The following is a 43,736-nucleotide window of genomic DNA, read 5'->3' on the forward strand; positions in this document are numbered from 1 at the left end:
AAAGTGATGTGAGTATGACGGATCAGCGAACATGCCAGCATGGATCCGTTGCAGCCCAGTTGCAGCCCCAGTCTGCTAAGGCTGGGCTGCAAATTCGTTTAAGTTATTGAAATGCTTGGTGGGTGCACAAGGGTTCGAACCTTGGACCCGCTGATTAAGAGTCAGCTGCTCTACCAACTGAGCTATGCACCCATCGCCTTGCGGCGGTCGCTGCGGCCACCAAGTCCGCCTCGACGAGGGGGCTGATACCAAAGGCCCCCGGGGGTGTCCACCCCCGGGGCGATATTTTCTCGGCTAAGCCGAGGCTGGGCTCTGAGCGTGCAGGCGGGTCGCCGAGGCGGAGAGCTTGTTGAGCGCCGAGAGGTAGGCGCGAGCCGAGGCCACGAGGGTGTCGGGATCGGCACCGCGGGCCGTGACGCTGCGCTCGCCGCTCTTCAGGCGGACCGAGACCTCGGCCTGGGCGTCCGTGCCTTCGGTGACCGCATGGACCTGATACAATTCGAGGTCGGCCTCGTGGGGCACGAGGGCCTGGATCGCGTTGAAGACCGCATCCACAGGCCCGTTGCCGTCGGCCTCCTCGGTGACGACACGCCCCTCGATATCGAGCTTGAGGGTGGCGCGCTGCGGCCCGCGCGTGCCGGCGATCACCGACAGCGAGACGAGGCGGATGCGGTCATGCGCCGTAGCGAGGTTCTGATCGACGAGCGCCTCGATGTCCTCGTCGTAGACATGCTTCTTGCGATCGGCGAGCGCCTTGAAGCGCTCGAACACGTCCTGAACCTGGTTGTCGCTGAGGCTCAGGCCGAGCTCCTCCAGCTTCGCGCGGAAGGCGGCGCGCCCTGAATGCTTGCCCATGACCAGGGATGTCTTGGCGACGCCAACCGAGGCGGGCGTCATGATCTCGTAGGTCTCAGTGTGCTTGAGCATGCCGTCTTGGTGAATGCCGCTCTCATGCGCGAAGGCGTTCCGGCCGACGATGGCCTTGTTGTACTGCACTGGGAAGTTGGTGGCGTGGCTGACGAGCTTGGAGGCGCGGGTCAGCATCGTCGATTCGATGCCGGTCTCGTAGGGCATCACGTCGCTGCGGGTGCGGATCGCCATGACGATCTCCTCCAGAGCGGCGTTACCGGCGCGCTCGCCGATGCCGTTGATCGTGCATTCCACCTGGCGGGCGCCGCCCTCGACTCCGGCCAACGAGTTGGCGATGGCGAGCCCGAGGTCGTCATGGCAATGCACGGAGAAGATCGCCTTGTCGGCGTTCGGCACCCGCCCGCGCACGTCGCGGAACATCTGGCGGTACTCGTCGGGCGTGGCGTAGCCGACGGTGTCGGGCAGGTTGATGGTGGTCGCGCCCGCGCGGATCGCCGCCTCAACGCATCGGCAGAGATAATCGATCGGCGTACGGGTCGCGTCCATGGCCGACCATTCCACGTCCTCGACCAAGTCGCGGGCCTGTGCCACGGTCTTCAGAATGATCTCGACGACCTCGTCCTCGGACTTGCGCATCTGGTACGCGAGGTGGATCGGCGAGGTCGAGACGAAGGTGTGGATACGCCCGCGCCTCGCTGCACGTACCGCCTCGCCGGCCCGCGCGATGTCCGCCGGAATGGCCCGCGCCAGCCCGGCGATGGTGGCGCGCTTGGCCCGACGGGCGATCTCCGCCACGGCCTCGAAGTCGCCGTTGGAGGCGATGGGGAAGCCCGCCTCGATGATGTCGACGCCCATCGCGTCGAGGAGTTCGGCGACCGCCAGCTTCTCGTCGAGGGTCATGGTGGCGCCGGGGCATTGTTCGCCGTCGCGCAGGGTGGTGTCGAAGATCAGGACGCGGTCCTTGGGCGTCGCCTGGGGTACCGGAATCGCGGAAGCGGTCATGTGGAAAAATCCTGTCGCGGCGCTGTCCCGGTCGGGGAACGGCACCTCTGGAGTCGAGGCAGCCCGTGCGGCGTTGCGATGCCGGCGCGGGTCTCGTGAAAGACAATCCCCTGAGAGCCCAGGCGCAGGCGCCCGGACGGCCCTCAGGGGCGGGTAAGGAGAAGCAGGGCGGCAAGAGACGCGCGCGACCGCACGACCGCGAATGCGGCGGCGGTAATGCGGCGCGTGGAGCCGGCGCTGGCCAAGGCTCGTCTCTCCCGAGGGGCAACGGCACGTCTAAGGGGCGCGCGAAGCCATTGCGAAGGCGAGTTCCGTAGACCTTGAACGCCGGCTTGACAAGCTTCGGCGCAGGCTCGGACGCATGCATCCTTGCTGGAGACACCGACTGCGCAATCCTAGGCTGTCGAGCGTGGTTCCCGGGCACGGAGGCAGGCCCGCGATCGGCCGGAGCGACCCGAGATCGGCCTGGATACCTTTCGAGAACGGCAAGCAATTTCGTGGGCCCGGCGGCACCGCTTTCGTCGGCAATCGTACAAAGCGTCTGGTCTTAAGATACGCGACAGAGGATCTCCTGCTGCATTAGGTAGCAACCGCAGCCTGATCTGGCAGGCCGGCGATACTTTCTCGCAGGGAATTTCCGAAACCACGGATCGTCGCACAGAGACGCGGCGAAAAACCCTGGCTAAGCGCAAAACTCCGGTGTCGAGTCACGAAGTCTTAGCGTTTCACCGAGACTTTGGCCGGCAACGCATACGTGTGGGCAGGTCGGAACCGGTGACGACATTCAACGACGACGATTCCGGCTCGATCGCCGTCATCTTTGCCCTCGCGCTGCCGGTGCTCCTCGCTGCGGTGAGCGGGGCAGTCGAGATGACGCGGGCCACCGCCTACAAGCAACGACTGACCAGCGCCACGGAACTCGCCTGCAATCAGGCGGCAATCTATGTCAGGACGCAGCGAAAGACCGATCTGACGAAGAATTATACACCCGACATCCAGACGATTATGACCGCCAACCTGAAGGAGAAGGCAATCACCGATGTGGTCTCCAAAACGCCGACGATCTCGCTGACGAACGTTCACGTGGAGAACGCCGGAACCTTCAAATCCGTGCTGAGCGGGTTCCTGCCGCAGCCGAACCTGGATTTCTCCGTCTCACGTGATTGCCCACTGATCCCGGTCTCGGACGGGACCGGGACAGGCGAATCCAAGCTGCTCTTTTCCGAGTCGTTCGAGGTCAACCACTCGGTCGCGCCGAACGCGTGGGATGTTCTGAAGAACTGGAACGGGTGGACCACGACCAATGCCGGCGTGGAGATCAACGGACAGCGTGCACTCGCGGGCAACGCCGTGAAGAACGGCGATTTCTTTGCCGAACTCGACAGCGATTGCAGCACCTCCGCCAATCGTAACACCGCGAACTGTCAGGCCAACTCCGCCATGACGCGGACGATGGCGCTGGACGCAGGGGATCACGAGATCCGATACTGGTACGTGGCCCGGCAGGGTTACATCGATACGAGCGGATATGGCACGCAGCCGATCTGCTCGGACCTGACCAAGCCCAAGGGCACGGCCCGGGACAATTTCGCTGCGCGCGCGCTCAAGGAATCTACCGTCCGCGAGGCGACGGACGACGGCCAGACCTTCCGGATCGAGGTCTATGTCGATGGACAGTCGGACGCGAACTTCACGCAGTCCAATCTTCTCGATGCCTGCATCTGGGCCAATGCCTGGATCGAGCGGAAGATCAACTTCACGGTGACGCGGCAGGGGACCTACCGGGTCAGCTGGAGGGCGGCTGGACGACAGGATACCTATGGAGGTCTGATCGACTATCTCCGGATCTGTCGCGGCACCTGCCCATGAGGTCGAGGCTCCGCGCGCGGGCTGCCTCGACCCGGGCGGACCGGCGTTCCGGCTCGATCCTGCGCCAGACCGGCGGCGCGACCTCAGTCGAGTTCAGCCTGCTCTGCCTGCCGTTCATCCTGATCCTGCTCTCGATCCTGCAATATTTCAGCTTTCACGTGATGCGCAGCACCCTGAGCGATGCCCTCTACCAATCCGCGGCCAGTCCCGAGACGGCGCTGCTGCTCGGGCAGAAGGAGGCCTACAAGAACATCCTCTGCGCCCAGACCATCTTCTCCCAGACATGCCTCGACACCCTCAAGCTGGAGATGCAGCCCTTGGCGAACGTGCCCACGAGCGCGACCCCCATCACCGGGACGATCTTCGATCCCGGCTCCACAAACGACGTGCTTCTGCTGCGCTCCTCGTCCAGCGTCATCAACATCCTGCCGATGTTCCCGACCCTCACGGTGAAGGCCTCGGTGGTCTTCAGGCGCCCGACACCATGAAGTGGCGGCCTCGCATCACGACCCTTGGCCTCCTCCCTCGCTTCCGGGCCGCGCGCGACGGCGCGATCGCGGTGGAGTTCGCCCTCATCAGCACGGTGCTGTTGACCCTCTTCGCCGTCACCCTCGACCTCAGCTTCATGTTCTACGCCAAGCGTGACGCGGAGCGCGCCTCGACCTTCCTGACGCATACGCTGACGTCCTGTCCGGCCAACACGACGACGAACACCGCGCTGGCGTGGCGGGGCACCGATTGCGTGACCGCGACCATGAACCTGCTCAAGGACCGGATGCCCAACGTCCTCGTGAACTTTCCCGACGTGACCTTCGGGATGGCATCGATTCAGCGCGTCAGCGGCGCGATCCGGATGTGTCCCGGCAACATGACCTATCTCGAAGGCGACATGCAGACGTCGGCCCTGTCCGTTCTCAAGGACAACGACGCGGGCGCCCTCGCCTACCTGACGATCACCTACAAGCCGTTTCTTCCGCAACTCGTCTACACCTACATGTCGAGTTCCAACGCGATCTTCCGGCAATATACGGTCGATGTTCGGGGGAACGGCGACGGCTACGCATGCGCAACCTGACATCGTGCCGCGACACTCATTCGCGCCGCGAGCGCCTGAACGAAGGATCTCATGCCGCCATTGCCATGCCCGGCAGCGCGAAAGCTTGGGGAAGTTCCGCCCGCACGCATTGCCGTTCCGGAATCGCCGCCTAGCTTGGCGAGTGGGCCGCACACGGCCCGGCGGCCAGAACAATCCGTCCGCCCACGATAAAAGTTCGCGACAACAACGTCGCAAGAAAAACCAGGAAGGAATCCCCATCATGCAGCGGACGCTTTCGCGCACCCTCGCGCTCCCCGCCCTCGCGCTTCTGGCCGGAACGGTGCCGGGTTTCGCCCTCGACGTCGCCAAGTCCGTCGACGTCGCGGCGCCCCCGGCCAAGGTCTGGTCGACGATCGGCGATTTCTGCGGGATCGGCCAATGGCACCCGGCTATCGAGAAGTGCGCCCTGTCCAAGGATGGCGGCAAGACCCTGCGCACCCTCAACCTGAAGGGCGGCGGTACCATCGTCGAGTCGCAGACTGCGCGCGACGACAAGGCCATGAGCTACACCTACGCCATCGTCTCCGGGCCGCTGCCGGTGACCGACTACAGCTCCACGATCTCCGTCGTACCGAAGGGCACAGGCTCCACGGTGAACTGGACCGGCAGCTTCAAGGCCAAGGGCGCGCCGGACCCGGTCGCGGTCGATGCCATCACGGGCATCTACGATTCCGGCCTGAAGGCGATCGCCGACAAGGCGAAATGAGCCTGCGGCTCGAGGGCGGCCCCACTGCCGCCCTCCCCTCGGCCCGACGCGAAAAGCCGCCATTGGGCTGATTGACCGGCCGTCCGGCACGGGCCAGAACCGGCCTTGATCCAAGCTGTGCCGTAGCCACGGCGCGCTGTGATGTCAGGAGCCCCCGTGTCCCGCGTCAGCCTCGCCGTCGCCACCCTCCTCGCCGCCGTATCGCTCGGTGCCTGCAAGCCGACCGCGTCGGCGCCCACCGCCGCGCCGGCGGTCGCCACACCGGCCGTCGCCTCCCTTCCGCAAGGCAGCGGCTGCGGTCCGGCCATCGCCCGCACCCAGGCCGTGGTGGACAGCGACGTCGCCACGGGCAACCTGAACTCACCCGTGGGCGAGCGTTTCAGCGCAGACCTTCGCAATGCGGCGGGCGCCTGCCAGGGTGGACGCGAGCGCGAGGCGCTCGGCCTGCTCGCGGCGGCGAAGGCACGCTACGGCTACCCGTAGCGACCGGAAAATTCGTGGGCCAGATAGGCGCGCACGAAGCCAGGCATCCGGGCGGCATCGATGTCGCTCGGTCCCCGAGCGGCCAGGAAGCCCGCGAGCTCCGGGGCTTTCTCCGCTTGGCGATGCGCTTCCATGCGGGCGAGAAGCGTCGCGCTGTCCTCGGCAAACCGGATGGGACGCAGAAAGGCCCTCTGGCCGTGTCCGCTGACGAGGACCCAATCCTCCGGCTTGCCGGGCTCCAAGACGATGCTGGGCTCCAAGACGATGCCCGTCTCCTCGCGCAGTTCTCGCAGCGCGCTGCCGGCGAGATCGACACAATCGCCGTCGCGAAGGTCGTTCCGGTCGGGCGTGCCGCAGGGGAAGTAGGCTTGGCCGGCATTGGCGGTGTGACAGCCCATGATGCCGAGAAGCGCGGCTCCGTCCGCCGTCCACGGCACCACAGCCGCGAAGGCGTTGGTCACGGTTGAATCGGGCGAGCCCGCGTCGCGAAAGCCGAGGAAGCGCGAGTAGGCGGTCTCGAACAGGTCGACATCACACGCATCACCTTCGATCCGGCAGGCGCAGGCCAGGAGGACCGAGCCGTCGAACATATTCGGCGCGGCGGCACGGCGGCGGTTCCAGTTCTGCGCGATGGCATCCCGGTTGTCTTCGGCCCAGACCCATCGATGCGGAACCAGCCGGGCGGTGAGGCGACGAAGGCGTTTCAGCGAGAAGGCGTCAGACAAGCAGGGTTCCTTCGCTGACGAGCACGGCGCTGCCGCTGATCTCCACGGAGCGCAGGGCGCCCGCCTCGATGCAGAGCTGCACCCCGATGGTGCTGGGGCGGCCCATCGCGACGCCCTGGCGCAGGACGATGTCGTGCTCGCCGTCCCCAAGGGGCTCGAACTGCATCATCACGCCGGCAAACGCCGCTGCCGCCGAGCCGGTGGCCGGGTCTTCAGAGATACCGAGTTGAGGGGCGAACATCCGGGCCTGGTAGCGATGACCGACGCCCTCCGGGTCCGGTGCGTAACAATAGAGTGCCACAGGCGGGCCGAGTTCATCGAGGGCGGCCGACATCACGCGGGCACCATCGAGGACCGCCCGGGTCGCGACCGGCACGAACAGGAAGCTTGGGCCCGCCCCGTGCCTGCTGGGCGCGTGGCGCGCGAAACCGATCTCCGCTGGCTCCAGGCCGAGGGCAGCGGCCACCAGGGCCGCCGCCGGCCCGTCGCCGAGAAATTCCGGCAGCACCGGCATCTTGAAGCGTCCAGTGCCGCGCCCTTCGCCCGGCTCGACCACGCAGGCCAGCGTGCCGAGCGTCGCCTCAAGCCCGAAGGCCACGGCGTCGGTCAGGCCCGCCCGCCGGTCGCGCAGCGCCAGGAGCACGGCGGTGCCGAGGGTGGGATGGCCGGCGAAGGGCAACTCGGAGGCCGGTGTAAAGATGCGCAGGCGCGCCCGGTGGCGCGGCACCTCCGGGGGCAACACGAACACCGTCTCGGAGAGGTTGAACTCGGCCGCGATCGCCTGCATCGCGGCCGAGTCGAGCCCCTCGGCATCCAGCACCACGGCCAGCGGATTTCCGGTGAGCGCGGTGTCGGTGAAGACGTCGAGGGTCACGAAGCGGCGCGGCATGGGCGGGTTCTCCGGGCGGATGCTCCCCGGAGCTTAGACCGTCTCCACCGGGAACGTCTCGCTCGGCGCCACGAACTCGTCCTGGGCCGCCACGGTGAGGATCTCGCGCGAACCGGCCTCAGCCGTGCGCCGCAGAAGCCCGTAGACGGAGGCACCCGCCATGCCGAGCGCCAGGGCGGCCGAGCCGGTGCGGGCGTAATGCACCAGAAAAAGCGCCGCGATGGCATCCCCGGCCCCGTTCACGTCGAGGTGCAGGCGTGGCGTGCGCAGGCGCCAGAACCGGCCGCCCTCACCGGCCATCAGGTCGATGGCCTCGGCGGGGGTGTCGTCGGTGACGAGGGAGGTGACGAGGACGACACGCGGCCCGAGCGCCTGGACCGCGGCCACCGCGTGCTTGGCCTGCGCCAAGGTACCGGTGGGCAGCCCCGAGAGGTAATTCAGCTCGAACTGGTTCGGCGTCACGATATCGGCGGCGGGCACCGCTTGGTCGCGCATGAATTCGGGAATGCCGGGGCGCACGTAGATGCCTCGGTCCGTGTCGCCCATCACGGGATCGCAGGCATAGAGCGCTTTGGGGTTGGCCGCGCGCACGGAGGCCACCGCCGCCACGATGGCGGTGCCGATATCGGCCGAGCCCATGTAGCCCGAGAGCACGCCATCGCAAGCGCCGAGCACGCCGCGCTCCTTGATGCCGGCAACGAGATCCTCAATCGCAGGGCCGTCGAAGACCCGCCCGCGCCAGGCGCCGTAGCCGGTGTGGTTGGAGAACTGCACCGTGTGGATCGCCCAGACCTCGACGCCGAGGCGCTGCATCGGAAACACCGCCGAGGCGTTGCCCACGTGGCCGAAGGCGACGTGCGACTGAATCGAGAGGATGTTCAAGCCGGTCTCTCCGGTAGGCCCACGGCGACGGATCGGTCAGGCCAAGCCCTTACTCCAGTTTTTCCTGCCCTCGCACCCCTCACCGCGATCCAGGCCGCTTGCCCTGGCGCAGAGCTCTTGCCCTGGCGCAGAGCCCTTGCCCTGGCACAGAGCTTAAGCCACAGCGATACGCCCGCGACGACAAGCGAGATCCATGGACTTCGATTCCCTGCGCTCCAGCACCCTCGCCTTCGTGGAGGCGAACCAGGCCTGGACACCGCTCATCGTCGGCGTTCTCGCCTTCTGCGAATCCCTCGCGTTCCTCTCGCTGCTGGTGCCCGCCACCGTCCTGCTGCTGGGCATCGGTGCCCTGATGGGGACGGTCGGCATCCCGTTCTGGCCGGTGATGCTCGCCGGGGCGCTCGGGGCGGCGCTCGGCGACTGGGTCTCTTACGAATTCGGGCACCACTACAAGGAGGGCGCCAAGCAGATGTGGCCCATGCGGCGCTACCCCGCGATCGTCGAACGCGCGGAGGCGTTCTGCCGGAAATGGGGCGCCGGCGGCATCGTGATCGGCCGTTTCATCGGCCCGGCCCGCGCCGTCGTCCCGCTGGTCGCCGGTGTGTTCGGGGTCAAGCGGTTGCCGTTCCAGATCGCGAACGTGACTTCGGCCCTCGCCTGGGCCTTTCTGATGTTGGCACCGGGCGCCGGGCTGCTCGCCTATTTCAAGGGCTGAGGCGCGGTGCGCCGGTTTCCGCCCGAGCGCATCGTCTGCCTGACGGAGGAGACCGTCGAGACGCTCTACCTGCTGGGGCAGGAGGACCGCATCGTCGGCGTGTCCGGCTATGCCGTGCGGCCGGCGCGGGTCCGGCGGGAGAAACCGCGTGTCTCGGCCTTCACCTCCGCGGACATTCCCAAGATCCTGGCGCTCTGCCCGGACCTCGTCCTCGCCTTCTCCGATCTCCAAGCTAAGATCGTGGCCGATCTGGCCCGCGCGGGCATCGCCGTGCACCTCTTCAACCAGCGCGATCTGCCCGGCTGCCTCGCGATGATCCGCACCCTCGGGGCGCTGGTCGGCGCGCCGGGGGAAGCCGATGCCCTCGCCACGCGGCTTTCCGGGCGCATCGACGACGCGGCTTCCAAAAACCTCGGCCGGCCGCGGCCGCGTGTCTATTTCGAGGAATGGGACGCGCCCATGATTTCGGGCATCGGCTGGGTCTCGGACCTGATCGCGCAAGCGGGAGGCGACGATGTCTTCGCCGATCTCAGTCGCCAGCCGGCGGCCAAGGACCGGATCGTCACGCCGGAGGCCGTGATCGCGGCGCGGCCGGACGTGATCCTCGCCTCCTGGTGCGGAAAGCGCGTGAACCCCGACCGCATCCGCGCACGTCCGGGCTGGGACGCGATCCCGGCCGTGGCTTCAGGGCGCATCCACGAGATCAAGTCGCCGCTGATCCTCCAGCCGGGGCCCGCCGCACTGACCGATGGCTTCGACGCGATCCGCGCAGCCCTGCACCCCGTGAAGGAAGCCCTCGTGCCCTAGGGAAGGCGCGGATGCAGGACGCTCGGAGCAGCCCCCGAAGGCGCGTCGAGCCAAGCCCGCCGCTGGGCGATGAGGTGCTTCAGCCGAGCCGCCCGCTTCTCACGCCGGTCGCAGCCGCAATCGCAGGATCCGTCGGGACACTCGACGTTGCCCTCCCCGAACAGGCTCAGGATCGCCAGCACGAGGCCGAAGACGAAGAGCACCGCCAGGGCAACGAAGGGCCAGGCGAGTCCGAGCCCCACGAGGGCGGCGATCCCGAGCTTGAGCGCGAGGGATCCCGCCAGCTTCAGCTTGATCAGCGTCGCCAGGGTGGCGCCGGCCCCGAGGGACCCACGCAGGCCTCGCAGGACGCGTACGCGCCATCGCCGACGCGCGGCGAGCGCTTCCAGACGCTGCAGTTCACGCACGACGCGGCCGGTGGCCCGCTCCCGTTCCTCGAGCCGATCGTCAAGCAGGTCCGTGTCTCCCGGGCCGAAATCCGCTCACCGTCGCCATGATCCGAACACGGCCGATCGATGCGCGCAACCGGGTCGCAGGTGACAAGCCGCATGGCGGCTGATTTCCTGGGCGAGGTCCCGATTCGGGACAGTGGTCCACGCATCAGAACCGCATGTCAGCAGCCCTCGCGAACGTCATTCTCCCGCCCGACCGGCGCCAGTCGGCCACCGCGCTCCAGGTTCAGCGCGGGGTCCGGCGGCTCTTTGCCGAACTCGGGCACGTCACGATCCCGGAATTCTCCCTGGCCAACGGCCGGCGCGCCGACGTCATCGCCCTGTGCCCGGCCGGTCGGCTGACCATCGTGGAGATCAAGTCGAGCGTGGCCGATTTCCGCGCCGACCGGAAATGGCCGGACTACCGCGATTATTGCGACCGCTTCTATTTCGCGATCCCCGAGACGCTCTCCACCACCCTGACGCCGGAGGATGCGGGCCTCATCGTCGCCGACGCTTTTGGCGGCGCCATCCTGCGCGATCCGGCGGATCACGCCCTGAGCGGCGCCCGGCGCAAGGCCGTGACCCTGCGCTTTGCCCACAGTGCGGCACGCCTGCTGCATGCCCTGGCCGACCCCGGCGCCATCCGCGAGGGAGCGCTCTGAAGCTGCGGGCGGTGCCGGCCTTGCGCGAGGTGTGGTAGGAGCCGCCCCCGTCCAGATCGATCGCCCCGTCATGCGCCTACCAGTCCGACGCCGTCCGAACCTGGGGGATCCCGCCATCCTGCGTGGGCTCCAGGCCGCCTCGGGGCGCCGGTCTCTGGTCCTGCATCTCCTCATCGTGCTGGTGCTGCTCGCCACGGCGCAGGGCTACGACGGGTCGAACCACTCGGCCCTTCATGGGATCGGGCTGGGGATCTACGCCTTCGTCTCCCTCGGTCTCGGGATCACCGACTGGCGGACATCGCATCGCGCCGGCGAGGCGGAGCGCACGACGGAATGGCTGGCCTGGACCGCGACACTGCTCAATGCCGGCGTGGCGTTGCTCCTGGTGGTCGAGCACATGCTGATGGGGTCCGCCGAGACGGAGGAGACCGCCACGGCGGTGAGCCGCCTGCCGGCCTTCCTGCTGCTGCTCCAGACGGGGCTCACCATGCGGGTCTGGCACACGGCCGCATTCGCGGGTCTGGTGAGTCTGGCCTGGGGCGGCACCATCCTGCTGGTCGTCCTGGCCGCGGAAAGCTCCCTGCTTGGCCCCCATGTGACGCTGGCGGAGGAGGTGCCGGGCCTCCTGACCTTCCTGGCCGCGAGTGTCGTCGTCATCGACGGGGTGCGCCGCCTTCAGGCGGCGGTGACCACGGCCCTGCGGATGGAGCGGGAGCGCACCAACCTCGCGCGCTTCGTGCCGGGCCGGGTGGCAGGCGAACTGGCGGAAGTCGGCGGCGTCGGCACCGTCCAGTCCCGCCACGCATGCCTGTTCGGCCTCGACCTGCGGGGCTTCTCGGCTTTCTCGCGGGATCACGCCCAGGAGGAGGTGGTGCGGGCGCTGCTCGACGTCCGTGCCCTGACCCACGTGGCCGTCACGGAGCACGGTGGCATCGTCGACAAGTATGTGGGCGACGGCATCCTGGCGCAGTTCATCGTCGGGCGACCGCAGGCGCAAGCGCAAGCCGCCCTGGCCTGCGCCCAGACGATCGCGGCACGCCTCGGCGGGTTGAATGCGGAGCGCGAGCGTGAAGGCCGCCCGCAACTGCGTGTCACCATGGCGCTGCATGCCGGCGAGGTTCTGGTCGGCGTCTTCGACGATGGATACAGGGCCGAGTTCACGGTGCTGGGGACCGCGATGAACCGGCTCGCGCGGATCGAGGCCCGAGCCAAGGCGGCGGACCTGACGCTCGCGGCCTCCGACGACGTCGTCCGCCTGCTGAGCCCGGCGATCCGGTCCACCCTTCACCTCTCGGGCATGCCGCCCTCGGATTGCCGCGACACCCGCGACCTTCTTCTGTTCGCCGTATCCTGGAGCGAGGCCGCCGCAGCGCCGCCGGAGCATCGGGCCGCCATGCCCGTTCCGTAAATGAGTCGACCTCCGGAGCCACGCAGTCCAGCGGTGCCGGTCGGCGATGGCTCGTCGGCGCCCCGGTCGGCGTCGACGAGCGGGTCCGTTCAGCCGGAGAAGGAGCCGAATCCCTCGAAGGCGCTGAACTTGCCGGCGGCGGATTCCGGCGCCGGACGATCGGCGGACGCGGCATCCCGCTCGGTGGGCTCGGCCTCGGCCGGAGCGGTGTCCGGCGGTACGGTCGTCTCCGGGATGGGGGGCCAGATCGGGCGATCCGGCTTCAGTGTCTGGCTCATCGATGCACCCCTTGCTGTGACGCGGGAATACTTTGGAATACGATATACCAAAGCCGATGAAAACCACGTTGCGGAGCCTTTCCCGATCCGCCATCGCAGCGCGGCGGATCAGCCCTCCGCCTTGTCGGTCTGACCTGTCTTCACCCCGCCCATCGGATCGGTCTCGTCCTCACCCGACGCGTCCTCGCCGGTGCGGCCCTGCGGCGTCAGGCGCGGGCCGTCGATGGCGCCCTCGGTGCCCAGCCGATCCATCGGCTCGGCGGGCGTCTCCCTGATCCTACCGCTCGCGGTGTCACGCGGCCCGGAGGCCAGCCCGCCCGCGTTCGCCGAGGCGGCGTCGCGCGATCCCTCGTCGATCGCCCGGGACGGGAAAGCGGTGGTGGGCGTCTGCGCCTCGGCCATGAGCGGATCTCCTCTGTGGATGATCAACCTCGCGGGCGGGGAGCCGGTTCTGGCTCGCGCGCCGGGCGTTGCAGGCAGAACGACAGAGAAAGAAGGACGATCCCGCTCGCGAGATGCAGCGCGATCGGCCAGTTCGACGGACCGGAGGATGCGACGAGCACGAAATCGCAGGCGGGGATCACGAGGCTCACGCGCAGGACCAGAACGACGGCGGATTGGCGCGCCCGCCACCCGAGCCCCGCGAGCATCAGCGCGAGCGCCGCGTCGCGAAACCCAATGGCCCGGACATAGCCGACCGCGACGCCCTCCGGCGCGGGCAAGCCGAAGATCGCGGCACCGATGCTCGGGGCGAGGACGAAGAGCAACGCCAGCCCGGCAAAGACCGCCGCGAGACCGAGGATGCACGCGAGGCGCCATCCCCGCGCAGGACGGGATGAAACCTCGGTCCTCTCGCCCTCGAAACTCATCGGCCCGGCCCCACGCTTCGGACGGACTCAGGTGCCGCAGAACGTGCGAAGGACGCGCTCGTGCGCCTGCGGCGGGTCTGCATAGGCCGCGAAGGCAGGCTGGTCGTCGTAGGGTTTGGCAAGCACCGTCACGAGCTCGTGGAAGGGCGCGAAGTCGTCACGTGAGATCGCCGCCTCGATCACCGCCTCGACCCGGTGGTTGCGCGGGATGAAGGCCGGGTTGACCCGGTTCATCGCCGCCCGACGCTCAGCCGGATCCAAGGGCTCCTTCGCGAGCCGGGCCCGCCAGCCGGTCCGCCAGGAATCATAGGCACCGGGATCGTCGAACAGGGTGCGGATGGCCGCATCGCCCTCCAAGCCGAGGGCGGCGTCTCCGAGGCGGCGGAACGTCAGGGTGAAGTCGGCGTGGTTGGCGCTCATCGCCTCGAGGAGAGAGCCCGCGAGGGTCATGTCGGCCTCCTCCACGGTGGTGAGGCCGAGTTTCGCCCGCAGGCCCCCGTAATAGGCTGCCTCGAAGCGCGGCCCGAAAGCGGCCAGGAGATCCTGCGCCACCGCGATGCCGTCCTCGGTCTCGGGCGCCAGAAGAGGGAGCAGCGCCTCGGCGAAGCGTGTCAGATTCCAGTGCAGGATGCCGGGCTGATTGCCGTAGGCGTAGCGGCCCTGCTCGTCGATGGCGCTGAACACGGCGGCCGGATCGTAGGCGTCGAGGAAGGCACAAGGGCCGAAATCGATGGTCTCGCCGGAGACTGCGCAATTGTCGGTGTTCATCACCCCATGGATGAAGCCGACGAGGAGCCAGCGCGCGACGAGGTCCGCCTGCCGCTCGACCACCCGCGTGAGCAGCGCCCGGTAGGGGTTTTCCGCCTCAATCAGGTCCGGATAGTGCCGGCCGATGATGTGGTCGGCGAGATCGCGTATTCCGTCGACATCGCCCCGCATGGCGAAGAACTGGAAGGTGCCGACGCGGATGTGGCTCGTGGCGACGCGGGTCAGTACCCCGCCGGGCAGCATCGTCTCGCGTATCACGGATTCGCCCGTGAGCACAGCGGCGAGAGCGCGGGTGGTCGGGATGCCCAGAGCCGCCATGGCCTCGCTGACCACGTATTCGCGCAGGACCGGCCCGAGGGCGGCGCGCCCGTCGCCCCGGCGCGAGAACGGTGTGGGTCCCGAACCCTTGAGCTGAATGTCGCGGCGGATGCCATCGCGGCCCAAGACCTCGCCGAGCAGGATCGCGCGGCCGTCGCCGAGTTGCGGCACGCGGTTGCCGAACTGGTGGCCGGCATACGCCATGGCGAGGGGCTCGGCCCCCTCGGGCACCCGGTTGCCCGCCAGCACCGCGACGCCCTCCGGGCTGGCGAGCCAGTCGGGATCGATCCCGAGCAGATCAGCCAGCTTCCGGTTCACCTGGATGAGCCGGGGCGCGACAACCGGCGTCGGCGAGACCTTCGCGAAGAAGCGCTCCGGCAAGCGGGCATAGGTGTTGGCGAAGGGAATGGCGGGTGTCATCGAGGGGGTGATCCCGTGTGCTCGGCGGTCGGCGCGTGTCGTGCCTCAGGTGGCGCGCGCCGGCGCCCAAGGCAAATCATGGCAGCCATCGCGGCGGTAGTCCGCATCGGCTTCAGCGCGGTAGGTCCCGATTCCGGGACGGGTGACGGGCCGCCCGCCGACTGGGCCGAGGCACCCGGTCGATCTCTGGGTCCGGCGCATAGCGGGCGCCGCGCATGCCGCTGCCCTGGACCGCATCGTAGGGCCCGCGTCCGGTGCGGGCGCGATGGGCGGCGCCGGCTTGATCCCCCGGCGTCGGCGGCGTGCCGGGCTGCGAAAAGCTGGTCTCGGGGCGATAGGCCGGCCCCCAGCCGATTTCGTCGTCGCCAGCCGGGTCCTTGCCCGGAAAGCCCGTGACGTAGCCGGTGCTCTGGGCGGACGCCGGCAGCGGCAGGCCGGCGATGGAGACGAGCGCTACGGCGAGGCCGAGAATGGGCATACGCAGATCGCGGGTGGGGAAGCGCATGGGCGATCCTTTCCGACGGGCCTAGGTGAGGCGGGGCGCTGAACGGCTTCGCCGACAGCAAGCGCGGACGTCCAGGCGCATCGGCGATGTCGGCAAGCACGCTCGTTCACGAGAAGAACGCCAGCCGTATCGGGGGGGTTCACCTCCGCCCCGGCACCTGGGCGAGCCGGCGCCGGTCGAGAACCGCGCGGCCGCCGATGACGAGGGCGGAAAGGGCGAGGCCTGCGAGGAGATCGGGCAGGTAGTGCCCACCGGCGCCGAGCGTCGCCACCATGATGATCGCGTTGAGCGCGACCGCCACCGGGCCGAGGACCCGGACCGGCGCCAGTGCCCAGGCAGTCAGGGCCGCGAGGCAGACGTGGAAGGACGGGAAGGTCACGAGACCGCGGATGTCGCCGAGCGCCAGGGTCTGCATCGTTCCGGCGCGCAGTTTTGTCAGGGCGTCGAGGTGCCAGAGGGCGCCGGTGGTCTCGAGGGAACCCTCCGCGAAGGCGGTGACGCCGTAATGCGCGAAGGGTCCGGCCGCCGGTACCAGGGCGGCGATCGCCACCACGGCGAGAAGCAGCACCCCGAACATCCGCACGTAGGCCCAGAGCCGGCCGACGCGCCGGGTGGCCGCCAGAACCACCACCGTGAGCCCTACCTGCGGCCCGCTCGTGTGGTAGGCCAGGGCCAGCCACCGGGCCAGGCCCGGATGCGCCTCCAGCACGCCGAGCCAGGCGGGCCAGTCGAAGCCGATGGCCGCCTCGAAACCGGCGAGTTGCGGGTCGGCCAGGGGCAGACTCCACGTTGCGGTAAGGTAGTGAAGCACGGCGATGGGCAGCGTGATCGCGATGAGGCCGGCGCTTGCCAGCGCCATCGTCCGCAGTTTCGGCTCGGACTTGATCGGCCCGAACAGGAACGCCAGCGCGAGCAACGCCGCGACGAGGCCCGCCGCCCTGACGAAACCGTCCGGAACCAGGGTGATGCCGGAACGTGTGAGCCAGACGGCGTCGAGGAGCGTGATCGCGAGAGCCACGACCCACAGGCCCGGATGCGGCGCGGCGAGGGCAGACCGGACAGGGTCGAGGTGGCCGATCGGTCCTCGCGGCCTGGAGCGGGCGGACGCGTCCTCTTCGGGCCAGAGATGCCTTGCGAGCCAGGCGCCCCCACCCCGTGGGGGCAGGGAAATCGGTGTTGCGTCGCTCACCCGGACCCTTTCGCTGGTTCGTCGAAGCCGGAACTCGACTTCCCGGCCGTTGGTTTCCGGGCGGCGCGCCCGCGCCGACGTTTCCCTCGGTGAAGCCGCCCATGACCCGCATCGCATTCCTGGATTTCGAAGCGTCGTCCCTCGGCAAGGCCAGCTACCCGATCGAGGTCGCGTGGGTCTTCGCGGATGGGGCGTCGGAAAGCTTCCTGATCCGCCCCGCACCGGCCTGGACGGACTGGGCACCCGAGGCCGAGGCGGTCCACGGCATTCCGCGCCAGCGCCTGATGCGAGAGGGTGTGCCGCACGATTGGGTGGCCCTGCACATGCTCACGACCCTGAGGGACGCGGCCGTCTACGCCTCAGCGCCCTCCTGGGACGGCCAATGGCTCAGCCGGCTTCTGCGCGCGTCCGGCCTGCCTCGGCACGCCCTTCGGCTGAACGCGACGGCCGAAGCGCAGCGCCGCGCCGTCCTCGATGTCCTGGCGGCGGGCGGGTTGGCGGCAAGCCACCGCGACGGGGTCGCGGGCCGCGTGATGGCGGACCTCCGGCGGGAGGCGAAGGACGATCCATCCCCCGAGCACCGGGCGCTGTCGGATGCCCGGCGCGAGTGGCGGCGCTGGCAGCGCGCACGGGCTCGGGCGGAAGCTTTTCTGCGCGACAGCGCCCCTGATGCGCGTCAGGCCGCCCCGAGATAGGCGGCCTCCAGCCCCGTGTCGGCGGCGAGCTCGGCGGCGGTACCGGCGGTGACGACGCGGCCCTGTTCCAGAACGTAGCCCCGGTCGGCCACGGTCAGCGCGAGCGCCGCCATCTGGTCGACGATGAGGATGGTGACGCGTTGGTCGCGCAGGTCCGCCACCACGGCGTAGAGGGCGTTGATCATCGCTGGCGCCAGGCCCAGCGACGGCTCGTCGAGGAGGAGGATGCGCGGGCGCGCCATCATCCCGCGCGCGATGGCGAGCATCTGCTGCTCGCCGCCCGAGAGCAGGCCCGCCCGGCTCGCCGCGCGATCGCGCAGGCGCGGGAAACGGGTGAGCAGCACCTCGATCTCGGCCGGATCGATCGGGTCCTCACGGCCATGCGCTCCGAGGCGGAGGTTCTCGATGACGGTGAGTTCGGGAAAGACCTGCCGGCCCTCCGGCACCAGGGCGAGGCCGAGGCGGGCGATCGTCTGGGCCGGAAGTCCCGCGATGGCCCGGTCCTCCAGCACGATGCCGCCCTCGACCGGGCGAAGCAGGCCGGCGAGCGCGCGCATGGCCGTGGATTTGCCGGCCCCGTTGGCGCCGAGGAGCGCCACGGTCTCACCAGGGCGGACTTCGAGAGTCAGGGCGTCGAGGACGGGCGCGGCGCCGTAGCCGGCGGTGAGGCGCTGCGTCGAGAGCACCGCGTCGGCGGGCCCCCGCCAGGGCGTGGCGCGAGGACGCGCCGGCGTATCGGCCCCGCCGAGATAGGCGCGGATCACAGCCGGATCGCGCCGGATCGCGGCGGGTGTTCCTTGGGCGATCGGCCGGCCGGCATCCATGACCAGGATGTGGTCGGAGACGCTCATCACGAGCGGCATGTCGTGCTCCACCAGCACCACGGCGACGCCCTGCCCGGCGATCCGGCGCAGGAGACCGCCCAAGCCGTCGGTGTCGGCACGCGTGAGGCCGGCGGCGGGCTCGTCGAGGAGGAGGATGCGGGGCCGGCCGGCGAGCGCGCGGGCGATCTCCACGAGGCGGCGGTCCACGTGCGGGAGTTCCGAGGCCGGTCGGTCGAGGGCGCCCGCATAGCCGACGAAGGCCAGCAGGGCGGCGGCGGCCTCCCGGTCCCCGGCGCGTGAGCGACGCCAGAGGCGGCCCGGCTCGACGGCGAGGGCGACGTTGTCGAGGACGGAGGCCGAGCCGAACAGGCGCGTGGTCTGGTAGGTGCGGGCGATGCCGGCCCGCGCGATGGCATGCGCCGGGGCACCGGCGAGATCGCGCGTGCCGAGGCGGATCGCCCCGGCTTGGGGCCGGTAGAAGCCCGAGATCATGTTGAGCACGGTGGTCTTGCCGGCGCCGTTGGGCCCGATCAGGCTCGTGACCGCGCCTGGTTGCGCGGTGACGCAGACGCCTTCGGCCGCGCGGATGCCGCCGAAGCTGATGCCGATACCCTCGACCACGAGGGCGTCACCCCCGCGCTGTCCCAGGAGCGTGGCGAAGTCCGCGCTTCGCGGCACGTCCGCGCTCCGAGCTCGGGGCATGATACGCGCCTCACTGCCGACGAGGCCCGACGTTACCAGCCAGATCACGAACAGCGTGGCGAGCCCGATGAAGAGCAGCCGATACTCGGCCAAGCCCGCCAGGGTCTCGGGCAACAGCACGGTGACGAGGGCGCCGAACAGGGGCCCGAGCACGGTGCCGGCCCCGCCCACGACGACGGAGAGGACGAACAGGATCGATTGCGAGAACGGGAACGAACTCGGTGCGATGAACAGCATCAGGGGCGGCAGTACCGCGCCGGCGAGGCCCGTGAGCGCGGCCGAGATCGCGAAGGCCAGGGTCTTCACCCGTACCGGATCGAAGCCGAGGGAGGCGGCCGCCACGTCGGCGTCGCGCACCGCCCGCATCGCCCCGCCGAGGCGGCTCAACGCAAGGCGATGAAAGCCATAGAGACCGAGGCCCGCGCCGAGGACCGCGAGGAATGCGAGGTCGCGCTCGGCGAAAACGTGACCGAACAGGATCGGGCCGGCGGTGACGACGAGACCGTTCTGGCCGCCGGTGAGCGCGCCGCCCTCGATCAGCGCGTGCTCGACGATGAACCCGAACGCGATGGTGACCATCGCGAGGTAGGGCCCCTTCACCCGCATGGCCGGAATCGCGAGCCCGATCCCGACGAGGCCCGAGAGCAGGCCGGCCGCCGGCACGGCGAGCCAGAAGTTCAGGCCCGCCCCGGTGAGGATCGCGCTGGCATAGGCCCCGATGGCGTAGAAGCCCGCATGGCCGAAGGAGATCAGCCCGGTCAGGCCCAGCAGAACGTTCAGCCCCGTCCCCGCCACGGTGGTGAGTGCCACCAGGGCGATGACGAAGTGGCTGTAGCCACCGGTCGCCGCCACCAGGGCACATCCCGCCAGCGTGAGCGCCACGATGGTGAGCGGCATCGCGGCCGGCGCGCGCAAGGTCTGCATGGGAATCAGACCTTGTTGATCGCGGCGCGACCGAGGAGCCCGTCGGGGCGCAGCGCCAGGGCCAGGATGATCACCGAGAACACGACGAGCTGCGTGTAGGTCGAGCCGAGCGTCGCGGTGACGCCGGCCTCCACGAGGCCGTAGAGGAGGCCCGCCAGCACCACGCCGGTTGCCGAGCCGATACCGCCCAGGATCGCCACCGCGAAGGCCTTGATCCCGAACAGCGCGCCCATCTCGGCCGAGACCGAGAACAGCGGCGCGATCAGGAGGCCGGCGCCCCCTGCCAGCAGAGCCGAAAGCGCGAACGCGCAGGCGACCGTGCGCCGGACGTCGATGCCCATGAGCCGGGCGGCCTCCGCGTTCTGCGCCACGGCCAGCAGCACGCGGCCGAGGTCGGTGCGCCGGAACAGGGTCTGGATCGCCACGGCCACGGAGAGGCCGACCAGGGGAATGAGAAGCTGAAGGGGGTAGATGCCGGTGCCGAGGAACTCGACCGGCTTGACGGCGAGCGCGGAGGGCAGGCTGCGTGGCTCCTTGCCGAAGGTGAACAGCATCGCGTTGTCGAGGACGATGCCGCCCGCCACGGTGGCCAGCAGCCAAGCCTCCGACCCCTTCTTGACGAAGGGCCGCACCAACAGGCGCTCGACGACGAGGCCGAGGAGCGCGCAGCCGGCGAGCGCGCCCAAGATCGCCGCCGGCGTGGGCCAGCCCAGCGTTACGCCGAGCGCGTATCCGAGCACGGCGCCGAGGGTGACGGCGCTCCCTTGCGCGAAGTTCACCGTGCCGGACACCGCGAAGGTGATGTGGAATCCGAGCGCCACCAGCCCGTACATGCTGCCGAGGCCGAGACCCGTGATGAGCGTGCCGGTGAGCATCCGCGGGCCGCCGTCAGTTGGTGACGGCGACGATCTCGCCGTTCTGGAAGCGGGTGAAGACGTAGTCCTGCGGCCCGAGCGCATCGTGCTGGCCGGGCGCGAAGGGCTTGTCGTAGGTCTTGATCAGGCCCGGATAGGTCGAGACCTTGTAGAATCCGTCGCGCACCTCCGGCCCCTTGGTGGAGCCGGCGGCCTTGATGGCCAGCGCCAGCAGGTGCGTGGCGTCGTAGGCGTTGGCGATGCCGACCGCCGGGGTCACGTCGGCCATGGACTTGATCGCCGGATACTTCTTCTTCAGCGCGTCGAGGACGGCGAGCGCCTTCGGGCTGGCATTGCCCGCGAAGGTGAAGGTCTGGATGAAGTGGACCTTGGACGCGCTCGGCCCGGCGAGTTCATCGAAACGCCCGCCCGCCGGGCCCCAATGCGACACCACCGGCACGCTCCAGCCCATGCGGTCGAGGGATTTCACCACCTGAGCCGAGGGGCCGACATTGCCGACGAGGAACAGCGTGTCGGCGCCCGCCTCCTTCAGGCGGGTGAGCTGGGGCACCATGTCGAGGTCGGCCGCCTCGTACTTCTCGATGCCGGCGGCGGGCAGGTTGGCGGCCTTCAGCGCCGCGGTCAGTCCCTGCTGGTTCGACTCGCCCCAGGCGTTGTTGACCAGGATCATGCCGGGCTTCTTCGCGCCGTGGGACTTGACCGCGTAGGCCACCAGCGCCTCGTCCACGAGGGCATCCACGGCCGAGACCCGGAAGGCGTAGTTGTCGGCGGCCCCGTTGCGGGTGATGCCGGTGCCGGCGGCCCAGGGTCCCAGGAACGGGACCTTCATCTGGTTGGCGATGGGCACCAGCGCCATCGAGACCGGCGTGTCGAGCCCGCCGATGAGCGCCACGACACCGACGCGCTGGATCAACTCGCGAGCGGCGAGCACGCCCTTCGACGGATTGGCCTCGTCGTCGCGCGCCACGAGTTCGAGTGGCTGCCCCAGCACGCCGCCGCCCGCGTTGATCTCGTCGATGGCGAGCCCGATGCCGCGCGAGATCGCCTCGCCCGACTTGGCCGATTGCCCGCTCAGCGCGGTCACGAGCCCGATCCGGATCGGCTCCTCCGCCCGAGCACGCGACGCCAGCGGCAACCCGAGGAGCAGGCACGCGCCGAGCGCGAGGCGGCGGGTCAGATGCGGCAGGGCGCGCGTGGGCATGGGGTCTCTCCGGCGGCGGAATTGCACCTCGGTCCGCAACCCCCGTGCCAGTGCGTTCGGCCTTGAATTTGCTCGGCAATCCTGCGGTGCCGAAGCGCCTCTGCCTCTCGATGCGCCAAAGTGCATACACTTGATGCATGCACTTGCAGAACGCTTGCGGCAGGTAGACCGCAGTCCCGGAGATCCCGTCATGACCGATGCCACACACGATGCCATCACGGCCCGCGATGCCGCCAACGTCACGGCCTATCTCGAAGCCTCGATGGTGCCGGATCCGGAGCGCGCCGCGACCTACATGGCGCCAGGGATCACCATCGTGTTCACGGGCGCCCGAACCTTCGCGCATCCGCGTGAGGTCACGGCCTTCAATGCCGGGCGCTACGCCTGGGTGAAGAAGCGGATGGAGCGCCTCGACGTGGTGCCGGGGGACGGGCTCACCACGGTCTACAGTCTCGGTACGCTCTATGGGGCCTGGCCCGACGGCACGCTCTTCGAGGGAAACCGTTACGTCGACCGCTTCACCGTGCGGGACGGGCTGATCGTGACCATGGAGGTCTGGAACGACAGCGCCGAGCGGCTGCTCACCCGCGCCGGCCTGAACACCTGAACGGGAATCATCCGCCGACGGTCTCGACATAGGGCGCGAGCAGGCGCCCGAGATCGCGTTCGCGCGGCGGGGCCGCGACGATGCGGGCACGCTCGGCCACCGCGTCGAGATGGTGGTCCATCAGGGACACCGCGCGCTCCGCATCGCCCGCGATCAGGGCCGCCACCAGGGCGCGGTGCTCGGCCACCCCGCATTCGGCGGAATGGGGCCGGCTGTAGAGGGACAATACGAGGGCGCAGCGATAGCCGAGTTCGGCCACGTAGCGCTCCAGCACGGGGCTGCGGGTCATCTCGGCCAGGAGCAGGTGAAACTCGGTGGCGAGGCGGATCGAGGCGGCCTCGGATCCGCCCTGTGCCGCCTCCTCTCGCGCGATGTGCGCGTGCAACTCCCCCTGCTGCGCCTGCGTGAGGCGTCCAGCGAGGCGGCCGACCACGAGGCGCTCCAGGCTGATACGGACATCGAAGGTGTCGCGGGCCTCCTCCCAGCTCGGGGTCGCCACGACGGCGATGCGGTTGCGCCGGAGTTCCACCAGCCCCTCTCCGGCGAGTTGGCCCAGGGCCTGGCGCGCGATGGTCCGGCTGACGCCGAAGCGCTCGCCCAGCGCATCCTCCGGCAGGCGGTCGCCGGGCCGGATCGCCCGCTCGACGATCGCCCGGCGCAAGGAACGGCAGATCGAGCCGACCCGGCCCTTGGCTTCCACCCGCGTGGTCTCGTCCCGTGTGATCTCGTCCCGCATATCGCCTCGACTCGTCGCGTCCGCCCCGAATGCCGCGAAAGCACGAGCGGGACCAAAGTCTTTCCTGCGCATCGCGTCGCATCTTCGAAAGACGGGATCGGACCATGGCTTGGCGGCGACCTCTTTCCGATGAAACCGCTGCCATCCGCCCTTGATACCGCCCACATCACGTCCGCACGGCCACGAACGCGGGACACGCGGGATTACCCAAGGGTCGCAACTTAGTTGCTCCAAACAAAGACTGTATTGCTTATGTAATGAATTATATAGATTTCTAATTGCAACGGATAAATAACATTCATAATATAATATCTGTAACGCTCGGAGTATATTTGATCGATAGTGGGACAATATATTTCTACAATCTCAAATCCGCATCCAAAACTCTTAGTGGAACCACGAAATCGTGATCACATGCGGCTGCGAGATCCGGAATACCCTGGATTTCGAGCATCGGATTAACGCGATCTTGAGGCGGCTCGTTCAGCTTGGCCGTGGACGGATTACCGGGGACAATCGCGATGGCACCGAGTTTCGAACGCCGCCCCGCCGGGGCCGGCGCGCCAGCGAACCCGTGCCCGACGCGCGCCTTTGCCGACGCCACGGCGTCGCACGCGCGCCGGTGCCTGCCGGCCTGCATCCGATAACCATCCGTATGCTCGCGCTCTCACGGTCCCTGCGCTTGGCGAGCGCCGCGGCACTTCTCTGCCTCACGGCATCTACTTCCGGTCAGGCCGAGGCGCCGGACGCGGATCTCCGAGCCGGGCCCTCCCTGCCGACGGACAAGCCGGTGAGCGGGCAGGTGCGCAAGCAGGTGAGCAAGCAGGTGACCTGGGCGGTCTACGACGCCGCCCCCTACATGATCACCGACGGCCCGGAGGCCGGGATGGGAATTTCCGACCAGGTCCGGCAGATCCTGACGGAGCGGCTCGACGACTACACCCACAGCGTCCTGATCGTTCCGTTTCCGCGCATCGTGAGTTTTCTGAAGCAGGGCGCCGAATGGTGCTTCGTGGGCGGCGTTCGGACTGAAGAGCGTGACGCCTTCGCGTATTTCTCACGCCCCACCGGCATGTTCTATCCCCTGCGCATCCTGGTGCGGGCCGACCGGCGCGCGCGCTTCGAGGCGCTGGCGCCCCTGTCCCTGCGCTCCCTCGTCGAGGAGCATCCGGACCTCCGCACCAGCGTCCTGCGCAGCCGCGCCCTGGCGCCGCGCGTCGACGCGATCCTGCGGCGATCCCCGGTGCCGCAGGCGCATTCGGAATTCGGCGAGGCGTTCCGGATGCTCCAGAACGACCGGCTCGACTACCTGGTCGAGTTCGCGAACATCGCGGCCTACTATGAGAAGTCCTTCGGGCCGTCGGCGTCCTGGGTCGGGCTGCCCATGACGGAGGACCCTGAACCCGTCTTGAGCCGGGTGATGTGCTCGCGCACGCCCTGGGGACGCGCCATCATCGACCGGATCGACGCGATCCTGCCGGAGGAGCGGGTGACCGACCGGTATCGCCGCATCGTGGAGGCATGGTCGGCGGAGGAAGACCTCGGCAAGCTCAGGGCCGTCTACGAATCCTCCTTCCTGTCGAGCGAGTAGCGCCCCGGATGCCGGCTTCACCGTTCCGATCTGGGCTGTTCGCGCGGCGCAGGCCCTCGGCGCAAGGCGAGAGCGCCGTGCCGAGCCGCGCCCTGGCGACACGCCTGATCCGGGTGATCCTCGGCTGCTACATCGTGGTGGCAGTCACGCTGACCGGCATCCAGATGGTGATCGAGTATCGGCGCGCCAGCGACCGCCTCAAGGACGAGGTCGCGGCGATGCAGCGGACCTTCAGCCCGGGCCTCGAGGATGCCCTCTGGCGCTTCAACGCGGCGGTGCTGAGCGGAATCCTCACCGGAATGAAGGAGATCCCCGTGGTCCTCGGCGTCGAGGTGCGGGACGAGAACGGCAAGCGCGTCCAGGCACTCGGCACCGTGACGGCTTCCGACGGCCGCGCGTCGCGGGTCGATGTCGAGGGTCGCGAGAGCCCCGTCACCCGGAGTCCGGTCACCCAGGGCTTTGGCCGCCCGTTCAGCCAGACCTTCCCGCTCGTCCACACGGAGCGGAACGGCCAGCGCTTCCCGGTCGGTTCCTGGACGATCCATTCGGACGACGCCATCGCCATCGATCAGGTGAAGAACACGCTGATCGTGATCCTGATCAATTCGGCGCTGAAGTCCCTGGTGCTCGGGCTCATCTTCTTCGCCGTGATCCGTCACATGGTCGGGCGGCCGCTGGCGCAGATCGAGGGCTACCTGGGGCGGCTCGACGCGGACAACCTCGACGCGCCGCCCCTGAGCCTCACGGCCGGGGGACGCCACGAACTCCACGCGTTGACGGCCTCCCTCAACACCATGGTGCTCCGGCTACGCCGTGCGTTCGAGGACAACGCGCACCTCATGCAGGAACTGCGCGAGATGAACGCTTCCCTGCAGGAGCGCATCACCGAGCGGACGCGCGACCTCGAACGCCTCGCCCACACCGACCTCCTCACCGGGTTGAACAACCGGCGCAAGCTCGACCTGGCGCTCGAGCGGGCCGCGTTGCAGGCGTCGAGCGACGGCACGCCGCTCTGCGTGATCGTGGCCGACGTCGACCACTTCAAGGCGATCAACGATCTCTACGGCCACAAGGTCGGCGACCGGGTGCTCGTCGCCATCGCGGGGATCCTCGCCGAAGGTGTCCGCACCGGCGACACCCTCGGCCGTTGGGGCGGCGAGGAATTCCTGATCGTCTGCCCGGGCACCCGCCTCAGCGAGGGCGCGGCCTGCGCCGAGGCCTTGCGTCAGCGCATCGAGGCGACGGCCCTCCCCCTCATCGGCTCTCGGACCTGCTCCTTCGGCGTCGCGGAACTCAGGCCCGGCGAGACCACCGACGGCCTGGTCACCCGCGCCGATGCCGCGCTCTATCGCTGCAAGCGCAACGGCCGCAACCACGTCGAGACGCGGGCCATCGCCCAGTCGGACCTGGAAACCTGGGAGCGGGGCGCCGCCTGAGACCGAGGCACCGTGCTCGTCGAGCCGAAATCCAGATAAAGTCTTGCTTCACAGACTTGAAGCAGAGCTTCGATCTTCCGACGCGGCGATTAACATAGATCAAAGGCAAATTCTCGAAACAAACAGGTTCGGTCGCGGTTCTCGTGTCAGATCCGCCACTCCGCGACCCTGATGCTTAGGCCAGCCTCGGCGGAAGCGCTGCTGCGTCGTCGGGGCCGCCCAACCTTCGAGAGATAGCCGCCCGTGCCCTCAATCCTGTCTTCGTTGTCTCGCCTCGCCCTCCTCGGCGCCCTGGCCGCCGGCCCGGCGCTCGCCGTGGAGAAACCCGCGGCTCCGCCTCGGAATGCGGGCATGATGCCACCCGTCTCCCTGACCGTTGAGGAGGCGGACGGCGCGGTCCGATGCGCTCCGGCCGAGCTGAACCTGCCCGCCGAAAGCAACGTCGAGATCACGATCAACAACACCACCAAGAATCAGGTCACCCTGACCGCGCCCCACCAGTTCGAGAACAAGAACGTTCTCCACCACGACGGCGACCTCGTCCATGTGGCGAGCGACGATGGTTACCTGATCAAGGCGAACGGCAAGGGTGTCCTGCGCATCCGCACCATCAACGAAGGGCAGTATCCCTATGGCTGCACCTCCGTTTCGAAGCAGAGCAAGCCGTTCGAGGGCAAGCTGACGCTGACCAAGTCGCAGTAGCCGGCACCCCTTCCGCCTTCGACATTCCCAGATTGGAAGAGGTCCCGCGCAATGACGGATTTTCCGAAGCCACCCTTCGACCGCCAGCGCCGGTTGAACCCGCCCGGTCGCGACGCGGAAATGGACCCGCGCCCCGATTACGGCGAGGCGCATTATCGCGGATCAGGGCGACTGACCGGGCGCAAGACCGTGATCACCGGCGCCGACAGCGGCATCGGTCGCGCCGTCGCCCTGGCCTTCGCCCGTGAAGGGGCCGACGTGCTCATCAGCTATTACGACGAGCACGAGGACGCGACGGAGACCTGCCGCCTCGTCGAGGAAGCCGGGCGCAAGGCCGTGGCGATGCCGGGCGACATCAAGGACGCGGGCCATTGCCGGGCGATCATCGAGCGGGCGGTGGCCGAGTTCGGGCAGGTCGATGTGCTGGTCAACAATGCGGCGCACCAGAAGACGTTCGCGAAACCCGAGGACATCTCCGACGAGGAGTGGGAGGTCACCTTCGCCACCAACATCCACGCGATGTTCTACCTCGTGAAGGCCGCCCTGCCGCAGATGAAGGCTGGCGCCGCCATCATCAACACCACGTCGGTGAACGCCGACACCCCGAGTCCGCAATTGTTGGCCTATGCCACCACGAAAGGGGCGATCCAGAACTTCACCGGCGGTCTCGCGCAGGCCCTGGCGGAGCGCGAGATCCGGGTGAACTGCGTCGCGCCCGGCCCGATCTGGACGCCACTGATCCCCTCGACCATGCCGATGGAGAAGGTGCGGAGCTTCGGCTCGCAGGTGCCGATGCAGCGCCCCGGCCAGCCCTGTGAACTCGCTCCCGTCTACGTCCTGCTGGCGAGCCCGGAATCGAGCTACGTCTCGGGCGCGACCATCGCGGTGACGGGCGGAAAGCCGATCATCTGATCCTCCGATCCTGTGATTTCACGAGGAGAGCACGCGATGGACGACCCCCGCGAGAAACGCACCGAGACGAAGCGCCCGAACCTGCGCGACTTCGATGCCGATGCGGACCGGAACGGCCAGGATCTCGGGCAGGACGAGGCCCGCGATGTCGGGCGCCCCGAGATCCTGCGGAAGGCGCTGGAATCGGATCCGAGCTGGCAGGCCGAGACGGCCAGGGTCGCCTCGGACTTCCAGCGCCTCGACTCGGTCGGCGGCGGCAGCGTCTCGAGCGTCGAGGCGACAGAGGCGGAAACCCCGCCGGAGAACCTGCGCCACATCTCAGACCCGAGCCCGGCCGCTGCGACCCCAACGCCCCCGAAGAAAGCCCCCTGACGCGAGGTCGTCCGCGATGATCCCCACCCGCCGACACGCGCTCGCCGACCACCTGCTGCCGGCGGGCATCGCCGCCCTCTCGTACTCACCCCGGCGCGGGCGAGGCACGCGCCGGATCATGCGGGTCGGCCCGCTCTGGCACCACGGCTACACGCTGCTCACCCGCCACGAGGGCGGCCTCGTCCCGGCGACCGGCATGCGCACGCACCTCGCCTGCGACGCCCTGGGTGCCCTGACTTTCGTGGGGGCGGCCCCTCTCCTGCGGGAGGAGCCCGCCCGGGACCGGCTGCTGCTCGCCGCCCTCGGGCTCGGCGAACTCGTCCTCATCGCCGCGAGCGACCGGCATGCGCCGCGCCCCGACATCATCGATCACCGACGCCGCTGAAAGGAACGCGCCATGGACCGCGAGACCCCGGACCCGCCGGAGAAACCTGATTCCACGGGCACCAATTCGCGCCCGCGTGACACCACGATCGCGCAGACCGGCGAAGGTATTCCCGACGATTCCGCCTACCCGGTTCAGGTCGACGAGGAGGAGGCCAAGCGTATCGAGGAGAAAATTCGCAAGCTATAGCCTCCTTCCGACGAACGATCCTGACTTCGGAACAGTCGGACTCCAGTGAGATTGACGTACTTGCCACTCCACGACGCTGACAGGAGCCAAGCATGACGGCGAAGCCACCGCCCGTTCCACCGGCCAACCAGTCCGACAAAGGTCCCGGAAGCGCCACCGACGCGCCACTCGCCACGGGACCGAAGGGATCGAGCCAGACCAAGGATCCCGACAAGATCGGGCAGGCCGGCAATTCCAAGGTGAACACCACCCACCAGGGCTATCAGCAGGATCGCTAATGAGCACCTCGAAGAAGACGCCCGCCGCCGACCGTCACCACGGCGGCCCCGGCAGCAGCCATCAGGACGCCACCAAACCGCAGGCGGAGGGTCATCACGGGCCGACCCCCGGCGGCCCCACCAGCGACACGAAATCCCATGTGTCCGGCGGCGGCGGTGAGCGCGACAGCCACCACGCGCACGACCCCGCCGGCAAGGCCGCCGACCGTTCGCACTGAAACGGCAGGTACTGAAACGAAAAGCCCACAGGTCCAGGAGGGAGAGTCAGAATGGCCAACGCCGACCGCCACAAGATGGGTGCCGCCACCCAGGGCAAGGGCACCGGGACCGGTGCCATGACGGATCTGCCCGATGGCATCCTCGAAGAGAACATGGTGCTGAGCAATCGCGACAAGTCCCGTCACAGTGACGAGCGCGGACTCGACAGCAAGATGGTCCAGACCGAGCAGTACCAGGACCACGCCGCCAACCGCGAGATCGAACCCGATGCCATCGAGTCCGGCGTGTCGGGCAACACCTCCGGCCTCGCCGGCACGAAGACCAACGTGTCCGGATCCCAGAGCAGCCTCGCCAGCCAGGACAAAAGCTGACGCCCGGACGCGCGACGGCGCTCCTCCAGAGTGCCGTCGCTACCGATTCCCATGACAGGATTACCCGATGAAGACCACGGTCCAGACCCTGATCAGCGGCCCCAATGGCCTTCGTGGCAACGGTCAGACCGTCGACCGGGTCGATCAACTCAGCAGCGTGGTGCTGCTCGGCCTCGCCGTGACGGGGGCCGTCGTGGCGCTCGGCTTGCTGGAACTCATTCACTGACGTCCGGCAACGCACCGTTCATCGCCGAGACGTCCCAGGAGACTCCCGAAGTGCCGCCCATCGACCATAGGCCCAGTCCGGTTCGCACCAACCGTTTCGGTATGATCGCCGCCGCCCTGATGTTCGCGGCTCTGGTGGCTTACGCGATCTACTTCGTGATGATCCCCGCGCCGCTACCACCGCAATAGCTCCGAGGCCCCCTCGGCGCTGGCACGCGGACGGACGCACCGCCGCCGCGTGCAGACATGGATGCACCCTATCCCCCGCCGATCCCGCTCGTGACGGTCCCGGTACCCTGACATTCGGGGCAGGGTTTGGCGTCCACCGTGCCGGTCCCTTGGCAGTTACGACAGAGATTCTCGCCGGTGCCGGGGGCGCCTGGCGTCGCTTCGTCTCCTGGTTTTGTGGGATCACCGTCTGGCATGATTCGCTCCCAAAACATCGATTTGCTTAGGCGAGAAGCAAACCCTTGTACTTGGACGCATGTTCCTCGTATGATTTTACGATGAATAGTCTCTCCGTATGATTCAGGACCGTGTCGTATCAGGACAGATGGCTTCGGAACGTGGCCCCATTCCTCCGGTTCTCTCCGTATACCCATACAATACGGAGATCACCATGAAGCACGTCCAACCCTTGATCGCGTCCGCATTCCTCCTCGGAGCCATGGGACTCTCGGCTTCCGCGCAGACGGGACTGTTTCCCGAGGGGCGCTCGCGGGGCGATACCGTCGTGCAGAACCAGCCGAACACCACCGGCAACGACCGGGACGTCATCATCGCCCGCGGCGCCACCGGAGCCGATACGATCACCACGGATTCCGCCGCCGGCGGTAACGCCAACCTGCCGGAGCGTGCGGTCCCGAACGGCAGTGCCGGCGGCGGCTCCAGCCGCTAACCCTTCACCGGACGTGCCGGGCTGCGTCACCGCAGCCCGGTCGCCGCAGAGCGCGAACAGTCCCGAACCTGACGCGTTGGCCCTCGACAACGACGCGGAGGCTTCCATGGCAATGCAATCCGAAACCCCACCGGCGCCCGGCAATCTCGCCGTCGAGACACCACCAGATTCCGACAAGCCCACCACAGCGATGCTGAAGGCGGACATCGACAGCGGGCGCACCGGAGACAAGATTTCCCACTACGACGTTGGCCTGTCGCAGCTCGGCACGGACGACGAGGCCGCCGGCAACGCCCCCTCGCACGAGCGCATCGCGCTGGCGCGCAAGACGGAAGCGGCTTCGCCCCGGGTTCGCAAATCCTCGAAGCCCGAAGGCCACAACACCTGGATCATGCCGTTGTTCATCGGCTTTGCCGCCATGGTGCCGGTGGTGGTCGGCGTTTCCCTTTTCGTGTTCAACCGGTAGTCCCGCGAACGCCTGGGCCAGTCTCGCGCGACCCAGGTACTCGGGATTCAGGTGGCTCGGGGCTCAGTTGGCTCGGGCGCGGCGGCGCGTGATTTCGGCCAGGGCGGCGAGATCCTTGTCGGCATCGCCCTGCGCGATCGCCTCTGCGAGATTGTCGCGCAGCACGTCGGCGAACGGCATCGGCACTCCGGCGGCACCCGCCGCGGCGAGGGCCAGCCCGATATCCTTGGCCCCGAGCTTGAGGTTGAAGCCCGGGGGCTCGTAGCGCTGGGCCGCGATCAGGGCACCGTAGTTCTTGTAGACCGGCGAGGCGAACAGCGTGTTGGTGAGAAGGTCGAGGAGATCGGCTCCGGTCACGCCGTACCCTTCGGCCAAAGCCGCTGCCTCGCCCATCGCTTCGATCGCCGAGACCAGCATGAAGTTCCCCGCCAGCTTGACCGCGTTGGCTCGGTGCGGCTCATGCCCGAACTCCCAGGTCTTGGCTCCCATGGCGTCGAAAAGCGGTTTTGCGCGCGCGACGGCCTGTGGATCACCCGCCGCCACGATGTTGAGGGCGCCTTTCTCGGCGACGTCCGGCCGCCCGAAGACCGGAGCGGCGATGTAGGGCACCCCTGCGCGAGCGTGGATCGCCGCCAGATCCTGCGCCAACGCCACCGAGATCGTGCTCATCGAGAGGTGCAGGCCCGGCGGGTTCCCGCCATCGAGAAGACCGCCTTCCACGATCACCGCGCGCAGGCCCGCGTCGTCGGCCAGCATGGTGATGGCCGCATCCCCGGCAAAGGCCTCGGCGGCTTCGGACACCGGCGTCACACCCGTAAGCCCCTCGGCCGCCCCCGGCGATCGGTTCCAGACCCGCACATGGTGCCCGGCCCGCACCAGGCTCGCCGCCATGCCGCGTCCCATCCGGCCGAGGCCGATCAATCCGACGTCCATCTTTCGTCTCCCTACGCTGTGGTGCCGTGGTTCAATGGCGGTTAAGGAAGTCAAGCATCAGCCCGTTGAAGCGGTCGGTCGCCTCCATGTGGACGAGGTGGCCGATGCCGGGCAGCACCTCGGCGCGGGCGTTCGGCATCTGGCCGGCGAGGGTCCGCGCATGCTCGGCGTTCCGGCCCATGCCGGCGCGCAGGCCTTCGGGCGCGAAGGGCTTGCCGGGGGCGTTGTGGTCGTTCTCGCCCATGACGAAGAGGGTCGGAGCCTGGATCAGCGGGATCTCGTGCACGACCGGCTGCCCCCAGATGGCCTGGTAGGAATTGACGAAGGACTGGAGCCAGCGCGGGTACTCGCCCGACCCCTTCACGCGCTCCCGCAGCGACACGAAGGGCTCGATGGCCGAGGCCGGCAGAGACAGGGCGTAGTTCGTCATCAGCTGCTGGCGATAGGATTCCGCCGTGGAATTTCCTTCTAGGCGCAGCAGGGTGGCGTTCGAGACCGGCGGCACCGCGAAGCGGTAATCCTCCAGGCCGATGGGCGCTTCGAGGACGAGGCTGTTGACGCGGGCCGGCGCGTTGCGCGTAAGCCGCACCGCCAGCATGCCACCCATGGAATGGGCCACCACATCGACGCGCGGCAGGCCGAGAGAGTCGAGGAGGGCCACGGTGTCGGCCGCCATGGTGTCGAAGCTGTACGGCCCCACCGGCTTGGCCGACTTGCCGAATCCGAGCTGGTCGGGCGCCACCACGCGGTACCCGGCGCGGGCGAGCGCCTGGATCACGGGTTGCCAATAGCTCGCCGGGAAATTGCGCCCGTGCAGCAGCAGAGCGGTGCGGCCGTTGGCCGAGCCCTCCGCCGGCACGTCCATGTAGGCGAGGCGCTGGCCCTCGCCGTCGCGCGTCAGGTCGAGGAAGCGCACCGGATAGGGGTAGGCGAAGCCCTCCAGGCCGATGCCGAGCGGTCCGGTATCGTCGGACGCCGCCGCGGCGGGCAACGGCGTCAGGCAGAGTTGGGCCGCCAGCATCGCGGCGGAGATTTTGACGAACGCGTCCATGGCAATTCCTGGCGGCGGCGCGCAGACGCGCGGGGTGACGGCGCCTGTGGGTTTAAGCCTCGGCCGCCGTTTGGAAGTGACATAGGACACTTGCGAAAATAGCGGCCCTTGCGAAACCCGGCCAAGCGTCCCAGGGGTCCGTGCATGTCCACCGATCCTTCCATCCCAGCATCGCCGGAGCCCGCGATGGACGGTCTGCCGGTCCGGGAACGCATGCTGGCGTTCCTGGCGATCGCGCTCGCCATGACCATGGCGGTGCTCGACGGGGCCATCGTCAACGTGGCCCTGCCAGTGATGGCCAAGGACCTGTCGGTCGAGCCCTCCGCCGCGATCTTCGTGACCAACAGCTTCCAGATCGCCGTCACGGCCTCCCTGCTGCCGCTGGCTTCGCTCGGCGACATCCTGGGCTATCGTCGGGTCTATCTCGCGGGCCTGGTGCTGTTCACCCTCGCCTCCCTCGCCTGCGCCTTCGCGCCTTCTCTGGATTGGCTCGTGGCGGCGCGGATCGCGCAGGGGCTCGGGGCCGCCGGCATCATGAGCGTGAACATCGCGCTCGTGCGCTTCATCTATCCGCACAAGCTGATCGGTCGGGGGGTCGGCAACGTCGCCCTGGTGGTGGCGATGGCCTCCGCCGCCGGGCCGACGGTGGCGGCCGCGATCCTCTCGGTGGCGACCTGGCCCTGGCTGTTCCTCGTCAACCTGCCGGTAGGGCTCATCGCCCTGACGGTGGGCGCGCGCACCTTGCCGCTGACGCCGACGAGCGGGGACCGCTTCGACATCCGCAGCGCAATTCTCAACGCCCTGACCTTCGGCCTCCTCATCATCGGTGTCGACGGGCTCGGCGAGCCTGCCACCCGGAGGCTGGCGCTCGCCGAGATCGCCGCGGCCCTGGCGGTGGGCGCGGTCTTCGTCTGGACGCAGACCCGCATGGCGCGTCCGCTCCTGCCCGTCGATCTTCTGCGCATCCCGGCCTTCGCGCTCTCGATGGCCACCTCGATCGCGTCGTTCGGGGCGCAGATGATGGCCTACGTCGCCCTCCCCTTCTACTTCCAGGACGTGCTGCACCTCTCGGAGACGCAGACCGGTTTCCTGATGACGCCGTGGCCCATCGCCATCGCCGTGATGGCGCCGATCTCGGGGCGGCTGGCCGACCGGTACGCCCCGGGCCTCCTTGGCGGTCTCGGCCTCGCCCTGATGGCCACGGGCCTGACCGCGATTGCCCTGCTACCCCTGGGTGCTTCCTATCCCGACATCGCCTGGCGCCTGACCCTCTGCGGCCTCGGCTTCGGACTGTTCCAGTCGCCCAACAACAAGGTGATCATCACGAGTGCCCCGCGCGACCGCAGCGGCGGGGCGAGCGGCATGCAATCCACCGCCCGCCTCACCGGGCAATCCTTCGGCGCCGCCCTGGTGGCGGTCATCTTCGGCCTGCACCAGGGGGCCGCGCCGGCTGGCCCTGTCTCCGCCACCCTGTGGTGCGCGGTGGGGCTTGCCGCCTTCGGTGCGCTGGCGAGCGTGCTGCGGCGCCAGCCCGAGGGCTGAGGGACCGATGCAGACGCCCGTGACATCGCACCAACGCGTGCTCCGGGCGTTGATGCGAGAACTAGGCCTTCAAGGGTACGACTGCGCTTTTCAAAGGACGCCTTCATGCAACTCGACCTGTCGGGCCGGCGCGCCCTCGTCACCGGTTCCACGAGCGGTATCGGCTACGCCATCGCCAAGGCCCTGGCCGAACTCGGCGCGACCGTGGCGATCAACGGGCGTACCCCGGAGCGGGTGCGCGATGCCATCGAGCGCCTGAAACGCGAGACCGGGCAAGCCGGCTTCATCGCAGCGCCCGGTGACGTCGCCAATCCGGACGGTGCGGCCCGCGTGGTCTCGGGGCTTCCGGACATCGACATCCTCGTCAACAACACCGGCATCTTCGAGCCCAAACCCTTCTTCGAGATCCCGGACGAGGATTGGCACCGCTTCTTCGACACCAACGTGATGAGCGGCGTGCGGCTCTCGCGCGCCTACACGCCCGGCATGGTGAAGCGCGGTTGGGGCCGCGTGGTCTTCATCTCTAGCGAATCGGGCGTGAACATTCCCGTCGAGATGGTCCATTACGGCATGACGAAGACGGCACAGCTCGCCATCAGCCGGGGCCTCGCCGAGACCGTGGCAGGCAGCGGCGTCACCGTGAACAGCGTGCTGCCCGGACCGACCCTCTCGGAGGGGGTCGCCGACTTCATGAAGAGCATGGCTGCAGGAGCCGACGGCGGCACGGCCGGCGAGGTCGACCTCGATGCGGCCGGGCGCGCCTTCGTGGCGGAACATCGCCCGACCTCGCTGATCGGGCGCCTCGCCACCGTCGAGGAGGTGGCCAGCATGGTGGCCTACATCTGCAGCCCGGCCGCGAGCGCCACCAGCGGCGCCGCGCTGCGGGTCGATGGGGGCGTGGTGCGCAGCATCGTGTGAGGGGCGCCCTTACTCGCCTTCGAACATCTCGTCGAAGGAGTAGCCCGAACCGCGCACGGTGCGGATCGGGTCGCTCTGGCGCGGGCGGTTGAGGGCCTTGCGCAGGCGCCCGACATGCACGTCCACGGTACGCTCGACGATGTAGACGTCGTGGCCCCAGACCCCGTCGAGGAGCTGCTCGCGGGAAAAGACCCGGCCGGGGCTCTGCATCAGGAATTCGAGGAGCTTGAACTCCGTCGGCCCGAGGTGAATCTCGCGACCCTCGCGGCGAATGCGGTGGCTGACCCGATCGAGCTCGATATCGCCGGCCACCAGGAGGTTGGCCACATGCGCGGGCTTGGCCCGCCGCAGCAGGGCACGTACCCGGGCCAGAAGCTCCGGCACCGAGAACGGCTTGACGATGTAGTCGTCCGCCCCCGTGCCGAGGCCCCGGATGCGGTCGCCCTCCTCGCCCCGGGCGGTGAGCATGATCACCGGCAGGCGCTCTGTCTCGCGCCGCGCTCGGATGCGCCGGCACAGCTCGATGCCCGAGAGGGCCGGCAGCATCCAGTCGAGCAGGACGAGGTCGGGGACCTGCTCCTGCAGGCGCAGGTCCGCCTCGTCGCCCCGCGCGGCCGAATCGACGATGAAACCCTTGGCTTCGAGGTTGTAGCGGAGGAGGAGGGTCAGGGCCTCCTCGTCCTCGACGATCAGGATACGCGTACTCATCGAATGCTTTCGCTCAGGCGGTCAGGGGGTCAGGCCGCGCCGGGCATCTCCACCGTGGCGTAGTTCGAGGCGTCGTTCTTGGGGCGCTCCCGCTCGGCGAGAAGGTTCTCGCCCGTAACGAGGTAGTGGATCGTCTCGGCGATATTGGTGGTGTGGTCGCCGATACGCTCGATATTCTTGGCGACGAACAACAGGTGCGTGCAGAACGAGATGTTGCGCGGGTCTTCCATCATGTAGGTCAGAAGCTCGCGGAAGAGCGAGTTGTAGAGCGCGTCGATGGCGTCGTCCCGCTCCCAGACGTCCAGCGCCGCCGCGATGTCCCGGCTGGCATAGGCGTCGAGCACGTCCTTGAGCTGCTCCTGCACGAGGTCGCTCATGTGCTGGACGCCGATGACGATCTTCTGCGGCTGGATCTGGTCGGAGATCGCGACCACGCGCTTGGCGACGTTCTTGGCCAGATCCCCGATGCGCTCGAGGTCGTTCGAGACGCGGATCGCCGTTACCGTTTCGCGCAGGTCGATGGCGAGCGGCTGGCGCCGGGCGATGAGCAGGATCGCCCGCTCCTCGATCTCGCGCTGGAGGGTGTCGAGGCGGGCATCCGCGGCAATCACCGCCTGGGCGAGCGGCGCGTCGCGGCGCACCAGGGCCTCGCCGGCTTCGGTCATCATCTTCTCGGCGATGCCGCCCATCTCGGAGATCGAGCGGCGCAGGTCTTCGAGGTCCGTGTCGTAGGATCTGACGATGTGGTCGGGCATGTCGCACTCCTCGATCGGGCCCGCCTGTCGGGAGCCCGCCATGGTGGTGGAATCAGGTGCGGGCCGGCTCCCCGATCCGCTGTGGACCGACATCCGGTCCGCAGAGGATCAGCCGAAGCGGCCGGTGATGTAATCCTGGGTCTGGCGCTTCTCCGGATTCATGAAGATGCGCGTGGTGGGCCCGAACTCCACGAGTTCACCGAGATACATGAAGGCGGTGAACTGAGAGATGCGCGCGGCCTGCTGCATGTTGTGGGTCACGATGACGATCGTGAATTCCGAGCGCAACTGCTCGATCAGTTCCTCGATGCGGCCGGTGGAGATCGGGTCGAGGGCCGAGGTCGGCTCGTCGAACAGGATCACTTCCGGGCGCTGGGCCACGGTGCGGGCGATGCACAGACGCTGCTGCTGGCCGCCGGAGAGACCCATTCCGGACTGCTTGAGCTTGTCCTTCACCTCGTCCCACAGCGCCGCCTTGCGCAGGCTTTCCTCGACGCGCACGTCGAGGTCGGCCTTGGGCAGCTTCTCGTAGAGGCGCAGGCCGAAGGCGACGTTGTCGTAGATCGACATCGGGAACGGCGTCGGCTTCTGGAACACCATGCCGATGCGCGAACGCAGCTCGTTGAGGTCGATCTTGGGATCGAGGACGTTCTCGCCGTCGAGGAGGATCTCGCCTTCGGCGCGCTGGTCCGGATAGAGGCTGTAGATCCGGTTGAAGGTGCGCAGCAGGGTCGACTTCCCGCAGCCCGATGGGCCGATGAGCGCCGTGACCTGGCGGTCGTGGAAATTGAGGTTGACCGACTTCAGGCCGTGGAAGCTGCCGTAATAGAAGTTTAGGTCCTTGACGGCGATACGGATCGGCGAGGTCTCGTCGGCCTTGTGGCGTCCGGTGAGCTGCGCGGAGGTGATCCCGGGGGCGGCGTTCATCGATTCGGCGTCCTATCGATCGAAGGGCGGGAGAGAAGGCGCGCTGACGGTCAGCGCGACCGCTCGGTCTTGATGACGAACCGGGCCACGACCGAGAGGGCGAGGATCGTGACGGTGATGAGGAGGGCGCCGGCCCAGGCGAGCTGCTGCCAGTTCGGGTAGGGCGAGAGCGCGAACTGGTAGATCATCACCGGGAGGTTCGGGATGCCGCCCATGAGGTCGGCGCGGAACCAGCTGTTGTTGTTGAGTGCCGTGAACAGCAGCGGCGCGGTCTCGCCGGCGATGCGGGCGAGCGCCAGGATGATGCCGGTGACGATGCCCGCGCTGGCGCCGCGCCAGGTGATGCTCTTGATGACGATGGATGGGGGCGCGCCGAGCGCCGCGCCGGCCTCGCGCAGCGTCGAGGGCACGAGGCGGAGCATGTCCTCGGTGGTCCGCACGATCACCGGAGTGGCGATGATGGCGAGCGCCACCGCACCGGCCCAGCCGGAATAGGTCCCCATCGGCCGCACCATCAGCGTGTAGACGAACAGGCCGATGAGGATGGACGGCGCCGAGAGCAGGATGTCGTTGAGGAACCGGATGACGTCGGCGAGCTTCGAGTTGCGGCCGTACTCGGCAAGGTAGGTGCCCGCCATCACGCCGACGGGGGTGGCCACGAGGATGCCGAGGGTGGTCAGCACGAGGCTGCCGAGGATCGCGTTGGCGATGCCACCGCCTTCGGAGCCGGGGCCCGGGGTCGGTTCGGTGAAGAGCATCGGCGAGAAGCCCTTGATGCCCTCGACCACCAGCATGAACAGGATCGAGCCCAGAACCACGATGCCGATGAGCGTGGCGAGCGTGCTCGCCAGGATCAGGGTCTTGTCGGCGATACGCCGGCCGGGGCGGACGCGGCTGATCCGGGCCGGAGCGGCGGCGGTCGCGAGGGGATTGGTGGCGTCCATGTGCGGTTCCTGACGTCTCGGTGAAGGGCCTCAGGCGACCTTCGCCCGGCGGGTGAGGAGTCGGGCGATGATCAGGACGACGAAGGTGATGACGAACAGGATGCAGCCCAGCGCCATCAAGGAGTTCAGCTGCAGGCCGTCGGCCTCGTTGAACTCGTTGGCGATGCGGGACGCGATGGTGGAGCCCGGATCGAAGACCGAGCCGGAGAGGCGGTTGGCGTTGCCGATGACGAAGGTCACCGCCATGGTCTCGCCGAGCGCCCGGCCGAGACCCAGCATGATCGCGCCGATGATCGAGACCGAGGCCTGGGGCACGAGCACGTGGCGCACCACCTCCCAGGTTGTGCAGCCGATGCCGTAGGCGCTCTCGCGCAGGACCGTGGGGATCTGGTCCAGCATGTCGCGGGTGATCGAGGCCACGAAGGGCACGATCATGATGGCCAGGATGAAGCCGGCGGTGAGGATGCCGACGCCCGAGGGAACGCGGGCATAGAAAAGGGTGCCGACGATGGGCATGCCCTCGACCACGTTCGAGACGGGCACCTGCACGAAGCGGGCGAACAGCGGGGCGAATACGAACAGGCCCCACATGCCGTAGATGATGCTCGGCACCGAGGCGAGGAGTTCGATCGTCATCGCGACGGGCTTGCGCGCCCAGCCGGGGCAGAGCTGCGTCAGGTAGACTGCGATGCCGAGCGAGAGCGGCACGCCGATCAGCAGGGCGAGGAAGGCGGAGGCCAGGGTGCCGACGATGGCCACGAAGGCCCCGTACTGTTCCTGCCCGATGTTCCAGACGCTCGAGGTGACGAAGCCGAAGCCGAATTCGTTGAAGGCCGGCCAAGCGCCATAGGCGATGGAGGCCAGGATGCCTGCGAGCACGAACAGCACCAGCAGCGCCGAGCCGTAGGAGGCCGCGCGGAACAGGCTGTCGCCGAGACCGCCAGGCTTCTTCCGGGCGGAGGCGCGGTCGCGCGTCAGGGCGATCTGGTCAGTCAAGGCGGCCATCCGAAAGTCTTCTCTTCACCGTGCGGCGTCCTACCGCGCGCCGATCATCGGCGCGAGGGGGGATCACCGGATCGTTTCCAAGGGAGGCCCGGCGGCTTGGCGCCGGGCCTCGTCTGTCTCGATCACGCGGGGACGCGGTGGCTCGTCCCCGATCTCGCCGGCTCGAAAGCCCGCGAGGGTTGAGGCTCACATGTCGAAGACGGGCTTACATGTTGAAGACGGGCTTGCCGTCCTTGCCCTTGATCTCCTTCCACGCGTCGTGGATCTGGCCGACGACGGCGTCGGGCAGCGGCACGTAGTCGAGGTCGGTGGCGAGCTTGTCGCCGTTCTTGTAGGCCCAGTCGAAGAACTTCAGCACATCGGCGGTCTTGGCCGGGTCGGCCGGCTCCTTGTAGACGAGGATGAAGGTGGCGGCGGTGATCGGCCAGGCGCCCTCACCGGCCTGATCGGTCAGCGAGATGCCGAAGCCGGGGGCGGACTTCCAGTCGGCGCTGGCGGCGGCGGCCTGGAAGGCCTTGTCGTCGGGCTGCGGGAACTTGCCGGCCTTGTTCTGGATCAGGGTGTGGCTGAGCTTGTTCTGCTTGGCGTAGGCGGACTCGACGTAGCCGATGGCGTTGGGGACCTGCTTGACGGTGGCGGTCACGCCCTCGTTGCCCTTGCCGCCCTGGCCCACCGGCCAGCTCACCGTGGTGGCCGCGCCGAACTCCTTCTTCCAGGCCTCGGACGCCTGCGTCAGGTAGGTGGTGAAGATGTTGGTCGTGCCCGACGCGTCCGAGCGGTAGACCGGGGTGATGTTGGCGTCGGGGAGCTTCACGCCCTCGTTCAGCTTGGCGATCTTGGCATCCGACCACTTGGCGATCTTGCCGGCGTAGATTTCGGCGATGATCTCACCGGTGAGCTTGAGCTTGCCCGGCTCGACGCCCGCGATGTTCACCACGGTGACGACGCCGCCCATTACGGTCGGGAATTGAACGAGGCCGTCCTTCTCCAGGGCAGGCCCCTTGAGGGGCGCGTCGGTGGCGCCGAAATCGACGGTCTTGGCCTGGATCTGCTTGATGCCGCCGCCCGAGCCGATCGACTGGTAGTTCAGGCCCATGCCGCTGTCCTTGCGGTAGGCTTCCGCCCATTTCGAGTAGACCGGAAAGGGGAAGGTCGCGCCGGCACCCGTGATGTCGGCTGCATGGGCAGGCGCGAGGGTGGCGAGGCCGAGGCTCGCGAGGACGGCGAGGGTCGTGAATTTCATGTGCTGGTCTCCTGAGGGAGCGTGCTCCGAACGACGGGGTAGAGCACGTCGTCCGTTGTGCACCGCGCCATACGTCCGGTTGGGCCAAGGCGGTATGACGAATGCGCGACAGTTCGATGACACACGCCGCGGCAGTGCCCAGGCGCGGTGCAATCCCGCATTTTGCCGGTGAACAGCCCGAGCGCGACCGAGCCGGACCCCGGTGGAACCGCCGCCTTGAATCGCGATGCCCGGGACGCTATCGCCGGATCGAGGGCGAATCGTCGTGGGCCGGAGCATCGCCCGTGCCAGAGCTGCCGCAGGGTCCGGTCCTGCGCGGCCTGATCTGCAAGACGCCGTCGCGGGATGCGCCCAGGAGCCTGACCATGACCGAGATCCGCCCCCGCCGCAGCGTGCTCGCCATGCCGGGCTCGAATCCCCGGTTGCTGGAGAAGGCCCGGACGCTGCCCGCCGACGTCATCATGATCGACCTCGAGGACGGCGTCGCGCCCGAGACGCGGGCCGCCACGCGCGAGGCCGTCGCCCGGGCGGTGGCGGAGCGGGGCTTCGGCCGGCGCGAAGTGCTGGTGCGCATCAACGCCCTCGACACGCCCTACGGCGAGGCCGATCTCGCGGCCATCGCGCCGGCCGGTCCCGACGCGATCGTGGTGCCGAAGGTGACCGGGGCCGACGCCCTGGTGGCGGTGGGCTCGCGCCTGCGCCGTCTCGGTGCGCCGGACCGGACCCGAACCTGGGCTATGATCGAGAGCCCGATGGCGATCCTGCATCTGGCCGAGATCGCCAGTTCGGCCCGGGACGTGGACACCCGCCTCGCCTGCCTCATGGTCGGACCGAACGATCTGGCCAAGGCCAGTCGCCTGCGCCTCGGGGTGCCGGGCCGTCCGGCGCTGATGCCCTGGCTGATGAGCGTGATCGCTGCGGCCCGCGCCTACGAGATCAACGTCATCGACGGCATCTACAACGACTTTCGCGATTCCGATGGATTCGCGGCCGAGTGCGCACAGGGGCGCGATTGTGGCTTCGACGGCAAGATGCTGATCCATCCCGACCAGATCGGCCCCGCCAACGCGACCTTCGGCCCGAGCGCGGACGAGATCACATGGGCCCGGCGCGTTCAGGCCGCCTTCGCCGAGCCCGAGAACCGGGCTCGCGGCGTCATCGCCCTCGACGGTCGGATGGTCGAGCGCCTGCACCTGGGCGAAGCCGCCCGCACCGTCGCCCTGGCAGAGGCCATCGCGGCGCGGGCCGCATGAGCGCCGAGCTCGCGATCGACCTGCGCCTGCTCGATCCTCGCCTCAGGGACTGGGGGTTCCCCCGCTGGGGCTCGGCGCAGGCCGCCGGCCTCGACCTGCATGCCTGCCTCAATGCACCGCTGGTGCTGGCGCCCCAGGGCCCGCCAGCCTTGATCCCGGCGGGCTTTGCGGTGGCGATCCGTGATCCCCACTGGTGCGGCCTCGTCTTTCCCCGCTCTGGGCTCGGCCATCGCGAGGGCCTCGTGCTCGGCAACGGCACGGGGGTGATCGACGCCGATTACGAGGGGCCGCTGATGATCTCTGCCTGGAACCGCAATCCCGGCGCCTCGGCCGCCATCCGGATCGAGCCCGGCGACCGCATCGCCCAGCTCGTCTTCACCCGGGTGACGCGGCCCGCCCTGTCGGTGCGCGAGGCGTTCGGCGATTCCGAACTCGCCGAAGAGGCCGGACGGCGCGGCAGCGGAGGCTTCGGCTCCACCGGACGCCGCTGACATCCGTCGGCATGCTCAGACGATGCCACTGCCCTCGAACGGCCAGGGCTTGCCGAGTTGGGCCGCCACGCGCGCGGGCTCATGGCCGACCGCATCGACCGCTGCCTGGACCTCCTCGATCGGCACTTCGAAGCGGCGCGCCCAGTAGGCGCGCGTCCAGGGCTCGGACACGTTGACGGTGGCGGGCTCGTGGTCGTTGTCGGGGGTCGCGCTGCTGCTCATGGCGTGTCTCGCTGCGGTGTCGGGTCCCTCCCTAACGCGCGGCCCGGCCGACGGTGCGTTTTCACGCGCGTCATCCATCCAGCCCCGCGCAAGCCATCCTGCGTAGGTCGACGGCATCGGATTCCACATCCCCATCGGAGGCTTTGAGCCTTGGGCGTTCTGATCGGCCTCGTCATCGCAATCGGCTGCATGCTCGGCGGCTTCGTCGCCATGGGCGGCCACCTCGTCGTGCTCTGGCAGC

Annotated in this window: 53 protein-coding genes and 1 tRNA gene; 29 read left to right on the plus strand and 25 right to left on the minus strand. The window is 68.5% G+C overall.

The features are described 5' to 3' along the window. Positions 1–116 precede the first annotated feature (116 nt). Both JWQ05_RS09925 and JWQ05_RS09930 read right to left on the minus strand, forming a co-directional pair. Positions 117–192: transfer RNA gene (locus JWQ05_RS09925), tRNA-Lys, on the minus strand. 102 nt (positions 193–294) lie between these two features. Continuing rightward, positions 295–1,872 (minus strand): 2-isopropylmalate synthase, encoded by a 1,578-nt coding sequence (locus tag JWQ05_RS09930; protein WP_299658126.1) that lies wholly within the window; start codon positions 1,870–1,872, stop codon positions 295–297. 774 nt (positions 1,873–2,646) lie between these two features. On the opposite strand from JWQ05_RS09930, the gene JWQ05_RS09935 reads away from it, so the two are divergent. The 5 genes from JWQ05_RS09935 (at position 2,647) to JWQ05_RS09955 (ending at position 6,026) form a co-directional block, all read left to right on the plus strand. Then, positions 2,647–3,741: a pilus assembly protein TadG-related protein gene (locus JWQ05_RS09935; RefSeq protein ID WP_299658128.1), complete on the plus strand. Its 1,095-nt coding sequence runs from the start codon at positions 2,647–2,649 to the stop codon at positions 3,739–3,741. Further along, positions 3,738–4,229, plus strand: a complete 492-nt coding sequence (locus tag JWQ05_RS09940) for a TadE family protein (RefSeq protein ID WP_299658130.1) — start codon at positions 3,738–3,740, stop codon at positions 4,227–4,229. Before JWQ05_RS09935 ends, JWQ05_RS09940 begins: the two co-directional genes overlap by 4 nt. Beyond that, positions 4,226–4,816: a TadE/TadG family type IV pilus assembly protein gene (locus tag JWQ05_RS09945; protein ID WP_299658132.1), complete on the plus strand. Its 591-nt coding sequence runs from the start codon at positions 4,226–4,228 to the stop codon at positions 4,814–4,816. Before JWQ05_RS09940 ends, JWQ05_RS09945 begins: the two co-directional genes overlap by 4 nt. Before the next feature lie 241 nt (positions 4,817–5,057). Continuing rightward, positions 5,058–5,543, plus strand: a complete 486-nt coding sequence (locus JWQ05_RS09950) for an SRPBCC family protein (RefSeq protein ID WP_299658134.1) — start codon at positions 5,058–5,060, stop codon at positions 5,541–5,543. A 141-nt stretch (positions 5,544–5,684) separates the two neighbouring features. Further along, positions 5,685–6,026: a hypothetical protein gene (locus JWQ05_RS09955; protein WP_299658136.1), complete on the plus strand. Its 342-nt coding sequence runs from the start codon at positions 5,685–5,687 to the stop codon at positions 6,024–6,026. Here the strand turns inward: JWQ05_RS09955 and JWQ05_RS09960 are convergent. The 3 genes from JWQ05_RS09960 to pdxY are packed head-to-tail and all read right to left on the minus strand — an operon-like array spanning position 6,017 to position 8,522. Next, on the minus strand, positions 6,017–6,751 hold the full coding sequence (locus tag JWQ05_RS09960; RefSeq protein ID WP_299658138.1) for an NUDIX hydrolase: 735 nt from the start codon (positions 6,749–6,751) through the stop codon (positions 6,017–6,019). The genes JWQ05_RS09955 and JWQ05_RS09960 overlap by 10 nt on opposite strands. Further along, positions 6,744–7,640: a PhzF family phenazine biosynthesis protein gene (locus tag JWQ05_RS09965; protein WP_299658139.1), complete on the minus strand. Its 897-nt coding sequence runs from the start codon at positions 7,638–7,640 to the stop codon at positions 6,744–6,746. The genes JWQ05_RS09960 and JWQ05_RS09965 overlap by 8 nt, the downstream gene beginning before the upstream one ends. Positions 7,641–7,673: 33 nt before the next feature. Beyond that, positions 7,674–8,522: a pyridoxal kinase PdxY gene (gene pdxY / locus JWQ05_RS09970; RefSeq protein ID WP_299658141.1), complete on the minus strand. Its 849-nt coding sequence runs from the start codon at positions 8,520–8,522 to the stop codon at positions 7,674–7,676. 193 nt (positions 8,523–8,715) lie between these two features. Here pdxY and JWQ05_RS09975 point away from each other — a divergent pair, with 193 nt between their 5' ends. Next, entirely contained in the window at positions 8,716–9,237 is a 522-nt protein-coding gene (locus tag JWQ05_RS09975) for a DedA family protein (protein ID WP_299658143.1), read from the plus strand. A gap of 6 nt (positions 9,238–9,243) precedes the next feature. After that, positions 9,244–10,044 (plus strand): cobalamin-binding protein, encoded by an 801-nt coding sequence (locus JWQ05_RS09980; RefSeq protein ID WP_299658145.1) that lies wholly within the window; start codon positions 9,244–9,246, stop codon positions 10,042–10,044. Here the strand turns inward: JWQ05_RS09980 and JWQ05_RS09985 are convergent. Then, complete coding sequence (locus JWQ05_RS09985) at positions 10,041–10,451, minus strand: hypothetical protein (RefSeq protein WP_299658147.1); 411 nt, start codon at positions 10,449–10,451, stop codon at positions 10,041–10,043. The genes JWQ05_RS09980 and JWQ05_RS09985 overlap by 4 nt on opposite strands. A 203-nt stretch (positions 10,452–10,654) precedes the next feature. Between JWQ05_RS09985 and JWQ05_RS09990 the strand changes: the two genes are divergently transcribed. Next, entirely contained in the window at positions 10,655–11,140 is a 486-nt protein-coding gene (locus JWQ05_RS09990; protein ID WP_299658149.1) for an MmcB family DNA repair protein, read from the plus strand. A gap of 70 nt (positions 11,141–11,210) precedes the next feature. Continuing rightward, positions 11,211–12,548: an adenylate/guanylate cyclase domain-containing protein gene (locus JWQ05_RS09995; RefSeq protein ID WP_299658151.1), complete on the plus strand. Its 1,338-nt coding sequence runs from the start codon at positions 11,211–11,213 to the stop codon at positions 12,546–12,548. A gap of 89 nt (positions 12,549–12,637) precedes the next feature. Here JWQ05_RS09995 and JWQ05_RS10000 read toward each other — a convergent pair whose 3' ends face one another. The 6 genes from JWQ05_RS10000 to JWQ05_RS10025 all read right to left on the minus strand — a co-directional run bounded on the left by JWQ05_RS10000 (position 12,638) and on the right by JWQ05_RS10025 (position 16,724). Further along, positions 12,638–12,826 (minus strand): hypothetical protein, encoded by a 189-nt coding sequence (locus tag JWQ05_RS10000; protein ID WP_299658153.1) that lies wholly within the window; start codon positions 12,824–12,826, stop codon positions 12,638–12,640. A gap of 108 nt (positions 12,827–12,934) precedes the next feature. After that, positions 12,935–13,228 carry a hypothetical protein gene (locus tag JWQ05_RS10005; protein WP_299658223.1) on the minus strand — a complete coding sequence of 98 codons (294 nt, stop codon included), beginning with the start codon at positions 13,226–13,228 and terminating at the stop codon, positions 12,935–12,937. A 23-nt stretch (positions 13,229–13,251) separates the two neighbouring features. Next, positions 13,252–13,695, minus strand: a complete 444-nt coding sequence (locus JWQ05_RS10010; RefSeq protein ID WP_299658154.1) for a DUF4267 domain-containing protein — start codon at positions 13,693–13,695, stop codon at positions 13,252–13,254. Between the two features lie 27 nt (positions 13,696–13,722). Then, positions 13,723–15,201 (minus strand): YdiU family protein, encoded by a 1,479-nt coding sequence (locus JWQ05_RS10015; protein ID WP_299658156.1) that lies wholly within the window; start codon positions 15,199–15,201, stop codon positions 13,723–13,725. 112 nt (positions 15,202–15,313) lie between these two features. Beyond that, entirely contained in the window at positions 15,314–15,706 is a 393-nt protein-coding gene (locus JWQ05_RS10020; protein WP_299658158.1) for a hypothetical protein, read from the minus strand. A 139-nt stretch (positions 15,707–15,845) separates the two neighbouring features. Next, positions 15,846–16,724, minus strand: a complete 879-nt coding sequence (locus JWQ05_RS10025) for a phosphatase PAP2 family protein (RefSeq protein ID WP_299658160.1) — start codon at positions 16,722–16,724, stop codon at positions 15,846–15,848. A gap of 272 nt (positions 16,725–16,996) precedes the next feature. On the opposite strand from JWQ05_RS10025, the gene JWQ05_RS10030 reads away from it, so the two are divergent. Next, positions 16,997–17,590, plus strand: coding sequence for a transcriptional regulator (locus tag JWQ05_RS10030; RefSeq protein WP_299658162.1), 594 nt, complete (start codon positions 16,997–16,999; stop codon positions 17,588–17,590). On the opposite strand, the gene JWQ05_RS10035 is transcribed toward JWQ05_RS10030, so the two are convergent. Genes JWQ05_RS10035 through JWQ05_RS10045 form a run of 3 tightly spaced genes read right to left on the minus strand, consistent with a single transcriptional unit; the run spans position 17,572 to position 22,116 of the window. Then, positions 17,572–20,040 carry a branched-chain amino acid ABC transporter ATP-binding protein/permease gene (locus tag JWQ05_RS10035; protein ID WP_299658164.1) on the minus strand — a complete coding sequence of 823 codons (2,469 nt, stop codon included), beginning with the start codon at positions 20,038–20,040 and terminating at the stop codon, positions 17,572–17,574. The genes JWQ05_RS10030 and JWQ05_RS10035 overlap by 19 nt on opposite strands. Before the next feature lie 5 nt (positions 20,041–20,045). After that, positions 20,046–20,915 carry a branched-chain amino acid ABC transporter permease gene (locus JWQ05_RS10040; RefSeq protein WP_299658166.1) on the minus strand — a complete coding sequence of 290 codons (870 nt, stop codon included), beginning with the start codon at positions 20,913–20,915 and terminating at the stop codon, positions 20,046–20,048. A 13-nt stretch (positions 20,916–20,928) separates the two neighbouring features. Beyond that, the gene (locus JWQ05_RS10045; RefSeq protein WP_299658168.1) at positions 20,929–22,116 is read right to left on the minus strand and encodes an ABC transporter substrate-binding protein; all 1,188 of its coding nucleotides are present in this window, start codon (positions 22,114–22,116) and stop codon (positions 20,929–20,931) included. A 190-nt stretch (positions 22,117–22,306) separates the two neighbouring features. Between JWQ05_RS10045 and JWQ05_RS10050 the strand changes: the two genes are divergently transcribed. After that, complete coding sequence (locus JWQ05_RS10050; protein WP_299658170.1) at positions 22,307–22,723, plus strand: nuclear transport factor 2 family protein; 417 nt, start codon at positions 22,307–22,309, stop codon at positions 22,721–22,723. 7 nt (positions 22,724–22,730) lie between these two features. Here JWQ05_RS10050 and JWQ05_RS10055 read toward each other — a convergent pair whose 3' ends face one another. Next, on the minus strand, positions 22,731–23,459 hold the full coding sequence (locus JWQ05_RS10055) for a GntR family transcriptional regulator (RefSeq protein WP_299658172.1): 729 nt from the start codon (positions 23,457–23,459) through the stop codon (positions 22,731–22,733). Positions 23,460–24,114: 655 nt separating this feature from the next. Here JWQ05_RS10055 and JWQ05_RS10060 point away from each other — a divergent pair. From JWQ05_RS10060 to JWQ05_RS10120, 13 genes are all read left to right on the plus strand, one after another. Further along, positions 24,115–25,050: a TIGR02285 family protein gene (locus JWQ05_RS10060; RefSeq protein ID WP_299658174.1), complete on the plus strand. Its 936-nt coding sequence runs from the start codon at positions 24,115–24,117 to the stop codon at positions 25,048–25,050. A 77-nt stretch (positions 25,051–25,127) separates the two neighbouring features. Then, positions 25,128–26,486 (plus strand): GGDEF domain-containing protein, encoded by a 1,359-nt coding sequence (locus JWQ05_RS10065; protein WP_299658176.1) that lies wholly within the window; start codon positions 25,128–25,130, stop codon positions 26,484–26,486. A 243-nt stretch (positions 26,487–26,729) separates the two neighbouring features. Beyond that, positions 26,730–27,188: a hypothetical protein gene (locus JWQ05_RS10070; protein ID WP_299658178.1), complete on the plus strand. Its 459-nt coding sequence runs from the start codon at positions 26,730–26,732 to the stop codon at positions 27,186–27,188. 51 nt (positions 27,189–27,239) lie between these two features. Beyond that, positions 27,240–28,100: an SDR family oxidoreductase gene (locus tag JWQ05_RS10075; RefSeq protein WP_299658180.1), complete on the plus strand. Its 861-nt coding sequence runs from the start codon at positions 27,240–27,242 to the stop codon at positions 28,098–28,100. A gap of 36 nt (positions 28,101–28,136) precedes the next feature. Then, the gene (locus JWQ05_RS10080) at positions 28,137–28,472 is read left to right on the plus strand and encodes a hypothetical protein (RefSeq protein WP_299658182.1); all 336 of its coding nucleotides are present in this window, start codon (positions 28,137–28,139) and stop codon (positions 28,470–28,472) included. Between the two features lie 16 nt (positions 28,473–28,488). Next, positions 28,489–28,857, plus strand: coding sequence for a hypothetical protein (locus JWQ05_RS10085; protein ID WP_299658184.1), 369 nt, complete (start codon positions 28,489–28,491; stop codon positions 28,855–28,857). Between the two features lie 12 nt (positions 28,858–28,869). Beyond that, positions 28,870–29,046 carry a hypothetical protein gene (locus JWQ05_RS10090; protein ID WP_299658185.1) on the plus strand — a complete coding sequence of 59 codons (177 nt, stop codon included), beginning with the start codon at positions 28,870–28,872 and terminating at the stop codon, positions 29,044–29,046. Positions 29,047–29,138: 92 nt separating this feature from the next. Then, positions 29,139–29,324, plus strand: a complete 186-nt coding sequence (locus JWQ05_RS10095; RefSeq protein WP_299658186.1) for a hypothetical protein — start codon at positions 29,139–29,141, stop codon at positions 29,322–29,324. Further along, positions 29,324–29,542, plus strand: coding sequence for a hypothetical protein (locus JWQ05_RS10100; protein ID WP_299658188.1), 219 nt, complete (start codon positions 29,324–29,326; stop codon positions 29,540–29,542). The genes JWQ05_RS10095 and JWQ05_RS10100 overlap by 1 nt, the downstream gene beginning before the upstream one ends. A 51-nt stretch (positions 29,543–29,593) precedes the next feature. Beyond that, complete coding sequence (locus JWQ05_RS10105) at positions 29,594–29,914, plus strand: hypothetical protein (protein WP_299658190.1); 321 nt, start codon at positions 29,594–29,596, stop codon at positions 29,912–29,914. A gap of 67 nt (positions 29,915–29,981) precedes the next feature. Continuing rightward, a complete protein-coding gene (locus tag JWQ05_RS10110) occupies positions 29,982–30,140 on the plus strand; it encodes a hypothetical protein (protein ID WP_299658192.1) in 159 nt (52 codons plus the stop codon). Positions 30,141–30,806: 666 nt separating this feature from the next. Beyond that, a complete protein-coding gene (locus JWQ05_RS10115) occupies positions 30,807–31,037 on the plus strand; it encodes a hypothetical protein (protein WP_299658217.1) in 231 nt (76 codons plus the stop codon). Positions 31,038–31,113: 76 nt separating this feature from the next. Beyond that, positions 31,114–31,503 carry a hypothetical protein gene (locus tag JWQ05_RS10120; protein WP_366944581.1) on the plus strand — a complete coding sequence of 130 codons (390 nt, stop codon included), beginning with the start codon at positions 31,114–31,116 and terminating at the stop codon, positions 31,501–31,503. Positions 31,504–31,566: 63 nt separating this feature from the next. Here the strand turns inward: JWQ05_RS10120 and JWQ05_RS10125 are convergent, their stop codons facing one another. Both JWQ05_RS10125 and JWQ05_RS10130 read right to left on the minus strand, forming a co-directional pair. Continuing rightward, complete coding sequence (locus JWQ05_RS10125; RefSeq protein WP_299658194.1) at positions 31,567–32,436, minus strand: NAD(P)-dependent oxidoreductase; 870 nt, start codon at positions 32,434–32,436, stop codon at positions 31,567–31,569. Positions 32,437–32,467: 31 nt separating this feature from the next. Beyond that, on the minus strand, positions 32,468–33,487 hold the full coding sequence (locus tag JWQ05_RS10130; RefSeq protein ID WP_299658195.1) for an alpha/beta fold hydrolase: 1,020 nt from the start codon (positions 33,485–33,487) through the stop codon (positions 32,468–32,470). 186 nt (positions 33,488–33,673) lie between these two features. On the opposite strand from JWQ05_RS10130, the gene JWQ05_RS10135 reads away from it, so the two are divergent. After that, complete coding sequence (locus tag JWQ05_RS10135; RefSeq protein WP_299658197.1) at positions 33,674–35,029, plus strand: MFS transporter; 1,356 nt, start codon at positions 33,674–33,676, stop codon at positions 35,027–35,029. 105 nt (positions 35,030–35,134) lie between these two features. Next, positions 35,135–35,947 (plus strand): SDR family oxidoreductase, encoded by an 813-nt coding sequence (locus JWQ05_RS10140; protein WP_299658199.1) that lies wholly within the window; start codon positions 35,135–35,137, stop codon positions 35,945–35,947. Positions 35,948–35,956: 9 nt separating this feature from the next. Here JWQ05_RS10140 and phoB read toward each other — a convergent pair whose 3' ends face one another. The 6 genes from phoB to pstS form a co-directional block, all read right to left on the minus strand. Further along, positions 35,957–36,655, minus strand: a complete 699-nt coding sequence (gene phoB / locus JWQ05_RS10145; protein ID WP_299658201.1) for a phosphate regulon transcriptional regulator PhoB — start codon at positions 36,653–36,655, stop codon at positions 35,957–35,959. A gap of 29 nt (positions 36,656–36,684) precedes the next feature. Beyond that, positions 36,685–37,410 (minus strand): phosphate signaling complex protein PhoU, encoded by a 726-nt coding sequence (phoU, locus tag JWQ05_RS10150; protein WP_299658203.1) that lies wholly within the window; start codon positions 37,408–37,410, stop codon positions 36,685–36,687. A gap of 108 nt (positions 37,411–37,518) precedes the next feature. Next, the gene (gene pstB, locus JWQ05_RS10155) at positions 37,519–38,337 is read right to left on the minus strand and encodes a phosphate ABC transporter ATP-binding protein PstB (RefSeq protein WP_299658205.1); all 819 of its coding nucleotides are present in this window, start codon (positions 38,335–38,337) and stop codon (positions 37,519–37,521) included. Positions 38,338–38,387: 50 nt separating this feature from the next. Continuing rightward, positions 38,388–39,281 (minus strand): phosphate ABC transporter permease PstA, encoded by an 894-nt coding sequence (gene pstA, locus JWQ05_RS10160; RefSeq protein ID WP_299658207.1) that lies wholly within the window; start codon positions 39,279–39,281, stop codon positions 38,388–38,390. Positions 39,282–39,311: 30 nt separating this feature from the next. Continuing rightward, positions 39,312–40,286: a phosphate ABC transporter permease subunit PstC gene (gene pstC / locus JWQ05_RS10165; RefSeq protein WP_299658209.1), complete on the minus strand. Its 975-nt coding sequence runs from the start codon at positions 40,284–40,286 to the stop codon at positions 39,312–39,314. Positions 40,287–40,491: 205 nt separating this feature from the next. Then, positions 40,492–41,529: a phosphate ABC transporter substrate-binding protein PstS gene (gene pstS, locus JWQ05_RS10170; protein WP_299658211.1), complete on the minus strand. Its 1,038-nt coding sequence runs from the start codon at positions 41,527–41,529 to the stop codon at positions 40,492–40,494. Positions 41,530–41,894: 365 nt separating this feature from the next. Between pstS and JWQ05_RS10175 the strand changes: the two genes are divergently transcribed. After that, the gene (locus JWQ05_RS10175) at positions 41,895–42,782 is read left to right on the plus strand and encodes a CoA ester lyase (protein ID WP_299658221.1); all 888 of its coding nucleotides are present in this window, start codon (positions 41,895–41,897) and stop codon (positions 42,780–42,782) included. After that, positions 42,779–43,273, plus strand: coding sequence for a dUTP diphosphatase (gene dut, locus JWQ05_RS10180; RefSeq protein ID WP_299658213.1), 495 nt, complete (start codon positions 42,779–42,781; stop codon positions 43,271–43,273). Before JWQ05_RS10175 ends, dut begins: the two co-directional genes overlap by 4 nt. A gap of 15 nt (positions 43,274–43,288) precedes the next feature. Here the strand turns inward: dut and JWQ05_RS10185 are convergent, their stop codons facing one another. Beyond that, positions 43,289–43,495, minus strand: coding sequence for a DUF3606 domain-containing protein (locus JWQ05_RS10185; protein WP_299658215.1), 207 nt, complete (start codon positions 43,493–43,495; stop codon positions 43,289–43,291). A 150-nt stretch (positions 43,496–43,645) separates the two neighbouring features. On the opposite strand from JWQ05_RS10185, the gene JWQ05_RS10190 reads away from it, so the two are divergent. Beyond that, positions 43,646–43,736 (plus strand): motility-associated protein (locus JWQ05_RS10190; RefSeq protein WP_366944582.1); only part of this gene is annotated, 91 nt, incomplete at its 3' end.

It is taken from the genome of Methylobacterium sp. (assembly GCF_028290105.1).
Lineage (GTDB): Bacteria > Pseudomonadota > Alphaproteobacteria > Rhizobiales > Beijerinckiaceae > Methylobacterium.

Coding starts and splice junctions, on each gene's coding strand:
- JWQ05_RS10175 (WP_299658221.1), top strand. CDS start 41,895: ATGACCGAGATCCGCCCCCGCCGCAGCGTGCTCGCCATGCCGGGCTCG.
- JWQ05_RS10075 (WP_299658180.1), top strand. CDS start 27,240: ATGACGGATTTTCCGAAGCCACCCTTCGACCGCCAGCGCCGGTTGAAC.
- JWQ05_RS10090 (WP_299658185.1), top strand. CDS start 28,870: ATGGACCGCGAGACCCCGGACCCGCCGGAGAAACCTGATTCCACGGGC.
- JWQ05_RS09945 (WP_299658132.1), top strand. CDS start 4,226: ATGAAGTGGCGGCCTCGCATCACGACCCTTGGCCTCCTCCCTCGCTTC.
- phoU (WP_299658203.1), bottom strand. CDS start 37,410: ATGCCCGACCACATCGTCAGATCCTACGACACGGACCTCGAAGACCTG.
- JWQ05_RS10130 (WP_299658195.1), bottom strand. CDS start 33,487: ATGGACGCGTTCGTCAAAATCTCCGCCGCGATGCTGGCGGCCCAACTC.
- JWQ05_RS10040 (WP_299658166.1), bottom strand. CDS start 20,915: ATGCTCACCGGCACGCTCATCACGGGTCTCGGCCTCGGCAGCATGTAC.
- JWQ05_RS09955 (WP_299658136.1), top strand. CDS start 5,685: ATGTCAGGAGCCCCCGTGTCCCGCGTCAGCCTCGCCGTCGCCACCCTC.
- pstC (WP_299658209.1), bottom strand. CDS start 40,286: ATGGCCGCCTTGACTGACCAGATCGCCCTGACGCGCGACCGCGCCTCC.
- JWQ05_RS10095 (WP_299658186.1), top strand. CDS start 29,139: ATGACGGCGAAGCCACCGCCCGTTCCACCGGCCAACCAGTCCGACAAA.
- JWQ05_RS10010 (WP_299658154.1), bottom strand. CDS start 13,695: ATGAGTTTCGAGGGCGAGAGGACCGAGGTTTCATCCCGTCCTGCGCGG.
- JWQ05_RS10185 (WP_299658215.1), bottom strand. CDS start 43,495: ATGAGCAGCAGCGCGACCCCCGACAACGACCACGAGCCCGCCACCGTC.
- phoB (WP_299658201.1), bottom strand. CDS start 36,655: ATGAGTACGCGTATCCTGATCGTCGAGGACGAGGAGGCCCTGACCCTC.
- JWQ05_RS10000 (WP_299658153.1), bottom strand. CDS start 12,826: ATGAGCCAGACACTGAAGCCGGATCGCCCGATCTGGCCCCCCATCCCG.
- pstB (WP_299658205.1), bottom strand. CDS start 38,337: ATGAACGCCGCCCCCGGGATCACCTCCGCGCAGCTCACCGGACGCCAC.
- JWQ05_RS09995 (WP_299658151.1), top strand. CDS start 11,211: ATGCGCCTACCAGTCCGACGCCGTCCGAACCTGGGGGATCCCGCCATC.
- JWQ05_RS10115 (WP_299658217.1), top strand. CDS start 30,807: ATGGGACTCTCGGCTTCCGCGCAGACGGGACTGTTTCCCGAGGGGCGC.
- JWQ05_RS10005 (WP_299658223.1), bottom strand. CDS start 13,228: ATGGCCGAGGCGCAGACGCCCACCACCGCTTTCCCGTCCCGGGCGATC.
- JWQ05_RS09940 (WP_299658130.1), top strand. CDS start 3,738: ATGAGGTCGAGGCTCCGCGCGCGGGCTGCCTCGACCCGGGCGGACCGG.
- JWQ05_RS10085 (WP_299658184.1), top strand. CDS start 28,489: ATGATCCCCACCCGCCGACACGCGCTCGCCGACCACCTGCTGCCGGCG.
- dut (WP_299658213.1), top strand. CDS start 42,779: ATGAGCGCCGAGCTCGCGATCGACCTGCGCCTGCTCGATCCTCGCCTC.
- JWQ05_RS10105 (WP_299658190.1), top strand. CDS start 29,594: ATGGCCAACGCCGACCGCCACAAGATGGGTGCCGCCACCCAGGGCAAG.
- JWQ05_RS10080 (WP_299658182.1), top strand. CDS start 28,137: ATGGACGACCCCCGCGAGAAACGCACCGAGACGAAGCGCCCGAACCTG.
- JWQ05_RS10135 (WP_299658197.1), top strand. CDS start 33,674: ATGGACGGTCTGCCGGTCCGGGAACGCATGCTGGCGTTCCTGGCGATC.
- JWQ05_RS10100 (WP_299658188.1), top strand. CDS start 29,324: ATGAGCACCTCGAAGAAGACGCCCGCCGCCGACCGTCACCACGGCGGC.
- JWQ05_RS10055 (WP_299658172.1), bottom strand. CDS start 23,459: ATGCGGGACGAGATCACACGGGACGAGACCACGCGGGTGGAAGCCAAG.
- JWQ05_RS09950 (WP_299658134.1), top strand. CDS start 5,058: ATGCAGCGGACGCTTTCGCGCACCCTCGCGCTCCCCGCCCTCGCGCTT.
- JWQ05_RS09965 (WP_299658139.1), bottom strand. CDS start 7,640: ATGCCGCGCCGCTTCGTGACCCTCGACGTCTTCACCGACACCGCGCTC.
- JWQ05_RS10050 (WP_299658170.1), top strand. CDS start 22,307: ATGACCGATGCCACACACGATGCCATCACGGCCCGCGATGCCGCCAAC.
- JWQ05_RS10030 (WP_299658162.1), top strand. CDS start 16,997: ATGACCCGCATCGCATTCCTGGATTTCGAAGCGTCGTCCCTCGGCAAG.
- JWQ05_RS10045 (WP_299658168.1), bottom strand. CDS start 22,116: ATGCCCACGCGCGCCCTGCCGCATCTGACCCGCCGCCTCGCGCTCGGC.
- JWQ05_RS10015 (WP_299658156.1), bottom strand. CDS start 15,201: ATGACACCCGCCATTCCCTTCGCCAACACCTATGCCCGCTTGCCGGAG.
- JWQ05_RS09990 (WP_299658149.1), top strand. CDS start 10,655: ATGTCAGCAGCCCTCGCGAACGTCATTCTCCCGCCCGACCGGCGCCAG.
- JWQ05_RS10125 (WP_299658194.1), bottom strand. CDS start 32,436: ATGGACGTCGGATTGATCGGCCTCGGCCGGATGGGACGCGGCATGGCG.
- JWQ05_RS09930 (WP_299658126.1), bottom strand. CDS start 1,872: ATGACCGCTTCCGCGATTCCGGTACCCCAGGCGACGCCCAAGGACCGC.
- JWQ05_RS10035 (WP_299658164.1), bottom strand. CDS start 20,040: ATGCAGACCTTGCGCGCGCCGGCCGCGATGCCGCTCACCATCGTGGCG.
- JWQ05_RS10060 (WP_299658174.1), top strand. CDS start 24,115: ATGCTCGCGCTCTCACGGTCCCTGCGCTTGGCGAGCGCCGCGGCACTT.
- pstS (WP_299658211.1), bottom strand. CDS start 41,529: ATGAAATTCACGACCCTCGCCGTCCTCGCGAGCCTCGGCCTCGCCACC.
- JWQ05_RS10110 (WP_299658192.1), top strand. CDS start 29,982: ATGAAGACCACGGTCCAGACCCTGATCAGCGGCCCCAATGGCCTTCGT.
- JWQ05_RS10020 (WP_299658158.1), bottom strand. CDS start 15,706: ATGCGCTTCCCCACCCGCGATCTGCGTATGCCCATTCTCGGCCTCGCC.
- pstA (WP_299658207.1), bottom strand. CDS start 39,281: ATGGACGCCACCAATCCCCTCGCGACCGCCGCCGCTCCGGCCCGGATC.
- JWQ05_RS09975 (WP_299658143.1), top strand. CDS start 8,716: ATGGACTTCGATTCCCTGCGCTCCAGCACCCTCGCCTTCGTGGAGGCG.
- JWQ05_RS10140 (WP_299658199.1), top strand. CDS start 35,135: ATGCAACTCGACCTGTCGGGCCGGCGCGCCCTCGTCACCGGTTCCACG.